General features: G+C 31.0%; 49 protein-coding genes (2 of these 49 cut by a window edge). 43 read left to right on the top strand and 6 right to left on the bottom strand.

Going from position 1 to position 57,671, the window contains the following annotated elements; translation table 11 throughout:
- Positions 1 to 2,058, top strand: the 3' portion of a protein-coding gene (locus tag IPK06_05895; GenBank protein MBK7979525.1) for an efflux RND transporter permease subunit. Its footprint begins 1,044 nt before the window's first position; only the last 2,058 of its 3,102 coding nucleotides appear in the window; its start codon lies beyond the left edge, outside the window; the stop codon is at positions 2,056 to 2,058.
- Complete coding sequence (locus IPK06_05890; protein MBK7979524.1) at positions 2,048 to 3,358, top strand: TolC family protein; 1,311 nt, start codon at positions 2,048 to 2,050, stop codon at positions 3,356 to 3,358. Before IPK06_05895 ends, IPK06_05890 begins: the two co-directional genes overlap by 11 nt.
- A gap of 253 nt (positions 3,359 to 3,611) precedes the next feature.
- Here the strand turns inward: IPK06_05890 and IPK06_05885 are convergent, their stop codons facing one another.
- Positions 3,612 to 5,111 carry an MFS transporter gene (locus IPK06_05885; protein MBK7979523.1) on the bottom strand — a complete coding sequence of 500 codons (1,500 nt, stop codon included), beginning with the start codon at positions 5,109 to 5,111 and terminating at the stop codon, positions 3,612 to 3,614.
- A 194-nt stretch (positions 5,112 to 5,305) separates the two neighbouring features.
- On the opposite strand from IPK06_05885, the gene IPK06_05880 reads away from it, so the two are divergent.
- The 6 genes from IPK06_05880 (at position 5,306) to IPK06_05855 (ending at position 12,813) form a co-directional block, all read left to right on the top strand.
- Entirely contained in the window at positions 5,306 to 6,202 is an 897-nt protein-coding gene (locus IPK06_05880; protein MBK7979522.1) for a polyprenyl synthetase family protein, read from the top strand.
- 82 nt (positions 6,203 to 6,284) lie between these two features.
- Positions 6,285 to 6,551 carry an HPr family phosphocarrier protein gene (locus tag IPK06_05875; GenBank protein ID MBK7979521.1) on the top strand — a complete coding sequence of 89 codons (267 nt, stop codon included), beginning with the start codon at positions 6,285 to 6,287 and terminating at the stop codon, positions 6,549 to 6,551.
- Positions 6,548 to 8,287, top strand: a complete 1,740-nt coding sequence (gene ptsP / locus IPK06_05870) for a phosphoenolpyruvate--protein phosphotransferase (GenBank protein MBK7979520.1) — start codon at positions 6,548 to 6,550, stop codon at positions 8,285 to 8,287. Before IPK06_05875 ends, ptsP begins: the two co-directional genes overlap by 4 nt.
- A 138-nt stretch (positions 8,288 to 8,425) precedes the next feature.
- Positions 8,426 to 11,200: a hypothetical protein gene (locus IPK06_05865; GenBank protein ID MBK7979519.1), complete on the top strand. Its 2,775-nt coding sequence runs from the start codon at positions 8,426 to 8,428 to the stop codon at positions 11,198 to 11,200.
- Positions 11,197 to 12,336, top strand: a complete 1,140-nt coding sequence (locus IPK06_05860; GenBank protein MBK7979518.1) for a PQQ-like beta-propeller repeat protein — start codon at positions 11,197 to 11,199, stop codon at positions 12,334 to 12,336. The genes IPK06_05865 and IPK06_05860 overlap by 4 nt, the downstream gene beginning before the upstream one ends.
- Positions 12,337 to 12,813 carry a hypothetical protein gene (locus IPK06_05855; protein MBK7979517.1) on the top strand — a complete coding sequence of 159 codons (477 nt, stop codon included), beginning with the start codon at positions 12,337 to 12,339 and terminating at the stop codon, positions 12,811 to 12,813. It abuts the gene before it with no gap.
- Between the two features lie 22 nt (positions 12,814 to 12,835).
- Here the strand turns inward: IPK06_05855 and IPK06_05850 are convergent, their stop codons facing one another.
- The gene (locus IPK06_05850; GenBank protein ID MBK7979516.1) at positions 12,836 to 13,711 is read right to left on the bottom strand and encodes a hypothetical protein; all 876 of its coding nucleotides are present in this window, start codon (positions 13,709 to 13,711) and stop codon (positions 12,836 to 12,838) included.
- 162 nt (positions 13,712 to 13,873) lie between these two features.
- Between IPK06_05850 and IPK06_05845 the strand changes: the two genes are divergently transcribed.
- Positions 13,874 to 16,456, top strand: coding sequence for a LysM peptidoglycan-binding domain-containing protein (locus tag IPK06_05845; GenBank protein MBK7979515.1), 2,583 nt, complete (start codon positions 13,874 to 13,876; stop codon positions 16,454 to 16,456).
- A 69-nt stretch (positions 16,457 to 16,525) separates the two neighbouring features.
- Here the strand turns inward: IPK06_05845 and IPK06_05840 are convergent, their stop codons facing one another.
- The 3 genes from IPK06_05840 to IPK06_05830 all read right to left on the bottom strand — a co-directional run bounded on the left by IPK06_05840 (position 16,526) and on the right by IPK06_05830 (position 20,187).
- Positions 16,526 to 17,497: a T9SS type A sorting domain-containing protein gene (locus tag IPK06_05840; protein ID MBK7979514.1), complete on the bottom strand. Its 972-nt coding sequence runs from the start codon at positions 17,495 to 17,497 to the stop codon at positions 16,526 to 16,528.
- A gap of 115 nt (positions 17,498 to 17,612) precedes the next feature.
- Positions 17,613 to 18,956 carry a DUF1343 domain-containing protein gene (locus IPK06_05835; GenBank protein MBK7979513.1) on the bottom strand — a complete coding sequence of 448 codons (1,344 nt, stop codon included), beginning with the start codon at positions 18,954 to 18,956 and terminating at the stop codon, positions 17,613 to 17,615.
- Positions 18,946 to 20,187 carry an imidazolonepropionase gene (locus IPK06_05830; protein ID MBK7979512.1) on the bottom strand — a complete coding sequence of 414 codons (1,242 nt, stop codon included), beginning with the start codon at positions 20,185 to 20,187 and terminating at the stop codon, positions 18,946 to 18,948. Before IPK06_05830 ends, IPK06_05835 begins: the two co-directional genes overlap by 11 nt.
- A 109-nt stretch (positions 20,188 to 20,296) precedes the next feature.
- Between IPK06_05830 and IPK06_05825 the strand changes: the two genes are divergently transcribed.
- From IPK06_05825 to IPK06_05670, 32 genes are all read left to right on the top strand, one after another.
- A complete protein-coding gene (locus IPK06_05825) occupies positions 20,297 to 21,787 on the top strand; it encodes a glycogen synthase (protein ID MBK7979511.1) in 1,491 nt (496 codons plus the stop codon).
- Positions 21,787 to 22,365, top strand: coding sequence for an HAD family hydrolase (locus tag IPK06_05820; GenBank protein MBK7979510.1), 579 nt, complete (start codon positions 21,787 to 21,789; stop codon positions 22,363 to 22,365). The genes IPK06_05825 and IPK06_05820 overlap by 1 nt, the downstream gene beginning before the upstream one ends.
- Positions 22,362 to 23,546 (top strand): DNRLRE domain-containing protein, encoded by a 1,185-nt coding sequence (locus tag IPK06_05815; protein ID MBK7979509.1) that lies wholly within the window; start codon positions 22,362 to 22,364, stop codon positions 23,544 to 23,546. The genes IPK06_05820 and IPK06_05815 overlap by 4 nt, the downstream gene beginning before the upstream one ends.
- A gap of 4 nt (positions 23,547 to 23,550) precedes the next feature.
- Positions 23,551 to 24,789 (top strand): hypothetical protein, encoded by a 1,239-nt coding sequence (locus IPK06_05810; protein MBK7979508.1) that lies wholly within the window; start codon positions 23,551 to 23,553, stop codon positions 24,787 to 24,789.
- A gap of 19 nt (positions 24,790 to 24,808) precedes the next feature.
- Positions 24,809 to 26,092 (top strand): tetratricopeptide repeat protein, encoded by a 1,284-nt coding sequence (locus IPK06_05805; protein ID MBK7979507.1) that lies wholly within the window; start codon positions 24,809 to 24,811, stop codon positions 26,090 to 26,092.
- Positions 26,093 to 26,101: 9 nt separating this feature from the next.
- Positions 26,102 to 27,400, top strand: coding sequence for a serine hydroxymethyltransferase (locus IPK06_05800; protein ID MBK7979506.1), 1,299 nt, complete (start codon positions 26,102 to 26,104; stop codon positions 27,398 to 27,400).
- A gap of 69 nt (positions 27,401 to 27,469) precedes the next feature.
- The gene (gene tatC / locus IPK06_05795) at positions 27,470 to 28,180 is read left to right on the top strand and encodes a twin-arginine translocase subunit TatC (GenBank protein ID MBK7979505.1); all 711 of its coding nucleotides are present in this window, start codon (positions 27,470 to 27,472) and stop codon (positions 28,178 to 28,180) included.
- Entirely contained in the window at positions 28,170 to 29,147 is a 978-nt protein-coding gene (locus IPK06_05790) for a polyprenyl synthetase family protein (GenBank protein ID MBK7979504.1), read from the top strand. The genes tatC and IPK06_05790 overlap by 11 nt, the downstream gene beginning before the upstream one ends.
- A 163-nt stretch (positions 29,148 to 29,310) precedes the next feature.
- Positions 29,311 to 29,880, top strand: coding sequence for a cytochrome c3 family protein (locus tag IPK06_05785; protein MBK7979503.1), 570 nt, complete (start codon positions 29,311 to 29,313; stop codon positions 29,878 to 29,880).
- A 12-nt stretch (positions 29,881 to 29,892) separates the two neighbouring features.
- Positions 29,893 to 30,060, top strand: coding sequence for a hypothetical protein (locus tag IPK06_05780; GenBank protein ID MBK7979502.1), 168 nt, complete (start codon positions 29,893 to 29,895; stop codon positions 30,058 to 30,060).
- A 10-nt stretch (positions 30,061 to 30,070) separates the two neighbouring features.
- Complete coding sequence (locus IPK06_05775; protein ID MBK7979501.1) at positions 30,071 to 30,769, top strand: TAT-variant-translocated molybdopterin oxidoreductase; 699 nt, start codon at positions 30,071 to 30,073, stop codon at positions 30,767 to 30,769.
- Entirely contained in the window at positions 30,742 to 33,117 is a 2,376-nt protein-coding gene (locus tag IPK06_05770; protein ID MBK7979500.1) for a 4Fe-4S dicluster domain-containing protein, read from the top strand. Before IPK06_05775 ends, IPK06_05770 begins: the two co-directional genes overlap by 28 nt.
- Complete coding sequence (gene nrfD, locus IPK06_05765) at positions 33,117 to 34,487, top strand: polysulfide reductase NrfD (GenBank protein ID MBK7979499.1); 1,371 nt, start codon at positions 33,117 to 33,119, stop codon at positions 34,485 to 34,487. Before IPK06_05770 ends, nrfD begins: the two co-directional genes overlap by 1 nt.
- Positions 34,488 to 34,489: 2 nt before the next feature.
- The gene (locus tag IPK06_05760) at positions 34,490 to 35,623 is read left to right on the top strand and encodes a DUF3341 domain-containing protein (protein ID MBK7979498.1); all 1,134 of its coding nucleotides are present in this window, start codon (positions 34,490 to 34,492) and stop codon (positions 35,621 to 35,623) included.
- A gap of 161 nt (positions 35,624 to 35,784) precedes the next feature.
- The gene (locus tag IPK06_05755; GenBank protein MBK7979497.1) at positions 35,785 to 36,816 is read left to right on the top strand and encodes a quinol:cytochrome C oxidoreductase; all 1,032 of its coding nucleotides are present in this window, start codon (positions 35,785 to 35,787) and stop codon (positions 36,814 to 36,816) included.
- A gap of 14 nt (positions 36,817 to 36,830) precedes the next feature.
- On the top strand, positions 36,831 to 37,763 hold the full coding sequence (locus IPK06_05750) for a cytochrome c (GenBank protein MBK7979496.1): 933 nt from the start codon (positions 36,831 to 36,833) through the stop codon (positions 37,761 to 37,763).
- A 26-nt stretch (positions 37,764 to 37,789) separates the two neighbouring features.
- Entirely contained in the window at positions 37,790 to 38,794 is a 1,005-nt protein-coding gene (locus IPK06_05745) for a hypothetical protein (GenBank protein MBK7979495.1), read from the top strand.
- A gap of 117 nt (positions 38,795 to 38,911) precedes the next feature.
- Complete coding sequence (locus IPK06_05740) at positions 38,912 to 39,703, top strand: SCO family protein (protein ID MBK7979494.1); 792 nt, start codon at positions 38,912 to 38,914, stop codon at positions 39,701 to 39,703.
- 15 nt (positions 39,704 to 39,718) lie between these two features.
- Positions 39,719 to 41,380, top strand: coding sequence for a cytochrome c oxidase subunit I (gene ctaD / locus IPK06_05735; protein MBK7979493.1), 1,662 nt, complete (start codon positions 39,719 to 39,721; stop codon positions 41,378 to 41,380).
- A complete protein-coding gene (locus IPK06_05730) occupies positions 41,373 to 41,990 on the top strand; it encodes a cytochrome c oxidase subunit 3 (GenBank protein MBK7979492.1) in 618 nt (205 codons plus the stop codon). The genes ctaD and IPK06_05730 overlap by 8 nt, the downstream gene beginning before the upstream one ends.
- Before the next feature lie 8 nt (positions 41,991 to 41,998).
- Positions 41,999 to 42,292 carry a cytochrome C oxidase subunit IV family protein gene (locus IPK06_05725; protein ID MBK7979491.1) on the top strand — a complete coding sequence of 98 codons (294 nt, stop codon included), beginning with the start codon at positions 41,999 to 42,001 and terminating at the stop codon, positions 42,290 to 42,292.
- A 5-nt stretch (positions 42,293 to 42,297) separates the two neighbouring features.
- Positions 42,298 to 42,921, top strand: a complete 624-nt coding sequence (gene coxB, locus IPK06_05720; protein MBK7979490.1) for a cytochrome c oxidase subunit II — start codon at positions 42,298 to 42,300, stop codon at positions 42,919 to 42,921.
- Positions 42,922 to 42,933: 12 nt separating this feature from the next.
- On the top strand, positions 42,934 to 43,866 hold the full coding sequence (locus tag IPK06_05715; GenBank protein MBK7979489.1) for a protoheme IX farnesyltransferase: 933 nt from the start codon (positions 42,934 to 42,936) through the stop codon (positions 43,864 to 43,866).
- Between the two features lie 18 nt (positions 43,867 to 43,884).
- Entirely contained in the window at positions 43,885 to 45,228 is a 1,344-nt protein-coding gene (locus IPK06_05710) for a cytochrome c (protein MBK7979488.1), read from the top strand.
- Positions 45,229 to 45,293: 65 nt separating this feature from the next.
- Complete coding sequence (gene prmC / locus IPK06_05705; protein MBK7979487.1) at positions 45,294 to 46,148, top strand: peptide chain release factor N(5)-glutamine methyltransferase; 855 nt, start codon at positions 45,294 to 45,296, stop codon at positions 46,146 to 46,148.
- The gene (locus IPK06_05700) at positions 46,145 to 46,594 is read left to right on the top strand and encodes a D-tyrosyl-tRNA(Tyr) deacylase (GenBank protein MBK7979486.1); all 450 of its coding nucleotides are present in this window, start codon (positions 46,145 to 46,147) and stop codon (positions 46,592 to 46,594) included. The genes prmC and IPK06_05700 overlap by 4 nt, the downstream gene beginning before the upstream one ends.
- Positions 46,595 to 46,638: 44 nt before the next feature.
- Positions 46,639 to 47,538 carry a metalloenzyme gene (locus tag IPK06_05695; protein MBK7979485.1) on the top strand — a complete coding sequence of 300 codons (900 nt, stop codon included), beginning with the start codon at positions 46,639 to 46,641 and terminating at the stop codon, positions 47,536 to 47,538.
- Positions 47,538 to 49,925: a DNA internalization-related competence protein ComEC/Rec2 gene (locus IPK06_05690; GenBank protein ID MBK7979484.1), complete on the top strand. Its 2,388-nt coding sequence runs from the start codon at positions 47,538 to 47,540 to the stop codon at positions 49,923 to 49,925. The genes IPK06_05695 and IPK06_05690 overlap by 1 nt, the downstream gene beginning before the upstream one ends.
- A gap of 3 nt (positions 49,926 to 49,928) precedes the next feature.
- Positions 49,929 to 50,945, top strand: coding sequence for a UDP-N-acetylmuramate dehydrogenase (gene murB / locus IPK06_05685; protein ID MBK7979483.1), 1,017 nt, complete (start codon positions 49,929 to 49,931; stop codon positions 50,943 to 50,945).
- 9 nt (positions 50,946 to 50,954) lie between these two features.
- On the top strand, positions 50,955 to 52,589 hold the full coding sequence (locus IPK06_05680; GenBank protein ID MBK7979482.1) for an MFS transporter: 1,635 nt from the start codon (positions 50,955 to 50,957) through the stop codon (positions 52,587 to 52,589).
- Between the two features lie 32 nt (positions 52,590 to 52,621).
- Complete coding sequence (locus tag IPK06_05675; GenBank protein ID MBK7979481.1) at positions 52,622 to 53,962, top strand: response regulator SirA; 1,341 nt, start codon at positions 52,622 to 52,624, stop codon at positions 53,960 to 53,962.
- 120 nt (positions 53,963 to 54,082) lie between these two features.
- Entirely contained in the window at positions 54,083 to 55,090 is a 1,008-nt protein-coding gene (locus IPK06_05670) for a hypothetical protein (protein MBK7979480.1), read from the top strand.
- A gap of 57 nt (positions 55,091 to 55,147) precedes the next feature.
- Here the strand turns inward: IPK06_05670 and IPK06_05665 are convergent, their stop codons facing one another.
- Positions 55,148 to 55,471, bottom strand: coding sequence for a heavy metal-binding domain-containing protein (locus IPK06_05665; GenBank protein ID MBK7979479.1), 324 nt, complete (start codon positions 55,469 to 55,471; stop codon positions 55,148 to 55,150).
- A gap of 64 nt (positions 55,472 to 55,535) precedes the next feature.
- Between IPK06_05665 and alr the strand changes: the two genes are divergently transcribed.
- Together alr and IPK06_05655 are read left to right on the top strand one after the other, a co-directional pair.
- Positions 55,536 to 56,630, top strand: a complete 1,095-nt coding sequence (alr, locus tag IPK06_05660) for an alanine racemase (GenBank protein MBK7979478.1) — start codon at positions 55,536 to 55,538, stop codon at positions 56,628 to 56,630.
- Between the two features lie 145 nt (positions 56,631 to 56,775).
- Positions 56,776 to 57,671: the 5' portion of a mannose-1-phosphate guanylyltransferase gene (locus tag IPK06_05655; GenBank protein ID MBK7979477.1), read on the top strand. The gene runs 172 nt beyond the window's last position; the window shows 896 of its 1,068 coding nt (coding positions 1–896); it begins with the start codon at positions 56,776 to 56,778; its stop codon lies beyond the right edge, outside the window.

Genomic DNA, 57,671 nt, shown 5'->3' with positions numbered 1-57,671 from the left:
ACCGCTTTAGTACTTTTATTCTTTTTGCACGATCTTAGGTCAACCATTATCGTCGCGTTATCAATGCCGTTTTCAATCATTTCCACTTTTTTACTAATGGAGTTGTCAGGTTTTTCAATAAATGTAATGTCTCTTATGGGTTTGTCAACGTCAATTGGTACTTTAGTTGCAAACTCAATTGTTGTGCTTGAAAATATTTTCCGGCACAAGGATTTAGGGCATAGCAGAAAAGAAGCCGCCGCAAAGGGAACATCAGAGGTATTTGTTGCGGTAATTGCATCAACAATGACAAATATTGTAGTGTTTGTTCCAATCGCGAATATGTCGAGTTTAATCGGTCAATTTTTTAGAGAATTTGCTTTAACTGTAACATATGCTACAATTTTTTCAATAATTGTTTCATTTACGCTTACGCCAATGCTCGCAGCATTAATTTTGCCGGAAAGAGATACAAAGAAACATAAAATTGGTGAATGGCTGGAGAAAATGTTCAAGAGTTGGGAAAATACTTATAAAAAAATGCTTGCGGTTGTAATTAAAAATAGAGTAAACAGTGCGATAACAATTGCTGTTTCAATTGTTTTATTTTTCTTCAGTTTATTTATTGCATCTAAACTAAGTTTTGAGTTTATGCCTTCGCTTGATGAAGGAATGATTAATGTCCAAGTTGAATTGCCACAAGGATATAATCTTGAAGAAACAGCTAATTTATTAACCGAAACTGAGAAAAGAATTACATCACACAAAGAGGTAAAACATGTACTTACTCAAATTGGAAAAATTAGCGATTTGGATCAGGGAACAAATATTGCTTTAATGAAAATTGAATTGGTACCTGCTGAGCAACGAAGTATTTCTACAAAAGAAATGGTGAATAATTATATGCAGGAACTTTCCACAATTCCGAATGCATTATTTAGAATTACCTCCGTACAATCGGCAGGCAGCAGCGGTGAATCTCCAATCTCATTCTTCTTAAAAGGGTTCGATAATTCAAAACTTGAAGAAATAAAGCAAGATTTGTTTGTTAGATTAAAAAACATCCCGGGTTTAATTAATCTTAATACCAGCTCAAGATCCGGCAAGCCGGAAATAACGTTAATCCCAGATAGAGAAAAATTAGCAAGCGCGGGACTCACAGTTTACGATTTAGCAATGACATTACGCGCAAGTATGGAAGGATTAACTACAACAAAATATTCCGAAAACGGAGAAGAATATGATATCCGCGTTACGCTTAAAGATGAATCAGTAGATTCTCCAGAGAAAATTGGAAACTTAACAGTAGTATCAAGATTAGGCAAATTTAAAATGAATCAATTAGCGGCAGTGAATTTTACAGAAGGCTATAGCAGAATTTTACACAGAGATAAAGCTAAAACAATTCAATTTACAGGTGATGTTGCCGCCGGCTTTGCATTAGGTGATATAACAAATTCAATAAAAGCTGAAATTGAGAATACAAAAATGCCTAACGGTTATACCGTCAAATGGTCTGGTGCGGCTGAAATGATGGGTCAGGCAATGTTGGATATGGGTTTTGCATTCATGCTAGCATTTATTCTAACGTTTATGCTTTTGGCAGCAATACTTGAAAGTATAAGTCAGCCGTTAATGATTTTGGGAACAATTCCATTAGCTTTAATAGGAGTATTTGCGGCAATGTATATTACAGGAATTAACTTCAGTGTTATGGCAATGCTTTCAATCGTAATGCTGATAGGCATTGTTGTTAACAATGCAATCTTAATATTGGATTATACTAATTCTATAATTAAGCAGGGTAAATCTGTAAAAGAAGCATTGCTTGAAGCTGCACCTACTAAATTAAAACCTATTTTAATGTCAACGATTGCTATTATTCTTGGCATGGCTCCAATGGCTCTGGGAATTGGTTCTGCAGGCAAAGAATTCAGACAGCCGATTGGTGTTGTAAGCGCAGGCGGATTATTTGTATCCGGAATATTAACAATGTATGTAATTCCAGCTATTTTTGAATTGGTACATAGAGAAAAGAAAAGCGTTAAGAAAGTTATTGAGGTAAATAATGAAAAGTAAATTAGTGATTTTATTAATTTTGGTTTTTTCAGTAAAAATTAGTTCCCAGACTTACGATATAAATTCATTTCTGGAATTAGTTAAAAAAAACAATAAAGATATTCAAATTGCCTTAAAAGATTTGGATATTGCGGAAACGCAAGACGCGCAAGCCCGATCTAACGCATATCCTCAAATTTCGGCAAAAGCAGGATATAATAGAAATTTGAAAGACGCGTTTTTGTTTGTTGATTTCGGTTCTCTTATGGGTGAATCAACCGGTGCACCGCAGAAATTTAAAATTAATTATAAAAATGAATTCAGCGCTCAAGCAGTAATTTCTCAGCAGGTTTTCAATTTTTCTGTGTTTAATGCAATTAAAGCAGCTGAGCAATATCAGAAATTGACAGATTATATTTTTGACGCAACTCAGCAGGGAATTATTAACGGAAGCAAAAAAGCCTTTTATCAAACTTTACTGCTTAAAAAAGTATTGGATGTAAATAATGAAGCATCAAAAAATGCCGAAGAAAATTATTCGAATATGAAAAAGAAGTTTGACTCAGGATTAGCTTCGGAATTTGAATTACTTCAAGCAGAAGTAAGATATCAAAATTATCTTCCTTTGGTTTCACAGTCGGAACGAAATTATAACTTGGCATTAAATAGTCTAAAACTTTTGGCAGGATTAAAACCGCAAGAAAATTTTGAAATCGCGGGTGAATTAGAAAAAATTGATGAGAAACCGCAAATGATGGAACTTAATGAAGTGCTTGCAAAAAGACCAGATTACAATGCACTTTTATGGGAAAAGAATTTGCGTGAAACAAATGTTGACGTTGAGTTTTCCGGACATTTACCTTCATTGTATGCGAGTCTTGCATATCAATATTCATCACAATCAGATTATTTCAAGTTTGAAAGAGAAAATAATTATATAATAGCGGGTTTAACTTTAAATATTCCAATTTTTACGGGATGGAATACGAGTGCTAAAGTTCAAAAAGCAAAAATTGAAGCTGAGCAGTCAGACTTAAAACTATCAAAGACAGAAAATGAAATTTATATCCAAATAAAAAATTTGGATTTAAAATTAAAAGAAGCTGAGAATAGAATTCTTTCAGCCGAAACAACATTTAAAATTGCTAAGAAAGCTTTCGATATTGCGAAAATTAGTTCAGAGAATGGACTGGCGACTCAATTGGAATTAAAAGACGCGAGCGTTGGATATGACCAAGCCCAGTTAAATTATTTTGCTGCAATTTATGAATATCTTGAAGCATATTTTGATTGGGAACTTGCGGTAGGAATCGCTAAATAATGAATTATAAAAAGGCTTAATAATATGTTAAGCCTTTTTTTGTTTATTTAATATTTCATAATAAAAAGAATTACAATTTCCAAATGATGTTCAGTTTATAATATCAGATTTCAAATTCTAATTGACAATAATTATTACATTTCCAAAACATGCACTTGAGATAATTAGGAATAATAACTGTATCCGGTGTCTGCAATTTTTTGTAAAAGAATATTGTTAAATAATATTGCTTCAAATTATATTTTTTAAAAGTTTAATCTTTATCATCAACTAAAAGCACGAGAAATCCGGCAATTATCATAGAAATTCCGCCAAGAATTAAAGCATAAATCGCGTGATTATCAAAAAGAGATTTTACAAAAAATCCTAAAATTGCCGCCGCGGTAATTTGTGGAATAACAATAAAGAAATTAAAAATTCCCATATAAACTCCCATTTTTTCCGCGGGCAAAGAACCGGTTAATATTGCATAAGGCATCGCTAAAATTGAAGCCCAAGCCAAGCCGATGCCAAGTTCAGATAACAGGAGTAAATTTGGATCTTTAATTATATAAAATGACGACAAACTTAATCCGCCAATAATCAAACTAATCATGTGAACCATTTTTCTGGATGTCTTTTTAGCCATCCACATTATTGCGAATGCCATAACCGCGGCAAATCCGTTATAAACAGCCATAAGAACGCCAACCCAATCAGCTCCCTTATTATAAAGTTCCGATGAAGCATCTTCGGCACCGAAAATATGGCGTGTAACCGCGGGAGTTGTATATATCCACATTGCAAAAAGAGCAAACCAAGAAAAAAATTGAACATAAGATAATTGCCTCATTGTTTTCGGCATATTGTACAAATCACTTATAATTGAAACTAATCCTGAACTTTGTGAAGTTTCAGCTATTTTTGCCGATACAATTTGAAGTAATCCGAATACAATTACACCACCAAACAATACATATAAACCGAGATCGATATAAATAAATTCGGAGAAAATGAATAATAAAACAGCTCCTATTCCAGACCAGATGAAGCCATACTTTAAGAATAAAGAAGATAGATTTTTTTCAATGGATTTATTTAATGTATTAATATTTTTTGTTTCGGCATCATCAGAAAATAATTTAAGTTCTTCAGGTGAATATTCTTTCGATTTTAGAACTGTCCATAAAACGGATAAAAAGAAAATTGTTCCGCCAATATAGAATGAAAATTTTACTGAATCGGGAATATCACCTTCTTTAGCCATATTTGAAATTCCAAGCCAGTTGCTCATAATATAAGGTAGCGCGGAAGCTACAATGGCACCTGTTCCAATAAAAAAACTCTGCATTGAAAATCCGGTTGTCCTTTGTTCTGATGGCAGCATATCTCCTACAAATGCTCTGAAAGGTTCCATGGAAATATTTATTGATGCATCCATAATCCACAACATTCCGGCGGCAAACCATAGATAAGGTGAATTTGGCATTATTAATAATGCTAAAGATGCTAAAATTGCACCGGCTAAAAAATATGGACGTCTTCTTCCGAGTTTACCCCAAGTATGATCACTCATGTGACCGATAATTGGTTGTATGATTAATCCGGTTACAGGTGCAGCAATCCAAAGAATTGGAATTTCATCAATATTTGCTCCAAGCGTTTCAAAAATTCTACTCACATTTGCGTTTTGCAGCGCAAACCCAAATTGGATTCCTAAAAACCCAAAGCTCATATTCCATATTTGCCAGAAACTTAATTGTGGTTTTTTCACATTTCACCTAAAATATACTTTTTGATTTGGATTAAATTAACTAAAAATAAAGTTGTTTTAAAAATTTTGATTAGCGGATTTTAATTATTGCGTGAAAAAATTTAATAAATTTAGATTTAGTAAGGTTTCAGTAAAGTAAATTACAATAAATATTTATATATTTAATCTGGTAAATAACTTGAACGAAATATACTATGATATTCAATCCACAAAAATATTATATCGATGAAATTCAAAAATTCGAGAAAAAATACTATAAAGTAGTAGAAGGCAAATTTCCTAAATCTTTATATGAACCTTGTGATTATATAATAAATAGCGGGGGAAAAAGACTTAGACCATTTCTTGTTATGCTTTCTGCAAAAGCGGTAAATTCAAATAAATCCGTTTTAAACGCGGCTATTGCGGTTGAACTTTTTCACAACTTTACACTCGTCCATGATGATATTATGGATAATGCAGATAAGAGAAGAGGAAGAGCGACTTTACATATAAAGTATGACGTAAACACCGCAATACTTGCCGGAGATAATTTAATGGCAATTGCTTATCAGTCACTTCTTAAGGACTGTAAAAATATTGGTACAAGTGCTGTTGAAGATTTTACACAGGGATTAATTGAAGTGTGTGAAGGGCAAAGTTTGGATAAAGATTTTGAAATAAGAAAAAAAGTTTCGATTGATGAATATTTAATAATGATTAATAAAAAAACTGCCGCGCTAGCTGAAACCTGCTGCTCAATTGGAGCAAAACTCGGCGGAGGAAATAGTAACGAAATCAAATCTCTTAAAAAATTCGGAAAATTTCTTGGATTGGCATTTCAAATACAGGATGATCTTTTGGATATTTCTGCCGACGAAGCCGAATTCGGCAAAAAGATTGGCGGTGATTTGATTGAAGGGAAAAAAACCTATCTGCTTTTGAAAGCACTTGAAAAAGCTAAAGGTGAAAACTTAAAATTAGTTCAAAAAGTAATTGATCAGAAAGGAATTCAAGCAGAAGAAGTTATAACATATAAAAAATTGTATGAAGACTTGGGAATTATTAAAGATGCTTCGGATGAAGTGAAAAATATACTTCACTTGCCTTGAAGCAGTTGAAAAATTTAAAGAATGAAAAAGCAAAAATTACCTTGAAATGGTTAGCAAACTCACTTACAGTTAGAAAAAAATAATGATTGAAAAAAAAGTAGAAATTATAAATGATGCCGGTTTGCACACTCGTCCAGCGGCAACAATAGTTAAAATAGCCTCCAAATTTAAAAGTGAATTTTTCATACATAAAGATGGAATGAACATAAATGGGAAAAGCATAATTGGTGTTATGACTTTAGCCGCAGAAAAAGGCTCGTTCTTAAATTTGTCATTTGAAGGTGAAGATGAAAATGAAGCTTCCGAGGCAATAGTTGATTACTTTAATAGAGGATTTGATGAACTATGAATGAAAATATTCTTAAAGGTATTGCTGCTGCTCCGGGCATATCAATAGCAACCGCGTTTATCTACACTAAAGAAATTGAGAAAATTGATGATGAGGTAATATCCAATACCGCTGAGGCAATTGAAAATTTTGAGAAGTCACTCAGCAAATCAAAAAAAGAACTAAATAAAATTTTCACTCTTGCTGTTGATAAAATGGGCGAAAATCGTGCGGGAATTTTTGAAGCCCAAATGATGATTTTAGATGATCCTGTTCTTATTCAAAATATTAAAGATAGAATTCAAAATGAAAAAAAATCACCGGAATTTGTTGTCGATGCTGAATTCTCCAAATACCAAAAAATTCTTGCTCTCAGCGAAGAATCCTATATGAAAGAAAGATCTCATGACATTGAAGATATAAAAAATAGAATAATCAGAAATATTAAAAAGAAAAAATGGATTTCAAGAATTGAAAAAGATGTTATCGTTGTTACAAATAGCATTACTCCCGCTGATACTGTTTTATTTTCAAGAGAAAATGTTAAGGGATATGTTACAAACATTGGAGGTTTAACAAGCCATGCCGCAATTGTTGCAAGGTCGTTGAATATTCCGGCTGTTCTTGGTATTCATGATGTAACAAAAAAAATCAATAATGGAGATACGATAATAATTGATGGCGTTCATGGAGAAGTTATTATATCTCCTACGGATGAACAGTTAAATTACTATAAAGAAAAATCAAAACGTTTAGCCGAGTTTGATTCAACGTTGGCAAAATTAGTCGGTAAACCCGCAATAACTAAAGACGGCAAAAAAATAATACTTCGTGCAAATTTAGATTTAGTTGAAGAATTTGAATATATATTTAGAAATGGCGCCGAAGGAATTGGTTTGGTAAGAACCGAGCAGATTTTTAATCTTGCTGATGAATTTCCGGATGAAAACAAACAATACAAAGTTTATAAAGACCTTTCGGAAAAAATTTATCCGAATATTGTAATAATTCGTGCATTTGATATTGGCGGTGATAAAGTATTGCCGGTTGATATAAAAGAACCCAATCCCTTTTTAGGATGGCGGGGAATTAGGTTTTTATTAGATAATGAAAATCTGCTTAAGACTCAAGTTAGAGCGGTGTTAAGAGCAAGCGCGCATAAAAATATAAAACTTATGTTTCCTATGATAACTTCGATTCAGGAGATAAGAAGAACCAAAGAAATATTGGAAGTATGCAAAAGTGAATTGAAAGCTGAAGGGAAGGAATTTGACAAAAAAATAAAAATCGGAATAATGGTGGAGGTACCTTCCGCGGCGGTTATGGCAGAAGAATTTGCAGCAGAAGTTGATTTTATCAGTATTGGCACAAATGATCTTATCCAGTATTTATTAGCCGTTGACCGAGGAAATGAAATAGTCTCTTCATTATATCAGGAATTTCATCCAGCTGTTATTCGAGTATTATATAAAATAATTCATGCAAGTAAATTGAAATCCGCGAAAGTAAGTATGTGCGGAGAAATGGCCGCGGATGTTATGGCTACACCTTTGTTGGTCGGAATGGGATTGGATTCGCTTAGTGTTTCCGCATCTGCTATTCCGCATATAAAGAAAATAATTCGATCAATAAATTTTTCCGAGGCAAAACAATTAGCCGAAGAATGCCTGCATTTAAAAACGGAAAAAGAAATTAGTTCAAGAATTCAAGATTATTTCAAACTGCATTTTTCTGATGAATTGGAAAACGTTTTTTAAATTTTAGCGATAATTTATTGCACTTTCGAGTGAAAAATATTTTTATAAAATTAAAACCTAAAGACTAAATATTAATCTCGAATTTTAATGCAAACAAATAAGACCTTTTTCCTAATTTTTCTTTGCTTTTACTTCCTAATTAATTCTGCACAATATTCTCAGCTTTATTTTTTCGGCAGAAACAAAGTACATTACGAAAATTTTGAATGGAAAGTAATTAAGACCGAACATTTTGACATTTATTACTATGATGATTTTGAAGAAATGGCTGAAATTGGCGCTGCATATGCTGAAGAAGCTTTTAAGGATTTAAAGATCAAGTTTAATCATATAATGGTAAAAAAAATTCCGTTAATATTTTATAATACGCACAATCATTTTCAGCAGACAAACACAATTCCCAATTTCATCCCTGAAGGCGTTGGCGGATTTTTCGAATTTATGAAAGGTCGCGTCGTTATTCCGTATCTAACTTCGCTTGAACAATTCCGTCATGTTATAAGACACGAATTGGTACATGTTTTTATGACGGGTAAAGTCTTGAATGTAGTAAAAGATCACAGAGTTATAAATGATAATTATCCGCCGCTTTGGTTTGTTGAGGGATTAGCGGAATATTGGTCATATCATTGGGATACGCAAGCTGAAATGATAATGAGAGATGCTGTACTTAATAATTTCTACGCGCCGCTTTCCGATATGTATAGAATTTATGGTAGTTTTTTAATGTATAAAGAAGGCCAAAATTTTCTTGAATTTGTAGGGAAAAAATATGGTGAAGATAAAATTCTGCAGTTTCTTGAAAATGTTTGGCGGTTTAATAAATTTGAAGATGTTATTGAATTTACATTAGGCGAGCGTTTTGAAAAAATAGATGACGGTTGGCAATATTATTTAAAACAAAAGTATTATCCGCTATATGAAAATAAAACTCCGCATTTTATTGAATCAAAAAAAATTACTTATGAGGGTTATAACTTTTCTCCCAATTACTTAAGCAATGCAGACGGAAATAATATTTACTTTGTTGGAAATAGAAACGGATATTCTTCAATATATAAAATTGAATACAAATCGGATTCAATAGATTTTATTGAACCAAAATTAATTTTACAAGGTGAGAAGGAAGAAATTTTCGAAACTTTTCACTTGCTTAAACCTTCTATGACAATATCACAAAATGGAATTTTAGCATTTATTACAAAATCCGGTCCTTCAGATGCGATTCATTTATATGATACGAAATCGAATGAAATTATAAAACATTTTAAATTCGATGAAGTAATTACAATTGAATCTCCAAGTTTTAATAAAGAAGGAACAAAATTACTTTTCCATTCCGCCGACAGCAAAGGCTATATTGATATTTTTCAATTGAATATTGAAAACGGGGAACTTACAAGATTTACAAATGATTATTACTCCGATCGCGATCCTATTTTTAATTCAGATGAGTCAAAAGTAATTTTCGCCTCAGATAGAACAAGCGGAATTTATCAGCAAAAAAATAATTTATTCGAGCTTAATACATCAACAGGTGAAATAAAATACTTAACGTATTCAAACTCTGATTTAAGCAGTCCAAAATTTGCAAAAGATTACTCAAAATTATATTGCCTTGCCGATAACGATGGCGTTAAAAATCTTTGGCAAATTAATATTAACGAATATGATGAACCAATTAAAATGATCCAAAAGACTCGTTTTTTAACAAGTATTTTTGAATATGAATTTGTTGATACAAATGAAATAATTACTTCAACATTCGAAAAATTTTCATTTCAGTTTTTTTCGTTAAAGTTGGATCAAATACCCGATTCAATTAATCATGAGGAAATATTTTCATTTGATGAAATCAAAACTCCATGGCAGCCTGAAAAAATTGTTGTAAATTCCGAAACGGACAAACTTCGTTATGAAAATCAATATTCTTTGGATTATGCGTTCAGTCAAATTTCTACAGATCCGGTTTACGGAACAAGAGGCGGGGCGATTTTTTCGCTTAGCGATTTATTGGGCGATGACAGATATTATTTTATGATCTATAATACTGCGGAGATACAAAACGATTTCTTTAAAAATATAAATGTCGCAATAAGTCGTGTTAACACCGGCAAACGAACAAATTTTGGATATGGAATTTTTCATCATACCGGAAGAAGATATGATATTAGAGAAAGCGACAGCTACTTTTATGAAAGAAGTTTCGGCGGGTATTTATCTCTTATTTATCCATTATCTTCCTTCCAGCGAATTGAAACAAGCGCGACAATTTCAAATTCCGATCGTGAAATTTCTGTTGATCTTTACCCTAGGAAAGCACTTTTGCTTTCAAATTCAATTTCATTTATTCATGATAATACTATTTGGGGAAATACCGGACCAATCGACGGTTCACGATTTAGATTATTATTGGGTTACACTACGGATATAAAATATAGTAATTCAAATTTTTATTCTGTTATTGCGGATTACAGAAATTATTTTCGATTGCATAACCGGCTTACATTAGCAACAAGAGCTTCAATTTATTATAATGAAGGAAAAGATGCAAGAAGATATATAGCCGGAGGAAGCTGGGATTTGCGCGGCTGGCCTCGTTTCAGGATTAGAGGCGAAAAAATGTGGTTGTCTTCAGTTGAATTTAGATTCCCGATGATTGACCAATTTTATTTGAAACTTCCTTTTGTGGGATTAGGATTTTCCGGAATTAAAGGAGCGGCATTTTTTGATGCCGGAAGCGCTTGGGACACAAAATATGATAATACAATTGGAAGCATAGGAATTGGAATAAGATTTAATTTCCTTGGCGCTATAACTTTTCGTTACGATGTTGGGAAAAAAATAGAGGATAATTTTTCTTCCATACAAAAAAGTTTGTTTTATCAATTCTTTTTCGGATGGGACTTTTGAAAAAATATTTTGCAATATTTTTATTTTCAATTTTATTGTTCGGTTGTGCAAGAATGATAAAATTATCGAAGTTAGATAAAAATGCCGAAATAGTTTCTCAGTATGGAAATTCATCACAGCGGAATTTTTATTTCGATAAAAATATTGAAATTCAGAAAGAACCGCTTTGGTCAAAAAGTACATACGGAAGTTATTCCAATTCGCCCTTTGCTGCTTATGACAGCATTTTGTTTATTGCCGATTTGGGCGGCAGATTAACTGCCTTAAATATTTATAATGGCAAAAAAATAGGTGAAATTAAATATAAAGGCGGAATTGAACAGACGCCAATTATAGAAAGATCAAATTTAATTTTTATTGTTAATGAAGAAAAGGAAAACTATTCCTCTTTAATTGTATATGATTTTATAAATGCAAAAGATTTCAGAGAATTAAAACTTGATGGAAAAATCACTAATGAGATGATATACCAAAATGAAAAAATATTTATTCTTTCGGATTTTGGAAAACTTTATAAGGTTTCCGGAACCGGAATGAAAGAATGGGAAATTGATTTAAAGGAGAATTTTTTATCTGATCCTGCAGCAGATGAAAATAATTTGTACTTATGTTCAATTTACGGTAATCTTTATGCGGTAGATAAAGAAGAAGGGAAGATTATTTATAAGAAAAAAATAACAAAGGAAATGCAGTGCGGCATTGTGTTAAAAGATGAAGCATTATATTTTGGCGATGAATTAGGTAATGTATTTTCTGTTAATAAAAATATTGGAAGTATAAATTGGCGGTTTGATACTAAACACAAAATTAAATCAGCGCCGGCTTTAGATTCAAATTCATTATATATCGGCAATTTGAACGGAGATTTATTTTCGATTAACATTGACAATGGAAAGCAGAATTGGAAATTTGAGAACAGAGGTTTAATAAATACAACACCCCTTGTATTTGCCAATGTTGTTATTCAGCCTAATGTAAAATTGGAAACGGATATTATTGATAAATTTACCGGGAAACCGATTGATAAAATTCAATTCGAAGGTAGATGCAGAACATCACCGTTCTTTTATAATAATTGTTTATTCTTTGGAATTGATAAAGATGATATATATTGTTATCAGATGAAAGGAAATTAAATGATTAAAATAATTACGCTAATTTATTTTGCGTTTGTTGTTATTGTTTTTTCTCAAAACTCCTCCAATGTAAATTTATATAAACAAGATTCATTGAATTTATTTAATAACAGCAAAGTTGTAAACATTGATGAAAATCAATTAATTAAAATTCAACCGATGAGAAACTGGGATTTGAAAATTAAAAACATTGAAAATATTGGTCATTCATTTCCATATTTGATTGAACTTAAACCAAAGAAAAAAAGTTTTGTAGAATCTGAATTGTTTTACATTGCAGTTGGAAGCGCGGTTCTTTTAGGGGCTTCGGCAGCTTACTTAAAAACCGAATCTGATAAGAATTATGAAAAATATTTAAATACTACAGACAAAAAATATTTAAATAAAACAAATGAATTGGATATTTACAGCGGTGCCGCACTTGGAGCGCTTCAGATTAACTTTGGATATTTGATTTACAAATTTTTGACAGATTAGAAAAAGACGAATCAAAATTTATTCATATAAAATCTACAAAAAATCCTAAACCCACTTGACTAACCCGCTGCGAAAAATATTCACTGAACGGATTTGAACCATAGAAATATGATAAATAAAAAATTAATCCTTTATCATCCATTTTGCCGAATTTTAAACCTATTAGGTTATTAAAATTAAGTTGGTATTTTGGATTTCCTTCCAAACTATAATGATTTGCCCAAAAGATATTTGTTTCTTTTTCAAAAACCTTATTAATCAATTTATTTGTCGAAATTTCAAAACCAAAGAAAGAATGCCATTTTTTCAAAATAGACGGTCTAATTAAAGTTGAATAAGAAACAGCGGTATATGTTCTAATTGAGCCGAAATTTTCATCGAATTGATAACCTGCTAATAATTCACCGAAATCTTTAGTAAATGGAATAGGTCTTTCATTTCTGATCCAAGAATTATTATGCATATCAAAATGTCCGTCTACAAAATGAGCGCTGTTATGAATAATACGGAAACGAGAAATTAATTTTCCGCTTTCATATTTTTTTGAAAATGCCGTATTGCCGCCAAAAAAACCGTCAAGTGCATCTATTTGTAAACGTTTTTCTGCATAATTTGTTGAAAGCGCATAAGCCATAAATTCTATTGATAAAGTAAGTTTTGAATTGAAATTTGGAAAATTGAAAGCTAAAATATCGATATTATTGCCAATATCAACTTTAAGATTTCCATTTTTATGATAGTAGAGAATTCCAATTCGGGCTTCTTCATTATTGCCTTTAATCGGTAAAAAATGTAAGCCTTGAGGTAAAAATTCAAAATTATTCTCTTGCGCATAAAATAATGTGCTATAAATTTGAAATAAAAGTATAAAAATAAGGTTAAAATTTTTCGTTTTCATTTCGATAACATTGATAAGAATTATTAATGGATTTCAAATTCAAATATAAAAAATTATAATCAAAAGTAGTTGTTATTTAAGACGTTATGAAATTTATTTTATATTTGACTTGAAAAAAACTCTTTAATCATATAACTTGCAATAATTAATTATAGGTTTAAAGTGATTAGAAAAACATCGCTATTTTTCATTTTTTTTGCATTTATCTATTCGTGTTCTTCAATCAATACAAATAATAGTCAAAAGAAAATCCTATCAAAAAAAGACAGTATTTCTGTAGTAGTTAAAACAAATGAAGTAATTAATGAAAACCTTGAAAATGCTCGTCAAAAATATGTAGACGCACTTTCCGCAAAAACTTTAGGATTGGAATCGCAGGCATTGTTCGCGTTTGATTCCGCGATGTCAATAATAAATGAACTTAGTTACTTTCCTAATATTGAAGATAACGAAGCATATTCTGAATTGGAAAAATCGATTTTAGATGATTACGACTCATATATTGATAGTTTTGAAAAATTACCTGAAGACGCTCCGAATTATGCGGTAGAAGAGTGGATGAACAGCAATATGGAAGAATTGAATGTTTCGGAATCCGAAGATTTGAAAAATGAAACGGTAATTATAATTGGAGATTTTCCTTTAGAAGTAAACAGCCACGTTGAACAATTCATTGAATATTTTACAGGTCGCGGTAGAAAGCACATGAATTATTGGCTTCAAAGAACTGGTTATTTTTTCCCGATGATGGCGCGAATTTTTGCAGAAGAGAAAGTCCCAACACAACTGATTTTTTTAAGTTTAATGGAAAGCGGATTGAAACCTAATGCTAAATCTTGGGCAAGAGCAGTAGGACTTTGGCAATTTATGAAAGGAACCGGACGTCTTTATGATCTGAATGTTGATTTTTACATAGACGAAAGACGAGATCCGGAAAAATCAACAAGAGCTGCAGCAAGGCACTTAAGAGATCTTTATGTTTCTTTGAACGATTGGTATTTGGCTATTGCCGCTTATAACAGTGGTGAAGGAAGAGTTCGTTCAGCTGTTAGACGTGCCGGCTCGGATGATTTTTGGGAAGTTAAAAAATATCTCCCAAAAGAAACAAGAAATTACGTACCTCAATATATTGCGGTAACACTGATTGCCAGTCAACCGGAAAAATATGGTTTTACCGATATAGCTTATGAATCTCCGATTGAATATGAAGTTCACAAAATTAACGATGCTATAGATTTGTCTGTGCTCGCAAACTGCGCGGGAATTTCATTAGATGAAATGAAAAATTTAAATCCTGAACTAATTCAATATAATACACCGCCGAATTACCCAGGAGGTTATTCGTTAAAGGTTCCCAAGAAAAATTATAGTTTATTTGTGAAAAATTTGGCATCAATTCCAAGTGAAGCTAAACAGCAGTATATTGTGCATAGTGTTAAAAAAGGAGAAACACTTTCACTTATTGCGTCAAAGTATGATATAGATATTAACCTGCTTGCAAGATTTAATAGCATCTCATCTAACTCAAAAATTTATCCAAAAGTAAAACTTAAAATTCCTGTCTCTAAATATGCAACATCGGATGCTATGTCAAATACTGACGTTGCTTTCGCAGTAGAAGAAAATGAAACTGAAGTAAATGAGAATAATAGTGGTGAAGCGCCATATAAAATGGTACATAGTGGTAATGTAGATGATGAAAAATTTGCTAAATTGTATCAAAATAATCTCGATTCCATTTCATTTATTATGCCAGAAGGAATGGAACAAGTAGATTATACAGTGAAAAGCGGAGATAATTTGCTTGATTTGGCAGATATTTTTGAAGCGAGGGTTTCAGATGTTAGAAACTGGAATAATTTGCCTTATACAACAACAATCCATGTTGGTCAATTACTCAAATTCTATGTCCCGAAAGAAAGAATACAAGAATTTTCAAAAATAAATGGTTTGAATAAATTTGATAAACAAAAAATACTTGTTAAATCAACCGGAGAAGAATGGATTGAACACAGAATAAGAAGCGGAGAAACATTAGGTTCTATCGCTTTAAAATATAATACAACCCCAACTAAAATTAAAAAATGGAATAATTTAAGAAGCAGTAGGATTTATAAAGGTCGAATTTTAAAAATATATAATGGTTCAATTTCAAATGTAGAATATGCCGATAATGGAAATGGTCAATCAAATTCTCTTAAAACCAATTTAGTAAAATATAAAGTTAAAAAAGGGGATACATTAGGTGAAATTGCAGAAAAATTTAATGTAAGTACTGTTAATTTAAGAAAATGGAATAAATTAAGAACAAATAGACTTTATGCCGGAACCACACTTAGAATTCATTCAAATGTTAATGATTCAGACGATTTACCTGAAGCGGAAAGTAAAATTTATACTGTAAAAAAAGGTGATACGTTGGGAAAAATTGCATTGAAAAATAAAGTTACTATTACTGAAATTAAAAAATGGAATAACCTTAATTCAGAAAAAATTTCAATTGGTCAAAAATTATCAATCGGTGAAACAGCCGTTTCTCATAAAAGTGTTGCGGAAAAGAACGATAACGAAAAAATAATTCACAAAGTTAAAAAAGGCGAAACGATTGGACATATTGCTGAAAATTATGGTGTTAAAGCAAGCCAAATTAGAAATTGGAACGGATTAAAAACCAATTTAATCAAGGTTGGTCAAAAGTTAATCATTTATACGCAAACAAATAATAAACTCGCCAGTAGAAATTAAAAAGCTGTTTCAAGAAATTAAATATAATTCAAGAAACAGCTTTAATTAGATGTCCAACTTTTTTATTGTCTACTTCATTAAAATCATCTTATTGGTTTGGGTAAAGTTACCGCTCGACAAAGTATAAAAATACATTCCAGATGGCAAATTGACCGCTGAAAAATTAACGTTATGAGATCCCGCAGACTGAATTTCATTAACTAAAGATTCTACAATTTCTCCCAATGAATTATAAATTGAAATTTTCGTTAGACCGGCATTCTTTAATGTATAACTAATAGTTGTTGATGGATTAAAAGGATTAGGATAGTTTTGATTCAAACTGTAAGAATTTGGTGTAATTTCTATTGAATTTATGTCAGTTGTTGTATCTGTAGAATCAGAATCGCCTCCGCCATTGGAATCTGTAGTCTCTATATTTAGACCAAAACCTAAAGTTGAAAAATGTTGTAAGTAAATTGATATAAAATTGTTATCGACAGTTTTATTAATTCCATTTAAATCTATTTCGTTATTGTTTGTATAATAAAAAGGAGTAAAATCATTAATTGAATAACCGAAGAAAGCTAAAAATTGAGTTATTTTACTTGATGGTAATCTGAAATATGCTTCTTTATTATTTGCTAAGTAATAATATGATTCATCTGAATGGACACCTGTATTTTGACCTGTTACTTCTATGGATAAATATAAAATTTTAAGTATGTCTTCTTCTGATGTTAAACTTGTTAAATCAAGATCACAAATTCCCTTAAGTACAATATTTACATTAATATTTTCGTTTAAACAATTTACCGGAAAACCTAATTCACCTCCAACCATTAGATTATAAAAAAATTGGGATTCCGAATTGCCTTGAGGAAATGTATATGGTTCAAAAGAAATATTATCGCCTTCAAACATTATTCCTCTAAAGATTTCCAATTCTGGAATGTCACCGCATCCCTCAACTGAAAATTTATAAGTAATTGAATGTGATTGCGCGAAAACAGAACTTATAAATAATAAGCTCAATAAAATTGTTATAAATACTTTGTTCATTTGATTTGTCCTTTTTGATTGATTGAAATTTTAGTACACAAATAAAAGTACTTTTCAATCAATAATGTGATTCAAATCAAATTAGATGTATTATATTCAAAAATGCAAATTAAATTTAGAAATAAATGTAATATTTAGCTGATGTTTTTCTGAATTTTTCTTCATCTTTATTTAGGAAATCTAAAATTTCTTTGATGTCTTTTCTATTTTTAATCATATTTGAAATTTTATCCGTACCAATCGCAGTGTTAAACATTTTTATTTCATTTTGATCGGATAATTTAAATAAATCTTTTTCTGGATAAAGCTTTTGAAGTGAACTAATAATAAAAAATTGTACTGCAGTTAAATTCACTTTATCGTAATTTGTAATATAGATTTGAACTCCGTTTAATGTTTGACCTTTTCCGAAACCATAAAACGGTTTAAATGAAATTGGACGGAAGAACAATCCCGGTAAATTTTGATTATTTAATTCAAACGATAGTTTAAAAGAATTTATCCACTCCGCACCCACAATTTGAAAGGGCAAAGTATAGCCGACTCCTATTGAAACCGCACTTCGCAATTCACCTAAAATTCCAATCATGGGATAATAAAAAGTTGTTTCAAAATTTGGAATGTGAGGTGATGTTGGAACCCACTTAAGATTCGTATCTTTAAATGTCATTCCACGATTCCAATTTTTCATTGCAATTACATTTAGTTTAAAATCAGAATTGGTTTTTATCATTTTTTCATTAACCAATAGTTTTGCCAATTCGCCGCAAGTTAAACCGTAAATGTATGGAATTGGGTATTGACTAATGAATGATTTAAAATTATCCTCAATTATGTTTCCTTCTATTTTAAGTCCGCCTAAAGGATTTGGTCTGTCTAAAACAATAAATTCAATTTTGTTTTCAGATGCTGCTTCCATTGCAAGTCCCAAAGTCGAAATAAAAGTATAAGATCTAACGCCGATATCCTGAATATCATAAATAAGAACATCAATATCAGAAAGCATTTTTTTTGTAGGTTTTTGAGTCTTTCCATATAAAGAGTAAACAGGGAGTTTTGTCAAAGCATCAATATTATTTCCAATATTTTCCCCGCCTTCAATTTCGCCTCTAATACCGTGTTCCGGCGAAAATAACGCGACAAGTTTAACATTTTTTGATTCAAATAAAATATCAATGGTAGATTTTAAGTCTCGGTTAACACCGGTTTGATTTGTGATTATTCCGACTCTTTTATTTTTCAGAATTTCAAAATTGTCTTCGGCAAGTACATCAATCCCGAGCAAAATCTTTTTATCTGTAACATTTTCCTTTATTTGGATTTTATTTTTTCTAGTATCTGCATTAATTTTATGATCTGTATTTTCAACACTTTCTTTTTGCGGAATTTCTGATGCGCAAGTCCAAACGAAAGCAGAAATGATTACTAATGCAAATAAATTCCTAAAATTAATTCGCATGAATTATTTTGCCTTTCTTAATTGTCATTGAACATAAATTTTGTCCAATTGAGTAAATCAAATCTTTATAATTTTTTGTATCAAAGACGGCAAAATCGGCGTCTTTTCCAATTTCAATACTTCCGGTATTTTTTGAAACTGACAAAGCATGAGCTGCATTAATGGTATAAGCTGAAATAATTTCTTCGGCTGTCATTTTCATTTTAATAGCGGCTAGTCCCCAAATTAAACTTATGTTGTTTATATGTGATGATCCGGGATTATAATCAGTTGCAAGAGAAACAATTGCGTTATGGTCAATAAGTTTTCGTGCCGGAGCGAATTGATAATTTAGTGAAAAGGAAACCCCTGGAAGTAAAACAGCAACAGAATTACTTTCTGAAATTTTAATAATTTCATCTTCACCTATTACTTCTAAATGGTCCAAACTTTGAGCATTAAATTTTAATCCAACCTCAACACCGCCAATTACATTAAATTGATCTGTGTGTAATTTAACATCTAATCCGAATTCTTTAGCACACTTAAAAATTTCATCTACTTGTTCTGTCGAAAATGCCGTTTTTTCACAAAATGCGTCGCATGAAGTGGCGAGCTTATTTTTCGCAATAAAGGGCATTATCTCTTTGATTAAAATCTTAATATACTGATTTTTATCATTTTTGTATTCCGGCGGAAATGTATGCGCGCCAAGAAAAGTAGCTTTAATATCAATGGGGAAAAGAGAATTTAATTCGTTAATAACTTGCAGGATTTTTATTTCATCATAAAAACTTAAACCATATCCGCTCTTAATTTCCAAAGTTGTAACGCCTTGAGCAATAAAATTTTCTACTTTTGGTTTCGAGATTTTCAGCAATTCTTCAAAACTTGATTCCCTTACGGCTTTTACCGTTGAGTTTATACCACCGCCCGATTCGGAAATTTCTTCATAACTTTTTCCCGAAAGTCTCATTGAAAATTCATCGGACCTTGAACCCGCAAAAACCAAATGGGTATGAGTTTCTACTAAACCTGGGAGTAATATTTTATTTGTAAGATCAATTTTCTCATCATATCTATATTTATTCAAATCATCATTTGAAATTAACGCAGAAATTTTATCATTTTCTAATAGGACAGAAGTATTTTCAATTAAGTTAAGTTTATTTAAATCGCTTCCTCGTTTAAAATTATTACCATTCGTGTTTACGGAAATGATTTGAGATGGGTTATATAAAAGTAGTTTCATATGTGTTTGGATGAACAAAAATAATGCAATGCAAACCTCAATATTAAATATTTTTGTCAATAAGTCAATATTTTTGTAAATTTACCTCTTAAAAATTTAAGGATTTGCAATGCCCCCGTCAAGGAAGTATAAAATACTTTTTGTAACTCCAGAAGTTGTACCTTTCGTTAAAACTGGTGGTTTAGCTGATGTATCTAGTTCATTAACACAAAAACTACAGGAATTAGGACATCAAGTAAGGATATTAGTCCCTAAATATGGCGCAATTGATGAGCGCAAGTTTAAAATTCACGAAGTTGTAAGATTAAAAGATTTGGTTACCGATATTGGGGGAAAGCGAATTACTTATTCATTAAGATCTTCATTTCTTATTGGACCAAAAGTTAGAGTTCAAATTTATTTCCTAGATAATGACGAATATTTTGGAAGTAGAAGAAGTTTATACTCTGATCCTATTTCAGGGAAGGAATTTAAAGATAATGATGAGAGATTTATTTTACTTACTAAATCTGTCTTTGATCTCATTTCAAAACTTGGATGGATACCGGACATTATACACTGTAATGATTGGCAGGGAGGTTTGGTTTCCATTTATCTTAAAACGATGTTTAAAGATGATCCTACTTTCAATAATATAAGAACAGTATTTACAATTCACAATATTGGTTTGAAGGGTGAATTTCCTGCCTCAGTTTTACAGAAGACAAAACTTGCGGACTATTTACCGGAAAAGGAATTACTTCATAATGATAAATTTAGTTTTCTAAAGTGCGGAATACAATTTTCCGATTCAATTACAACAGTATCAAAAAGTTTTGCGAATGAAATTTGTAAAAATAAAGATATGAGCGATGGTTTATTTGAAATTTTAAAAACACGAGAAAATTCTATAGACGGCATTCTTAACGGAATTGATTTGAATGTTTGGAATCCTGAAAAAGACAAACAAATTGCAAAAAAATATTCAATTAAGAATATTGAAGGTAAATTAGAAAATAAAAAAGTATTAGTTGAAAAATTTGGATTGAAATTCGATGAAAATAAACCGGTCATCGGAATGATTTCAAGATTGGATGAAGCAAAAGGATTTGACCTTGTGCAAAAAACTTTTAAAGATTTAATGAACCTCAATGCACAATTTATTTTACTTGGTACAGGAGAAAAAAAATATATTAATTTCTTCGAAAAAGTAATGACAAAATATCCCGATAAATTTGCGTGCTATTTGGGGTTTGATGATAATTTAGCTCACCTAATTGAAGCAGGTTCCGATATGTATTTGATGCCTTCCAAAGTTGAACCTTGCGGATTAAATCAAATGTATAGTCTTGTTTATGGAACGATTCCAATTGTTAGAAAAACAGGTGGATTAGCCGATACTGTTGAAAATTATGACGAAACAACTGGAAACGGCAATGGTTTTGTTTTTGTTGAAAATAAAGAAACAGATTTATTAAATGCGGTTGAAAGAGCAATAAAATTATTTTCCGAAGACAAAAAGTCATGGTCAAAATTGCAAAAAAATGGAATGAAGAGTAATTTTACTTGGCTCTCATCTTCAAAAGAATATATTGATCTTTATAAAAAAATTCTTAGTTGATGAAAAATAAAGCCGTTTTTTTAGACCGAGATGGAACAATTAATATTGATTTGGGGTATATCGGTAATCCAGAATTAATTAAATTATTCCCTGATGTTGCCGAAGGAATAAAAAAACTTAAAGACAATTTTTCATTTAAAGTATTTGTTATTTCAAATCAATCTGGTGTCACAAGAGGTCTAATTTCGAAATCTGATGTTGATGAAGTGAACGAAAGAATTAATCAAATTTTAGAAAAGAACGGTACCGGAATTGATAAATTCTATTATTGTCCTTATCATCCCGATTTTGATTCGGGTAATTTGACTAAGTGCAGAAAACCGTCTCCCGAGATGGTTTTTCAAGCTCAAAGAGAATTTGAAATTGACTTGTCAAAATCTTTTTTCATCGGTGACAGAAGTGTTGATATTGAATGTGGGATTAATGCCGGAGTTAAGACAATTTTGCTTAAGAATACTTTAAGCAATGAAGAAATAATTATGTTGAAAAATTCCAAAAATTCGCCCAACTTTGTTGCTGCAAATTTTGAAAATGCTGTTGAATATATTGAATCCTTTGTTATTGGAGATTTTTTTTGAAGAAAATATTTAGTTTTGTAATGATCAACATTTTGATCATTTTAATTGCATCTTGTACAAATGATCCCAGCAATTTAGGGACAAATTTAGTACCAAATGGTGATAATTTAAATTTTAAAACGATTGATAGTTATACAAGCTCTTTTAATCAATCATTAGCTTCCTACCAATTTGATTCGCTAAAATTTGGATCTTCGTCAACTATACTTCTCGGAAGTTATAAAAATGTTACTATAGAATCTTTAATAGGTTTTTATATAAATCCACCTGATTCTATTTTAGATCCTTTTAAAGCAGATTCTTCAAAATTAGTTAAATGCTGGGTCGAGATTCAACCTACATATTGGATTGGCGACAGTAATAATTTTCAGTTTTCAATTCACCGAATTAATACAAGCTGGAACCCAAGTACTTTAACTAAAGATACCCTTAATGCAATTTATAGTTATATGAGTGAGGATTTATTGGATTATTCAACCTATAGCTATATAGACACCATTATGAAGTTTGATCTTAGTACCGAATTAGTTGATGGATGGATTAGAAGGACTTATGATTCAACTTATAGTCCTGATTATGGAATTTTAATTCGTCCCATTTCAAAAACGGGGATTGTTGGTTTTCAAGGACTTACCACTTACAATGTTGAAGAATATCCAAATCTTTATATGGTTTTTGAACAAGATGGTGAGTTTGATACTCTGATCGCAGTTCCCAGTGTTGATATGCATGTGCCGAAAGGTGACATAATTCCAAATTCCAATGAAAATATTATATTGCAAAGTTCACTTGGAATTCGTGGTAAAATGTTTTTCGATTTGTCTTTAGTTCCAGAAAATATTGTTGTAAACAAAGCAACTTTAGATTTGTTTATAGATCAATCTAATACGGAATTTGGAACCAAAAAAGCGGATACTATTGCTGTTGGATTTTTAACGAATTTAGAGAAAGTTACAATTAGCACTAAAATTGGTAAATACTCGTTAAAAAGAACTGAAAATAAATATAGCGGTGATATCAGACTCTTTGTTCAAAATTGGGTTGATGGAGAAGATAACCAAGGTATGTCAATTCAGCTGACGGATGAACTTAGAAGTGTTTCTCATGTAGGAATTTACAGCAGCAATTGTCCTATTGATTCATTAAAACCAAAATTAACTATTTATTACACACAAAAGTAATTTGATGAAAAAGAATCTAAAAATATTTTTAATTTTCTTAAGTATTGGCAATATTTTTGCATCCGGCGGAACTATTTATACGCGATACGGCGTTGGCGATTTATATTACTATAATACGGCTGCTAAATTATCACTTGGCGGAGTAGGAACAGCAATTCTCAATAATGATTTACTCAACCTAAACAATCCGGCAACATGGGGATCAATAACAGATACAAAATTAGGATTAAATCTTATTACAAATTATTCTAGCATTTCAAGTATCTCGTCATCGACAAATTTTTCGGAAGTAAAGTTTTCGGGATTTCAGTTAGGTTTGCCGGTAGAAAGAGATTTAGGGATTGGTTTTGTATTCGGATTCACACCATATTCAACAATAAATTATGATATTTCAAACAAATATTTACAAGGTGAAGTAAATAGTTATATTCAAGACTTTAAAGGCTCCGGCGGTTTGTCCAAAATATTTTTTGGATTTTCAACATTACTACCTTTTAATTTTTCAGTTGGTGCAACATTTGAATATTACACCGGAAACAGCAAATATGAAACCCAAATTGTATATGATGATTCATCAGATTTTACAGATTCATATTTTACGTCGGAATTGAAGTATAAAGGGCTAGGTTCAACACTTGGGTTTTTAACGCCAAACCTTTCAAATATTTTCGGGAACGAAATTATTAAGAATTTTCGATTAGGTTTAAGTTATGAAATTGGCACTAAATTAAATACTGATAGTTCTTCTTATGCTACTACTTCACTTGGCAAAAAAGTATTTGGAAGTAAATCTTTTAAAAGTGAAATTCCTGCCAAATTATCCGCAGGTTTATATTTGTCATTAAGTAAATTTAATATAATTTTAGATTATGTAAATCAGCCTTGGTCTGAATTTGTACAAAATGATAAAAAAATGCTTAATTTAAAAGATATGAATAGATATAGTTTGGGAATTGAGTACGATCAGCAGGTAAAGAAATTTGCCACCTTTTGGGAACTTGTAAAATATAGATTTGGTTTAAGTTATGAACAGACTCAATATACATTTAATGGAGAAGATATTAATCAAATTGCCGTTCATTCCGGAATTTCGTTTCCGCTGGGAACTGAAAATTCAATTGATTTAGGATTGATGTACGGAATTAGAGGAACAACTAATAATAATTTATTGAAAGAAAATATATTCCAAGCTACATTTTCTATAAATTTTGGCGAGCTTTGGTTTGTTAGACAAGATAGATAAAAATACAAGGAGAATTAAATTGAAATTAATTAAAACAATATCTTTCATAATGTTGGCCGTTTTAAGTCTTCTTAATACAAATTTATTTGCCAAAAACAGTTTTGAAAATGGCGATAGTATTAACGTTATGGTTGAAGCCAGTCTGTTTTTTGAAGCCTACAAAATTAAGCAGTACGAAATGTGGACAATTGAAAAAGGTTTAAATGTAATTAAAGCTAAACCAGATTTCATGCCGCAATATAAAATTTATAAAAAAATAGATAAAGTAATATTTGAAGTATACGCTGATAGTTCAATTTCTGAAGATACTCGAAAAGTCCTGGCAGATACAGCAATTTATCTTTATAATATTGCCTCAAATTATGACAAAGAAGATGCGGGTTATTATCTTCTTAAAAAAGCGTATGTATTGGATCAGTGGAAACATTCAGATCCTGAAATTTCAATTGCAGCTTATGAAAAAGGATTTTCGTTGGATACCGTATTTACATCCGATGAAATTTACTATGCGGACCAGCTTGGAAACCTTTACGTAGCAAATATGAACGAAAATAACGAATACAAGATGAAGGCTTTAGATATTTATATGAAACTTGCCGATCTTGAACCGGAAAATCCGCTATGGACGAAAAAAATGGCCGGACTTGCCGAAGATCAAACACAATTACAAGATATATTAAAAAAAGCTTGGTACTTGGATAAAGAAAATACTGAAAAAGCTTGGCGATATGCAACCATTTGTAAAAAGAATGGAGATTACACAGCTTCTCTTGAACCTTTGCAATTTTTAATTGACAAGAATCCAGAAGTAATTAATTATTGGAATGAAATTGCAAGAGCTTATCAAAAAAATGATCAAGTTGACAAAGCAATCAGTTCTTACAAAAAATTAATTGATCTTCAGCCGGAAAATAGAGATAGTTACTTAAACTTAGCTCTTATTTATAAAGATATGGACCAACTTGCCGTTTCAAGAAGTTATTTGCAAAAAGCTTCAAAAGTTAGCCCTGGCTGGGACTACCCAATTTATATAGAAGCAGGTTTATATGAACAAGCCGCAAGAAGCTGCGGATTTGAATTTGAAGATAAATGTGTTTATCAATTAGCTGCTGATACATATAGACAAGTTTCAAGAATGGGAGGCGAACATGCAAGTTCCGCTGCAGAAAGAGTAAGTGCACTTTCTAATTCCGTTCCATCTAAAGAAGATTATTTCTTTAGAAAAAAACAAAATGGCGACGTTATTAAAATTGAAGGTAAATGTTACGATTGGATTGGAAAATCTATAACTGTTTCATTTTAAGGAAATATAATGTATTCTTATTTAGAAAAAGATAATGAAATTGCAGAAGTTCTAAAATTAGAAATAGCACGTCAATCAGATTATTTGGAATTGATAGCTTCAGAAAATTTTGTAAGTCCAGCCGTTTTAGCAGCGGCTGGTTCTGTTTTAACAAACAAATATGCTGAAGGTTATCCCGGAAAAAGATATTACGGCGGATGCGAATTTGTTGATATGGCAGAAGAAATTGCAATAAGCAGAATTAAAAAAATTTTTAATGCTGAATATGCTAATGTGCAGCCTCATAGTGGTTCTCAAGCTAATATGGCTGTATTTATGACACTTCTGCAGCCGGGTGATACTTTTTTAGGTTTAGATTTGGCTCACGGGGGTCATTTAACTCACGGTTCACCGGTAAACTTCTCAGGAAAAATTTATAAAGCGGTTGGATATTCATTAAATAAAGAAACAGAAGAGCTTGATTACAATTTAATAGAAGATTTAGCAAAAAAAGAACAGCCAAAATTAATAATAACAGGTGCAAGCGCATATTCGCGTGATTGGGATTATAAAAAGTTCAGAGAAATTGCGGATTCCGTTGGTGCATTTTTAATGTGCGATATGGCTCATCCTGCTGGTTTAATTGCAAAAGGATTACTAAATAATCCATTGCCTTACTGTGATGTAGTTACGTCTACTACACATAAAACGCTAAGAGGTCCTAGAGGCGGAATTATTTTAATTGGAAAAGATTCCGAAAACAAACTTGGCATTAAAACTCCAAAAGGCGATAGAGTAAAACTAATGTCCGAATTATTCGACAGCACTGTAATGCCTGGAATTCAAGGCGGACCATTAATGCATATTATTATGGCAAAAGCAGTTGCATTTGGCGAAATACTTCAAGATTCTTTTCAGAAATATGCGGAACAAGTTATAAAAAATGCAAAAGTTCTTGCAGAAAGTCTTGCTCAAAAAGGTTATAAAATTGTTTCAAACGGAACATCAAATCATTTGATGCTTGTAGATTTATCTAATAAAAATGTAAGCGGAAAGAAAGCTGAAATTGCACTTGAAAAAGCTGGAATTACGGTTAATAAAAATATGGTACCGTTTGATACAAAAAGTCCGTTTGTTACAAGCGGTATTAGGATAGGAACTCCTGCTGCTACAACCCGCGGTATGAAAGAAGAAGATATGAAGGTTATTGCAGAAATTATAGATAAAGCAATTACAAATTTTGAAAATGAAGAAAAACTTGAGGGACTAAAACCCGAAGTGAAAAATTTATGTTCAAAATTTCCACTATACAGTGAATTTAGAAATTAGTATCAATCCGTGAAAGAAATTCAGACTTCAACAGACGAAAAAGAAGAAATCATCGAACAAGAAGGCGAGATGTCTTTTCTTGAACATCTTGAGGAACTGCGATGGAGAATATTATATACATTAATTGGTGTTACAGTTGGTACAATTGTCGCTTGGATTTTTATTGATTTTCTTATTGATAACGTTTTACTCCTTCCAGCAAAAAAAGCAAATATAAATCTTCAGAATTTAAGACCATTCGGACAATTATTTATTTACTTTGAAGTTGCCGTAATTGCAGGTGTTATAATAAGTATCCCAAATGTTTTTTATCAAATATGGAAATTTATTTCTCCCGCTTTAAAGAAAAATGAACGTAAATATGTTTCCAGAATCGTTATTTTTTCTTCTGGCTGCTTTTTAACAGGAATTGCGTTTGCATATTTTGTAATGCTTCCGTTAACTTTAAGTTTTGCCGGTCAATTTGGAACTACATTAATAGAAAATAATTTTGCGATTGATGAATATTTTTCAATAATTATAAGTGTAATGCTGGCAGCCGGTGTTGTTTTTGAATTGCCAATGTTATCATTCTTTCTTACGAAACTTGGAATTTTAACTCCTAAATTTATGAGGAAATTCAGAAGACATTCAATAGTTGCGATATTAATTATTGCGGCAATACTTACTCCCGGTACAGATCCTGTAGCGCAAATACTTCTTGCTATACCTTTGGTTTTATTGTACGAAATAAGTATATTCGTATCCAAATTTTCATTAAAGAAAAATCTTGAGACCTAATCTTTCCCAAATAAGTAAACCAATTCAAAACGAGTTAGAAGACTTTAACCAACTATTTAAATCATCACTTAAATCAGATATTGGTTTAGTTGATATTATAACCAAATACATTCTTAAGCAAAAAGGAAAAAAAATTAGACCAATTTTAGTTCTTCTTTCAAGTAAAATTATTAACGATATAAATCAAAAAAGTTTAAGAGGAGCAATATTAGTTGAGTTATTGCATACCGCCACTTTGGTTCATGATGATGTTGTTGATGGAGCTGAAAAAAGAAGAGGTCTGCCATCAATAAATGCGGTTTGGAAAAATAAGGTTGCAGTTTTAATGGGAGATTATTTGCTTGCTCGCGGGTTGTTAGTATCTGTAGATAATATCGATTTTGATTTATTGAAAATCGTTACGCAAGCAGTTAAAAGAATGTCTGAAGGCGAACTTCTTCAAATAAAAAAAACATATAAATTAGATATTGATGAAGAAACATATTTTAGAATAATTTCTGATAAGACAGCGTCCTTAATTTCTACATGCTGCGAAATTGGCGCCGCAAGCGTAACCAATAATGAAAAATACATTACTGCGATGAGAAATTATGGCGAAAATTTGGGTAAAGCTTTTCAAATTGTTGATGATATTCTGGATTATGTAGGAACATCTTCACTGATTGGCAAACCGCTTGGCGCTGATATTAAGGAAAAGAAAATCACACTTCCGTTAATTTATTCTCTCAAACAGTCAACTCAGAAAGAATCACGCGAAATTATAAAACAAATTAAAAATCTAAAGAATAAAAATACAATAAATGAAATTTTGAATTTTGTAAATAAATATAAGGGAATTGAATACTCGTATTCAATTGCAAATTCATTTATTTCGCAAGCAAAAAATGAATTAAATATATTTGAAAATTCAGAAAGCAAAAGCTCTTTGGAATCAATTTTAGAATTTGTTATTCAAAGAAAAAATTAAATTCTTAAATTTTATTGTAGGAAATACAAACAATTATTTTGTAATTTTATTTCAGATTTTTTATCTTGATTTATTATATTTTCTAAAATGTTTTAATCAAAACACTTAGATTCGATCTTTTTAATAGCTACTTTATAGATAAAGTAAAACATTTAGGTAATAAATGAAAAAATCTTTTCTTGATTATGCTCTTAAGGTTAGATTACCGCTTACCTTATTTGTCGCATTTGTTTCCTTTTTAATAACATTTTATGTTTCGCGACCGGAACGAGATGGTATAGGATATCAGCCGACTCAACCAATTGCATATTCACATAAATTACATGCCGGGCAGATGAAAATCGATTGCCAATATTGTCATACCGGCGTAACAAAAGGGCGACATGCATTAGTACCTTCTGCTAACATTTGTATGAATTGTCATACATTAGCACGAAACAAGCAGCCTGAAATAATTAAACTCGCAAAGTATTATAATGAAAATACTCCTATCCCATGGAAAAGAATTCATAAAGTTCCAGATTATGCCTATTTCAATCATTCCGTTCATGTGAATAAAGGAATTAAATGCGAATCATGCCACGGAAATATTGCGGATATGGAAGTTGTTAAACAAATGAAAGGCTGGACAATGACGGCTTGTTTGGATTGCCATAGAAATCCAAAAGCTCAATTGCCTTATTTGGAAAATGTTAAAAACGGTCCGACAAATTGCGGCGCTTGCCACAGGTAAAAGGGAAGAGATATGTCAATTATAAACAGAAGAAAATTTTTTAATAAAATATCAATTGGTGCTGTTGCTGCGTTTGTACTTTCAAATATTCCTTCAAAATTGTTCGGCAGCTATAAGAAAAAAGATTTTAAAAATATTAAAGTAAAAATTCACCCTGATTCAGTAAAGAGAAATAAATAGGATATTGAAAATGTCGAATAAAATCGGAATAAAAAATATCTGGAAAAGTTTAAGCGACTATGAAAATGATCCAAAAGTTCAAGAAGAGAAATTACATGAATTTAAAGCAGGCGTAACTGATGATTTTGATCCCTCAAATATGTCGGCGTTTTCTAGAAGAAAATTTTTAGCTGTTTTAGCTGCTTCAACCGCATATGTTGCTACTGCTTGTACAGATTATAGAGATAAAGGTGAAATAGTTCCTTATATAAAACGTCCTGAAGAAATTTTACCAGGTAAACCGACTTATTATGCGTCATCATTTTCCGAAGATGGAATAAATTATGGAATTTTGGTAAAAACAAGGGAAGGTAGACCAATAAAAATTGATGGAAATCCTGATGATCCAATAAATAAAGGAAAAGTTCCATCTAGAGTTCACGCAAGTATTTTAAATCTTTATGATCCAGATAGACTTCAATATCCAACTAAAGCAATGTTGAAAATTTCTTGGAAACAGGTAAACGACGAAATTTCAAAAATTTTAGCCGAAGCCACAACTAACAATAAAGAAATTAGCATATTTACAAATGTTTTAACTTCGCCAACATCTAAAAAAGTATTAAATGAATTTAAGTTAAAATATCCATCTGCAAAAATTTACATAAATCAATTAGCAAGCAATCAAAACAGAATGTGCGCTTGGAAAAATGTTATAACCAAAATGTAATTCCTTCAGTTGATTGGGATAAAGCAAAAGTTATTGTTGCGCTTGAATCAGATTTCCTCGGTAAAGAAGGAAATATTATTGAAAATAGACAAAAATATACTGCCGGAAGAGATGTTGTAAAAACTAAAACATTAAGCAAATTGTATGCAATTGAAGGCTCTATGTCTTTAACAGGCATGAACGCCGATGTCAGATTACGATTAAATCCTAATTTACAAAATGAACTTTTATTAGCGATGTTAAATGAACTCGCAAAAATTGGTGCTATAAACTCAGCCGAAATTTCTTCTCAAATTAGCTCGGCTGTTTCAAAAGTTTCTTTGGAAAAATTAGCTGGTAAGAGCGGTCTTGATTTAAATAAATTAAAATTACTAGTTAAAGAGCTTAACGAAAATAAATCAAATTCTATAATTTATGCCGGCGATGCTCTAAATACTGAAACACATATTTTAGCAAATCTGCTCAACGAATTATTAGGTAATCAGAATTTATATAATTTTTCAAACGGGTATTTGATTGATAATGATCTAACCGGTTTGGATGATATCAAATTATTTGTTAGCGAAAGTAAAAAAGGAAATATTGGCGCAATAATTTCATTTGATTCAAATCCAATTTATGAATATCCTGAACAATTGGGATTGAAAGAAATTTTCAGCAGTTTGAAATCTACAATTTATTTATCGGATATTCCGAATGAAACAAGTGAGGTTTCAAATTACATTCTTGCATCAAACAATTATTTAGAATCTTGGGGAGATCATCAAACACGAAATGGTGTTTTAACTTTTCAACAGCCGGTAATTTCACCATTATTCGATACCAAGCAAAAAGAAGAAATTTTACTTTCATGGCTCGGAAAGGAAAATTCAAATTATCACGATTTTTTAAAAAATGAATTTAACAATAATGTTTATGCTATTAGTAATTCTGCAGCTGATTTTAATACATATTGGTTGACAGGTCTGCATGACGGTGTATTAAAGGTTGCAAAGAAAGAAGATAATTATATAAAGCTGGATCAATCGGTTTATATTGAAAGTAAAAAACAAATTGACCAATTTTCAATAATAATTCAAAATAATCACAGTATTGGAACCGGTAAATACAGCAATAATGGATGGCTGCAAGAACTTCCGCATCCTGTTTCTAAAATTACTTGGGATAATTATGCCGCAATTGCGCCGGCAACTGCGGAAAAATTAAACGTTAGTTACAATGATGTTATTGAAATAAAATCAAATTCTGCTAAAATCAATGTTCCGGTCTTTATCCAACCCGGAATGGCGGAAGATTTAATTGCTCTTGAATTGGGATATGGCAGAACCAACAGTGGTGGAGTTGCCGATGGAATTGGTGTTAATGTAAATCAATTTTTGCTAAGTGGGAATGAACTTAAATATATTTTAAGCGGTGCGAGTGTTACGAAAACATCTGATACATATAAATTAGTTTCAACTCAAGAACATCATTCTCTGAATGATAAATCAGTAAAGGACTTACATCTAATCAGAAATATTATTCAAGAAGGAACTTTGGATGAATACAAGAATAATCCGAAATTCCTGAATGAACATAAACATGAAATATTTAGTATCACAAATTCGCACGAATATAAAAATGAAAAATGGGCAATGAGCATTGATTTAAATAAATGCCTTGGTTGCTCAGAATGTGTAAGCTCGTGTAATGTTGAAAATAATATTCCGGTAGTTGGAAAAGATCAAGTAGAACGCGGCAGGGAAATGCATTGGATTAGAATTGACAGATATTACAGCGGTACACCGGAAGAGCCTATTGCCAGTACTCAGCCGATGATTTGCCAGCATTGCGATAATGCACCTTGCGAAAATGTTTGCCCTGTTAATGCAACAAATCACAGCCCTGACGGATTAAACCAAATGGCTTACAATCGATGTGTAGGAACAAGATATTGCGCAAATAACTGTCCATATAAAGTTAGAAGATTTAATTTTTATAATTTTCGTGATCATTTTGCTGACGCGCATTATGAAAATGAATTAACAAATTTTGTAAATAATCCTGAAGTTACTGTAAGATCCAGAGGTGTTATAGAAAAATGTTCTTTCTGTATTCAAAATATTATGCTTGCAAGAGAAAACGCAATTAGAGAAAAAAGAACCTTAAATGCTAATGAAGTTAAAACCGCGTGTCAAGTAGCATGTCCGTCCAATGCAATAGAATTTGGCGATGCGAATAACAAAGATTCAAATGTTAATAAATTTAGAGAGCATGAACTAAGTTATCATGTTTTGGAAGAATTAAACGTTAAGCCAAACATAACTTATATCGCAAAAATTAGAAATACTCATTCGGAGGATGTTTAGTGAGTAGTGTAGATTTTACACGTGAATTATCGGTAGTAGAAGGAAAACCGCCATTAAGGACTCTTGACGAAATTATTTCGAAACCGCTTGATTCTAAACCTGATAAAAAGTTTTTCATGGCAATTTCTGTAACATTGTCCATGTTAACAATTGGAGCAATTGGTTTATTGCTTTCACTGTATTACGGTACCGGTCTTTGGGGAAACAACAATCCTGTTGGATGGGGATTACCAATTGTGAATTTTGTATTCTGGATTGGAATTGGGCACGCCGGAACTTTAATCTCTGCAATTCTTTTCTTATTTAGACAAAAATGGAGAACAGGTATTGCCAGATTCGCCGAAGGTATGACAATCTTTGCGGTAATGACGGCAATGATATTCCCAATAATTCACACCGGACGACCTTGGATTGCTGCTGTTTACTTATTACCGTATCCAAATCAGCATTCGCTTTGGGTTAATTTTACTTCTCCGTTATTATGGGACGTATTTGCCGTTTCAACCTACTTTACTGTATCTTTTGTTTTCTGGTATATTGGTCTGATTCCGGATTGTGCTACTTTGAGAGATCGCACAACCAACAAAATAAAAAAAATAATTTATTCTGTTACAAGTTTAGGATGGAGACATTCAAATAGACATTGGCAAAATTATGAATTGACTTATTTGATTTTAGCCGGATTCGCAACTCCGCTTGTACTTTCAGTTCATACAATTGTGAGTTTTGACTTTGCCGTTTCAATTCTGCCTGGATGGCACACTACAATTTTTCCGCCATACTTTGTTGCAGGCGCCGTTTTTTCAGGTTTTGCAATGGTTCAGAATGTTTTAATTTTTATAAGAAAAATTTTCAATTATGAACATATAATTACTCTTGATACGCTTGAGAAAATGAATAAAATTATGCTTTTAACCGGAATGATGGTCGGTTATGCTTATACGATGGAATTTTTTATTGCATGGTACGGCGGAGTTCAAGCTGAATATTATACCTTTGTTAACAGAGCATTTGGAGATTATTACTGGGCTTATTGGATAATGTTTTCTTGCAATGTTTTTATTCCTCAATTGTTCTGGTTCAAAAAAATTAGAAGATCAATTCCAGTAATGTTTATAATTGCCGTATTTGTAAATGTAGGAATGTGGTTTGAAAGATTTGTAATTACAGTTACTTCTCTTTCCAGAGATTATCTGCCATCAAGCTGGGCATATTATAAACCTACAATAACTGATGCATCTTTGTTAATTGGAAGTTTCGGTTTATTCTTTACTTTAGTTTTGTTGTTTACCAAATCATTACCAGTTGTTTCAATTAGTGAAGTTAAAGCTGTTGTAGACGGATCGCAGCCGTCTCACGGAGATCATTAAAAATGAGTGAAAAATTATATTCTTATACAGCGCTTTTTAATACGCCTGATGAAATTATTCATGCAGCGAAAGTAATTACTGAAAAAGGATATACAAAATTTGACGTTAATACTCCATATCCAGTGCACGGTATGGATAATGCTATGAAATTGCCGCCTTCAAAATTAGGTTTTGTTACACTTTTTGCCGGATTAAGTGGTATTATATTAGCTTTAGGTACAATGGGATGGATGATGGGCATTGATTATCCGAATGTAATTGGAGGCAAACCATTTTTCCCATTACCTGCTTTTATACCGATTACATTTGAAATTACTGTGCTTTTGGCAACTTTAACAACAGTTTCTACATTATTGTTTTTCTTTTTCAAGCTTCCGAATAACAAACATCCTTTGCATGATACTAATTATATTAAAAACGTTTCGTCGGATAAATATGGAATTTGCATTGAAGCAATTGATCCTATTTTTAATGAAGTTCAAGTAAAAGATTTATTAAATAGCCTTCACGCATTTGTTGTTGAACCAGTATATTTTGATAAAGAAGAATTAGAATATAAACCGAAAATTACCGAACCTAAATTTGTTGCACTTCTAGTTGGAGTTGCGATTTTTGTTTCCATTTCTACCTATTTACATATGAATAAATTGATGTATGTAACACCTTTTAATTGGATGGAAAAACAGGATAAATCTATAGCTCAATCTCCATCAAAGTATTTTAAAAATGGATCAAGCATGCTGAAGCCGGTTGAAAGATCAGTTGCTAGAGGTTTTATTCCATATCAATTTAAAGATAAACCCGATGACGCCGGAAAATTCTTAGTGAATCCATTAATTCCAGATAATGATAATTTAGCATTAGGTAAAAATAAATTTAATATATATTGCAGTCCATGTCACGGATACTTAGCGGAAGGAGACAGCCGTTTAAGGGGACAGTTCCCAAATCCGCCGAGTCTGCATTCGGAAAAAGTTAGAAATTGGTCCGACGGAAGAATTTATCATGTAATTGTTGAAGGTCAAAATGTTATGCCTTCATACGCATATCAGCTTTCAAGAGAAGAAAGATGGGCTGTAATAAATTATATTCGTGTTCTCCAAAGATCACTAAATGCTAAGGAGTCTGATTTATAATGAGTTCAGATACACATTACGAAATTGAATATACTAAAAAAGCGCTTCCGCCGTTTTTTAGTAAACTTGCAGTTGGACTTACTGTAGTAGGATTAGTTTTAGTAATTTTTGCATATTTAACTGATGCTACTCGAAGCGCATACAATAATATAATTTTATTGATGTTTGTAACCAGTATTGGGTTAGGTTCTTTGTTTTTAATTGCAATAGAATATGTGAGCGGAGCGGTTTGGAGCACTCCTTTTAGAAGAATAGCTGAAATTCTTGCTTCCTTATTATTGGTTGTTCCAATTTTGGCTATACCAATTTATTTTAATATTCATGAAATTTATCATTGGGCTCATTTGGATGTAGTTGCAAATGACGAAATTCTAAAACATAAGAGCCCTTATCTAAATCAAACTTTTTTTACAATCAGGATTGTTGCTTATTTTGTAATATGGATTTTATTTTATTTTCTAATTACAAGAAATTCCCTAAAACAGGATGTTACAAAAGATCAAACTCTTACAAAAAAGAACATAAAATTATCAGCTTTTTTCATACCGTTATTTGCGATTACCGTTACATTTTCGGCAATTGATTGGATGATGAGTTTGGAGCCCCATTGGTTTTCAACCATTTACGGAGTTTATTATTTTGCCGGCACATTTCTTTCTTCGCTTGCATGCATTACTTTCTTAATAGTTTATTTTCATGAAAAAGGGATGTTTGTTAAGGGAATTGTAACTGATCATTATTACAGTTTCGGTGCCTTGCTTTATGGATTTATTAATTTTTGGGCTTATATCGCTTTTAGCCAATATATGTTGATCTGGTATGCAAATCTTCCTGAAGAAACGATTTGGTTTTTAAATAGATGGGAAGGAAGCTGGCTGATTTTCTCAATTGTTTTCGTGTTTATTCATTTTATTATTCCTTTCTTCGCATTAGTTTCACAGCCTTCAAAAACAAACGGTAAAAGATTAAAATTTATGTCAATTTGGATTTTAGTTGCTCATTTTATGGATTTGTATTTTTTAGTTATGCCGACTTTCAGTCCTAACGGTGTTTCACTTGGCTGGATTGAACTTGGATTTTTCTTATTGGCATTTGGCATTGTGTTTTTAGTTTTTTCAGTTAGAGCAAAAAGTGTTAATTTAATTCCCATAGGCGATCCTAAATTAAAAAGAGGCATTGATTTCAGACTTTAATAAAGAGCTTATTTATGCAAGATGATAAAAATATTGAAACAGAAATAAATTTCAAGGAATTGGTAAAATCTCCATCAAGATTATTCGGCTGGATATTTCCTTATTATGCTGTTTTGTTTTTAATAGTTGGAATTTATTTTATTAAACATATGGATGTAACTTCTTTTAATAGTGTACCTGCAATTCAAACGGATTCATTGACAATCAATGTTAATGTTGAACCGAAAAAAGGCGGAGTTTTACCGGCGGTAGATTTAAAATTGATTTTAAGTCCAACAAATGAGCTAATTGAAAAAGGAAAAACATTATTTAAAACAAATTGCGCTTCTTGTCATGGAGATAATGGAAACGGTGACGGCGCCGCTGCGGCTGCGTTAAATCCTAAACCAAGAAATTTTCATCAGGCAGATGGCTGGACAAACGGAAGAAATTTCTCCAATATATTTTCAACTTTGCAGAAAGGCGTACCAAATACCGGAATGATCGCGTATGAGTTTATTCCTGTAGAAGATCGTATTGCAATCATACAATTTATTAGAACTTTTACTGATTTTCCTGCAGTTTCCGATGAAGAAATTGCAAGCATGGATCAAACATATGGATTATCCAAGGGTGTAATTTCACCTAGTAATATTCCAATTGATGTCGCTGAAAAGAAAATTGAAGAAGAGAATCAGCAATTTATTTCTAAAGTGGATTCAATTCTAGCAAAAGTAAATTTAAATAGTGACGCGGAAGTTTTAAATATTTTTAACAATTATGTTTTAGATAAGAAAAGAGTTGCAGAAGTTTTTTCAAGAGATTTTGTACAAAATAAAGATGCTGAAATTTTTATTAGTAAAATTATTGTTGCTCCAGTTGCAAATGGTTTTAAACCTAATATTGTTGAATTATCAAAAGGCGAATTGATAAAACTTTACAACGTTTTATCTAAATCCGTTAGTTAGAAAATAAAATTTTTAGGAATATAAAATTGAATATCTTTAATAATTTGATTTCAGTTGAGAGCGTAACGGATCTATTTATTGTTAAGTATGGTCTTTTTATTTCATTGATATTTTATATACCGTTTATAAGCGTTTTAATCGGTTCGCTTTTATATTCATTGGTTAACTTTAGAAAAGGAAAAATTTTCAATTCGAATTTATACTTTTCGTTTGCGAAATATAGTGCGGATTTAGTTTTAAACAGATTATGGCTTGTTGTTTTAGCCGGTGTTTTTTTTGTGATATCCACAACATTTTTTTATACCCAAATTAATCCAAATTTAAATTCTGAAAATTTAACTTTTGCGATGTATTTAAATTTTGCGGGATTAATTTTAGCATTATCCTACAGAGGAAGTTTTTCAATATTTAAAATTTCCAACATTGAAATTACTGATGCTGAAATTGTACATAAAAATAAAAACTTAAATGTTTTATATTATGGAGGTTGGATAGGATTTATATTACTTGCTGTTTCATCCTTTATTTACATTTCCTATATTAATTTTGCATTTGTTAAAAATTCTTCAATAGATCCAATTTCAATATTGTTCAATAATTACGGAATTATTAACTACTTATTGTTTTTAGCGGTATCATTTTCCATAACTCCCGCATTAATCGGAGTATTCGCGAACAAAAGAAAAGATGCTTTTAATTTTAAGGATTATGCAAATGAGTTCTCAACAAAATCCGGAATATTATTTACATTTGTTCAACCTATTTTGTTTGTGATGATAATTTTTTCCGTATCAGATAAAGTTTTATCGTTTTCGTATTTTATTTCTTCAATTTTAGTTTTAGGATTAATGCTTATTTCAAGCGTTCAATTTTATTTATGGTATAAGGGTAATGGATTAAAAAGGAGAAATATTGTTTTAACTTTAATTCTTATTCTATTTATGCTTGTTTATCATAGTCAGTTGAACAGTGAAAAAGTAAATCAAAAATTCGATATAAAGAATGGAAAAGTAATCAATCTATTTTCTTAATTTCAATTCTTAGTTTTTATACGTTTCAAAACAATTTCTTATGTTGCAATTTTTATAAAAAATAAATAATTTCATAGTTACTTAAATTATACTTTTTATCTTATTTCGAGCTTCTAATTGTTAAAAATAATAGGACACTTAATCTTTATAATTTTGTTGATTTTCGCTTACCCGTCAATCACATATTCTGAAAAAAATCATGTTGAAATTGGCATTGATGAACACTTAGGTTCATTTCTAAATGGAAATCTTGAATTCAAAAATTCAGATGGAGCGAAGGTAAAATTAAGTGAAGTTATAACTAAACCAACCCTTTTAGCATTTGTTTATTTTAAATGTCCCGGAATATGCAACAATACTTTAACGGAGCTTGCTTGGGTTGTAGACAGAGTTGAATTGGAACCCGGTACTGATTTTCAAGTTTTAACAATAAGTATTGATCATAATGAAAATTCTGAAATTTCAGCTCAATCTAAAAAAGATTTTTTATCTACATTGCAAAGAAAATTTCCTGAAAGCGCATGGACATTCTTAACCGGGGATTCTATAAATATATCTTATATAACTAATGAAGCAGGTTTTTATTTTAAAAAAGAAGGAAAACAATATCTTCATCCGGGAGGAATAATTTCTGTTTCACCGGAAAGAAAAATCTCCAGGTATATTTTTGGATCAGATTTCAATCAATTTGACGTTAAGATGGCTTTACTGGACGCTAAAGCAGGAAAAACTAATCCGACTGTTGCTAAATTACTTCAGTTTTGTTTCAGCTATAATCCTGAAGGAAGAAATTATACATTGAACATTACAAGAATATTTGGAAGTATCACATTATTAGGAGTATTTGGATTTATTGCATATTTATTTATTTCCAAAAAGAAGAATCACAAAAAATTAAAAAACGTTTGAAATTAAGGAGATTGAATGGCAAACGGAACAATTGCAATTTCTGAAAAATCATTTTACGAAGAAGGAACGACAAAAAAAGCAAATGGCATTCTTTCATGGCTGCTTAGTACTGACCATAAAAGAATTGGATTGATGTATTTAATAGCGATTTCTATTTTCTTTTTCACTGGAGCAATTCTTGGCGTGTTAATGCGACTTGAATTAATTGCTCCCGGAAGAACTATAATGGATGCACAAACTTATAATACCATTTTTACTCTTCACGGTGTTATAATGATCTTTTTGTTTATCATTCCGGGTATTCCCGCTGTTTTTGGAAATTTCTTTTTACCTCTTCAAATTGGAGCTAAAGATGTAGCTTTCCCAAGATTAAATCTTTTATCATTTTGGATTTATTTAATTGGTACTGTTTTAGTGCTGGTCTCTTTATTTATTAAAGGCGGACCAATTGACACAGGATGGACTTTCTATATGCCTTACAGTGTTAGGACAACGACTAATGTATCTATGGCAATTTTTGCAGCTTTCGTTTTAGGATTTTCATCCATTCTTACTGGATTGAATTTTGTAACAACAGTGCATAGGTTAAGAGCGCCGGGAATGACATTCTTCAAGATGCCTTTATTTGTTTGGTCAACTTATGCCACTGCTTGGATACAAATAATTGCGACTCCAATAATTGGAATTACGATAGTTCTTGTTATTTTGGAACGATATTTCGGTGTTGGCGTATTTGATCCCGCATTGGGCGGTGACCCAATTTTATTTCAGCACTTATTTTGGATTTACTCTCATCCTGCCGTTTATATAATGATTTTACCTGCGATGGGTGTTGTATCCGAAATTATTCCCACTTTTGCCAGAAGAACAATTTTTGGTTATAGAGCCGTCGCAATGTCAAGTTTAGCAATCGCGTTTATTGGATATTTAGTTTGGGCTCATCATATGTTTACAAGCGGTATGAGTGACATGGCTGTTTTAGTCTTTTCATTTTTAACATTTTTGGTTGCGTTACCCAGCGCGATTAAGGTTTTTAATTGGGTTGCAACTTTGTACAAAGGTTCAATTGATCCTCAACCGCCGTTTTTGTGGGTCATGAATTTTATTTTCCTGTTTACCATTGGCGGATTGACCGGATTAATATTGGGTACTTTAGTAACAAATATTCATGTTCACGATACTTATTTTGTCGTTGCCCATTTTCATTATGTTATGTTTGGCGGAACAGGAACAATATTTTTTGCGGCTTTATATTATTGGTTTCCTAAAATGACGGGGGAAATGTATAATTTAAAACTCGCGAAAATAAACGCATTATTATTTTTTATTGCCTTCAATACTTTATATTTCCCTAAATTTATTATGGGTTACGAAGGAATGCCGAGAAGATATTATGATTATCTTCCCGAGTTTGCTTCGCTTCAGCTTATTTCTACAATCGGTTCTTGGATCATGATTACAACAATTATTTTGATCATATATAATTTTGTATCAGCGTTATTAAAAGGTGAAAAATCCGAAGCAAATCCCTGGGGAGGAGTAACACTTGAATGGCATGTTGCATCACCTCCGCCTTTGGAAAATTTTGATGAAATTCCAACAGTTACTCACGAACCTTATGATTTTAGTCAACTTAAAACAATGAAATATGTTCCTAAAGGAGAAACTTATGAGTGACCATTCTATTGCAGTACATAAACATAGAGATGATGTTGGTTCAAGAATGGGAATGTGGCTATTTCTATTTACAGAACTTCTACTATTCGGAGGTTTGTTTTTAGTTTACGCCGTGTATAGGCATGAATATATTTCACAGTTTAGGGTTGCCGCGATGGAGCTAAATACAACTGTCGGCGCATTAAATACAATTATTCTATTAACAAGCAGTTTAACTGTTGCTCTTTCAATTGCCGCATTGCAAAAGGGAAATAGAATTCTTTCGATATTATTGTTGGTAATGACAAATATTTTAGCCTTATCATTTATGATTAATAAGTACTTTGAATGGTCTTCAAAAATTCATCATGGTATTTATCCGGGAAGTGAGCATTTATTAGAATTGTCAAATGGTCAAGTTATATTTTACGGTTTATATTATATAATGACTGGACTTCATGGTCTGCACGTAATAATTGGAGTAATATTTTTATCTATTGTTCTAGGTTTCATTATTACAGGTTCTGTTAATAAAGATAATTATGTAAAATTAGAAAATGCGGGTTTGTATTGGCATTTAGTTGATTTAATTTGGATTTTCCTCTTTCCACTTTTTTATCTTATTCAGTAGGAGATTTAATGAGCAACGATCATCAACAAGCTGAACATAATATTAGTTATTACAAATATTTATTGGTTTGGGTAAGTTTAATTGCTTTTACATCAATTACAGTTAGTATTGCCGGAATCAATTTGGGAAATTTTACATTAGCTATTGCATTGCTAATTGCCGCGATTAAATCTTCACTTGTAATAAATATTTTTATGCATATAAAATTTGAAGATCCGATATTCAAAGTATTTTTAATAATTAGCGGATTTACATTATTTGTAATATTTGCTTTAACGTTTTTTGATTATTTCTATAGGTAATAAAAATGAATTCAAATCCGTCTTCATATGCAAATTATGTCGATTCAACAATGTTATATCTTTTCATTATTGGTTTTATTTTCCTTTTTGGCATAACAATAACAATGATTTATTTCGTTTTTAAGTATAACAGAAAGAAAGGGCATAAACCTGTTGATATACACGGCAGCATTCTTTTGGAAACAGTTTGGTTCATAATACCTTTATTACTTGCGATGTCAATGTTTTATTACGGGTTTATTGGTTTTAAAAAATTCAGAGAAGTTCCTAAAGATGCGATGCAAATAAATGTAACCGCAAGAATGTGGAACTGGGATTTTGTTTATGAAAATGGATTGAATTTGGATACTCTTTACATACCCAAAAATAAAAGTATAAAATTAAATCTTAAATCAAATGATGTTAATCATGCTTTATTTATTCCTGCATTTAGAATTAAACAAGATGTTATTGGCGGAAAACAAAATTACATGGTACTTAAAGCTGATAAAGAAGGAAGTTATAATATTGCATGTGCCGAATATTGCGGACTTGATCATTCTGGAATGTACACAAAACTAATTGTACTTAATGAAAATGATTTTAATAAATGGTATGAAGAACAAAAATCTAAAATTGCAAGTAAATGAAAGTGAATTAGAATGTCTGTAATATTAAGTTCAACAAATCAAATAAGGAAAAGTAATGAAATTGAAAACCCAAAAGGCTTTTTACAATTCTTACTTCTACATAAAAATATTTTACTTGAACTGACAAAATTTAGAATAACTTTTTTTGTTTCCGTTACAACTATTGTTGGATTTATTTTTTATAACGGTCAAATAAATTATGATCTTTTTATTGTATCACTTGGAGTTATATTTTTAGCCGCCGGAGCTTCTGCTTTAAATGAATATCAGGAAAGAAATTTAGACGGTAAAATGCAGCGAACGATTTCACGACCGATTCCTTCAGGAAGAATTTCATCAAGGTATGCTTTAATTGCTACATCCTTGTTAATTATTATTGGTTCATTTATTTTATCTTTAGTAAATGTAACTGTTCTACTTTTAGGATTATTTACATTAATTTGGTACAATGCGGTTTATACTCCTTTGAAAAATATTTCACCCTTTGCAATAATTCCGGGTTCTTTAGTTGGTTCTTTGCCACCAATGATAGGCTGGGCTGCTGCCGGAGGAAATTTATTTGATGTAAGAATTTTATCACTCTCAGGATTTTTATTTATTTGGCAAATCCCGCATTTTTGGCTGCTTGTTTTAATGTACGACGATCAATATAAAAAAGCCGGATTTCCGACTTTATCAAATATATTTTCACATTCTCAGATAGAAAATATCACATATTTACTAATGGTTGTTTTAGTTTTTTCAAGTTTTATTTTTCCTGTATTGGAAAATTCCTATAGTATTTTTACAATATTTTTATTTATCGTTTTTGGATTTTTATCAATATTCTTTACGTTTAGCAAATCAAAAGACAAACAGAATAATATTTTCAGAAATAAATTTGTAATAATAAATCTGTACGTTTTAAGTATTCTTTTGTTAATAACAGCAGAAACTTTAATCTAAAAATTAGGGAAATTTTTAATGGATATACTTCAAGATATAGTTTTTCCACAATCGCCTACGCATCTTATGCTGCTTAAATATTTGTTTTTCCTAACAATGGTTTTACTGTTACCTTATTTAAGTGTGCTGATTGGTTCAACATTGTTTTCCTTAATGCATTTTAGTAAGGGTAAAAAATATAATGATAAAAAATCGTTAATATTTGCAAAAGAATTGATAGATATTTTTACAATCAATAAATCAATGACAATTGCTCTTGGCATTGTACCAATGCTTAGTCTTACATTTGTTTTTGCTCAACTTCTATATGGAACGCAATTAAATTTTACTCCCGATTTTGTTTTTAGTCTGCTATTATTTATCGCCGCACTTTTCAATTTATATATTTACAAATACAGTTTTGCGCTTAAAAATATTTTCTCACTAGTTAATAGTGTTGATATAAAAGATAAAGAATTAGTCGGTGAATTTGAAAATTTCAGAAACAGTAACAGTAAATTACTTTCATACTCCGGTTGGGCAGCTTTGCTTTTGTTCTTAATCGTTTCATATATTTTGTTAGGAATTATTAAAATTGCCAATACTCAAATTCTTGAAAGCAGTATAGAAAAAATTATTTTTTCAACTGATACCTTTTTATTTTTCTTATTTTATGTTTCGTTTTCATTGGCAATTACTTGCGCGGCTGTAACTTTTAAATATTTTAAAATCGACGCAGTACATAGGAGTAAAGATTATTTAGATTATATTAAAATGTTCATTCTTAAAACCGGAATAATTTTTACATTTTTAATGCCTTTATTGTTTGTCGTTTCTCTTCTTAATGAACCGGTCCACTCATTATCCTTTTCGGTATTTATTGTTAGCGCAATAATAATGATGCTCATGCTTATGATTAGTATTTTATTTTATTTAATGTACAAAGAATCAAAAGTAAATCTTGGCGGTACAGCTGTTTTTGTTTTTTTAATTTTATCCTCCTTACTTATTTATAAAGACCAAATGGCGTTTGAAACAAAAAACGTAAAGAATGTTTTTGAGCAGGAAAAAGCATATAAATTATTTGCGGCCAAGATAAAAGAAGATGCCGGAATCACTGAAGTTGTTGAAATACGTGGTGAAGACATCTTTAACGCAAAATGTATTGCCTGCCATAGATTTGATTCACAGCTTGTTGGTCCGGCTTATAATGAAGTCTTGCCAAAATACGACGGCAAACGCGCCGAGCTGATAAATTTTATTATGAATCCAAGAAAAATCAATCCAAAATTACCGGCAATGCCAAATCAAGGTTTGAAACCAAAGGAAGCAGAAGCTATTGCGGATTACATTGTTAAGGTTTATCAAGAAAATAAAAAATAGAATTTATTAATTTACTTTATTAGAAAATTTAGTAAACTTTTAAATGTAATTTTAAATTTTGTTCAATGTATTCTATTCTTCAACTTATAGAACTTTCTGCTGAATACCTTAATACCAAAGGTGTTGAATCCCCCAGATTAAATGCTGAACTATTGCTTGCAAACTTATTAAATTGCAAACGATTGGATTTGTATTTAAAGTACGACCAGCCACTAAAGGAAATAGAAATAAATAAATATAGAGAATTGATAGCAAGAAGAGGAAAAAGAGAACCACTTCAGTATATTATTGGAAATGTTGAATTCTATGGATTAAATTTTTCAGTAAATCCAAATGTTCTTATCCCAAGGCAGGAAACTGAAATTCTTGTTGATCAAATAATTTCGAATATCGATAAAAATACAAAAGTAAAAATTTTAGATATTGGAACGGGAAGCGGAAACATTCCAATTGCATTGGCAAAAAATTTGCCAAATGTTGAAATTGTTGCAATTGATATTAGCGGCAACGCGATTGCTATTGCTAAGTTTAATTCAGAAAGAAATAATGTAAGCGACCGAATAAATTTTATTAACTCGGATTTTAATAAATATTTAATTTCGGAAAATCATCAATTTGATATTATTGTTTCGAATCCGCCTTATATTAAAATTGATGAATATAATTTGTTGGAAAAGGAATTAACTGATTTTGAACCAAACATCGCATTGACTGATTTCAATGACGGATTGACTTTTTACAGGAATATTTCCGAAAAATCAAAATCGCTATTAAAATCTAATGGTCAAATTTATTTTGAAGTTGGAATTTCTCAATCCGGTAAAGTAAAAGAAATTTTAGAAAATAATAATTTTAGTAATATTAAATTAGTAAAGGATTATTTAGAAATAGAAAGAGTTGTTTACGGAGATAAAAATTGAGGGCATTAGTCCAGCGTGTAACTGAAGGTCATGTTTTTGTGAAAGAAAATTCTTATTTGCAGAAAATAAATAAAGGAATGGTAATTCTTCTGGGAGTAAGCGAAGATGATGCGGAGAAAGAAGTTTTGTTCGTTTCTGAAAAATGTGCGAATCTTAGAATTTTTGAAGACCAAAATCAAAAAATGAACTTATCGGTAAAAGATGTAAATGGCGAAGTGCTGATAATATCCCAATTTACGTTATATGGCGATGCCAAAAATGGAAATCGTCCAAGTTATAGTAAAGCCGCGAAACCTGAATTGGCTGATAAATTATACAAATTATTTATTGATGAAATGAAGCGCCATATTGGAGATTCTAAAATCAAACAAGGTGTTTTCGGCGCAATGATGGAAGTGAAAATAATTAATGACGGACCGGTAACTCTGCTTGTTGAATCTAAATAAATATGTTTGTAATTTAAATTATTAATAAAATAAGAAGTATAAAATTGCATTCTACCATTTTAATATTTCTTGATGGAGTTGGAATAGGTAAATCTGATCCCAACATAAATCCATTCTTTAAATATCCATTTAAAACTTTTACGGAACTTTTCGGAAATATTCCATCGTTAGATAAACAAAAAATGAATAAAGATGGGAGATTCATTTTTCCTTCTGATCCTTTAATGGATATTCCCGATTTACCTCAAAGCGGTACCGGACAAACTTCAATTTTCTGCGGAGTAAATGCAGCAAGAATTGTAGGACATCATTTTGGCCCATTCCCGCACAGCACATTAGTTCCAATTATTAAGATCCAAAATATTTTTGCTCAGTTTAAGAAAAAGAAAAAGAAAGTAACATTTGTTAACGCGTATCCCAAAGTTTTCTTTGAATATATTGAATCGGGTAAAAAAAGACTCAGCGTAACAAGTTTAAGCTGTATGTTGAGCAAAGTTCCACTCAACGGAGCCACAGAATTAAGAAAAGGCGAAGCGTTAAGCGCAGAAATTGATAACGATGGCTGGGTAAATAAACTCGGTTATAACATTCCAATTATTAAACCTGAAACTGCGGCAAAAAGATTATTTAAAATTGCCGAACAAAATCATTTCACACTTTTCGAACATTTTTTAACTGATCATTTGGGTCACGGACGAAATATTGAAACACTCGAAGACAGACTTAACGTACTTGACCAATTTTTATATTACGTTATTAAAAACATTCCGGATAATTTTACATTGCTCGTTTGTTCCGATCACGGAAATTTGGAAGATCTTTCCGTAAAATCGCATACTACAAATCCTTCATTAACGATAACAGCGGGAAAATACGCGGAAAGATTATCCAACAGAATTACAAACTTATCACATATAAGGGACGCAATTTTGGAGCTTTATTAGTGGATAAATATCCAATAATAAAAATAGTAACAGCATTTTGTTTTGGAATAATTTTACAGCAGATATTTAGTTTCTCATTATTATATATAATTTTAATTTTCGTTTTCACTTTATTTATTTTAGTCATTTCTGTCTTCGTAAAAAATTCTAAAATTCAAATAACAAAAAGCATCGCAATATTTTTGTTCTCATTTCTTTTGGGAATTACTGCATTAGCTGTTCAGAAAATGACGATAGCAAAGTTTCCGTTTAATTTACCCAAAATAAGAAATGAAAATATATCAGGAACAATTAACGATATTAACTTAATTGAGGCCGATCGAATTACAATAAAACTAAATTTGACTGAAATTAATGGCAAATCACTTAACAATAAAAATTCAATTTATTTATGCAGATTTTGGAAGGATACATTGAATAATGTTGAAAAGATTTATGATGAAATTAAAATAGGAAATAAAATAAAATTTGTTGGAACGATTCTAGAACCGAAAGGACAAAGAAATCCGGGGGAGTTTGATTATAAAAATTATCTAAATATTAATGGAATTTCCGGTATAATAAATTGTTATGACTTTGATGGATTGGAAATAATTGACAAAAATTTTAATTACATCTTAAACTCAATTTTTGAAATAAGAAGATCAATTGATAATAAAATAAAACAAATTTACACTGAAGAATATGCAGGTTTTATAAAAGGTATTTTTCTTGCCGACCGTTCTGATATTAGTCAGGATTTAAAATCTGAATTTATCAATTCCGGAGTTATTCATGTCCTTGCGGTTTCCGGCTTGCACGTGGGATTTATAGTTTTTTTTATCTTCGCGTTATCCGGAAGAATAGAATTGCGTTATAAATACTATATTGCAATTGCCGGAATTATACTTTTTCTTATCATCACAAAAGGTGTTCCTTCAGTTTTTAGAGCTTCGGTAATGGCGATAATAATTTTTACAGCCAAGCTTTCCGGACGAAGTTCAAACGGAATTAATTCCTTGTCAATCGCGGCTTTTATAATTTTACTTTTAAATCCTTTAGAACTTTTTAATCCGGGATTTTTACTCTCATTCTCTGCCGTGCTTTCTATACTTATTATTTTCCCAATGTTTTCTAATGCCGTAAAACAACTGAAGATAAACAAATATCTGAAAAATATTTTAATCTTTGCATCTGTTTCAATTGCGGCGCAAATAGGCACTTTACCGTTTACACTCTACTATTTTAATAAATTGTCAATAATTTCAATACTTGCGAATATTATTGTTATTCCAATTATTGGAATAAATGTCGCGACCGGAATTATTTCCATAATCATTGGTTATATATCAATTCCTTTTGCTTCTGTTTTCGCCGAAGCAAATATGTTTTTAATTTCGTTAAATTTCTTAATTGTAAAAATTTTATCCGAGCTGAATTTTTCTCATTTAGATATTTTTAATTTCTCTATATATGACGGCTTGATTTTCTATTTCACGATTTTATTGATTTTCATTTTCATGAAATATTTAAATGGATTGAAAAAATTTTTTGCAATTTCATTTGCGGTATTAGTCTCACTTTTTCTTTATAAATTAGACAACATATCGATTTTACCTAAAAATGAACTTACGATTTTAGCAATTGATGTTGGGCAAGGCGATTCTTTTTTAGTTAAATTTCCCAATGATAAAATTGCATTAATTGACGCCGGAAATTTTACTGATTATTTTGATTGCGGAAAATATATTATTTATCCGCTTTTGCAAAGATTAGGAATTGATAAAATAGATTACGCATTTATTTCACATTTAGATTCTGATCATTTTGGCGGAAGCATTTATTTAATTGATCAAAATCTTATTGGGAAATTATATAAACCAAAAATACATAATGATATTAAAGATAAAACTTTTGAGGATTTTTTAGATTCTAATAATATGAAATACTTTAGCTATTCCGATACGACTTTTAATATCGGGAAAACTAAAATTACTTTTTTTAATGATACCACAAAATTAAATTCAATGAACCTGAGCAGTAATGATAATAGCGGAATTATTAAAATAGAATACGGAAAAAATTCATTTTTATTTGTTGGTGATGCCGAATTGGAAATGGAAGAATTTTTGATTGAAAATTATTCAAGTGAGCTGCAATCCGATGTATTAAAGATCGGTCACCATGGAAGTAAAAGTTCAACAAGCGATGAATTTTTGAATCTTGTAAATCCTAAAATTGCGTTGATAAGTGCCGGAATAATGAACAAATTTAAACACCCATCAAACGAAGTTATACGTAGATTAGAACTAAAACAAATTGAAATTTTAAGAACCGATTTAAATTGTGCTGTAATTTTATCATCAGATGGAAATGAAATAAAAAATATTGACTGGAGAAGTTTTTAAATTATGCGGACTTTTGAAAATATTTCATTAAAGAAATTAAACACCTTTGGAATCGAGTGTTCGGCAAAAAAACTAATAAAGTTTGAAAACGAAAATGAAATAAAAAATTTTTTATGTGACGCAAAAAATGATAATGATGAATATTTAATTATTGGCGGCGGAAGCAATATTTTATTTACTCAGGATTTTAATGGAACTATTTTACAATCATCGATCAATGGAATTATTGAAGTTAATAGAACATCAGAAAATGTTTTTTTAGAAATTGGAAGCGGAGTAATTTGGGATGACTTGGTTAAATTTTGCGTTGATAAAAATTACGGCGGAATTGAAAATTTATCTATGATACCGGGAACAGTCGGCGCGGCGCCAATTCAAAATATTGGTGCATATGGAACTGAATTTGAAGAAGTATTTGTAAGTTTGGAAGGAATTGATTTACTAAATAATGAAAAATTAATTTTTAGTAAAAACGAAAGTGAATTTGGATACCGCGATAGTATTTTCAAGAGGAAGTTTAAAAACAAATTAATAATTTCAAAAGTTATTATTAAACTTAATCTAAATCCTAAAGTAAATTTATCATACAAAGCAATTCAAGATGAAATATCAAAACATGGTTATAAAAATATCGATATAAAAATAATAAGTGAAATTGTAAGAAAGATAAGGACAAGCAAACTGCCTGATCCAAAGGAAATTGGGAATGCGGGAAGTTTCTTTAAAAATCCAACAATAAGTAAAGAGCATTTTAATTTATTGGCAGTTGAAAACAGCGATATGCCATTCTATAAAATTGATGAAAACAATTACAAAATTCCTGCCGGATGGTTGATAGAAAAGTGCGGATTTAAGGGAAAAAGAACAAATGATGCAGGAGTTCATTCCAAACAGGCGCTTGTTCTAGTCAACTATGGGAATGCAAAGGGATCTGAAATAATCGATTTAGCATTTGAAATAAAAGAGAAAGTTTTTTTAAATTTTAAAATTAATCTGGAATTTGAAGTTAATATAATATAAGGGTGAGAAATGAAAGATTTATATGTTGTACTTGTCGGTCTATCCGTAATTTTTTATATTTTTTTTGTTCTTGGTACAGCAAGATTGGCTATTCAAAAAAAACTTAATTCAATTTTATTAACGGCGCTTGCAGCATTACTTCCAATAATAGTAATTTATTTTTTCTTAAACGAAGAAAATGCTTTTATAATTATTTTACTTGCGTTGGCAATTCCGCTAGCCGCATTTTTATTTACAATTTTTACCAAGGAAAATAAAAGCAAAGTAATTGGCAAGGTTTCATTCTTTGATAATATTGTAATGGAATTAACTCAGCCGTTTATTGATCTGTCAAAGACTTCTCAAGCTTTATTTGGAATAAATCTATCTTATGTTTTAGAAGGATTGACATATTTTGGCGTTGTTGGTTTACTAGCAATATTTTTTAATGAATATATAAAACTTGATGATATTGACGCCGGAAGAATGGTTGGAATATTAACCGCCGGAATTACTATCGCGATGCTATTCCTCGGAGCAACAGTAGATTGGATAGGATTAAGAAAATCCTTGCTTATTGCACTTTCACTTATGCTGGTCGGTAGAATTATTTTAACAATATCTCCATCAATTGGTGTCTCTGGTTTATGGAATTCCGCACACATCTATGCAATGTTGGGAATTTTTGGAATTGTATTGGGATACGGAATTTATCAGCCTGCTTGTTATGCCGGAGTTAAGCAATTGACAGATGAAAAAACCTCGGCAATGGGTTACGCAATGCTTTATGCCTTAATGAATCTTGGCGGATTTTTACCAGGAATTATTTCACCTCCAATAAGAAAAGCATTTGAAATTACCGGTGTATTTTGGGTTTATGTAATTTTAACTGTTGCTGGAATTGCCGCTGTATATTTTATAATTACTAAAAAAGCAATGACAAAGGCGTTAGCCGATTTAAATACGGATAAAAATAAGGTAGAAGAAGTTGATCCAATGTTGGAAATGTCCGGTAAAGAAAAATTTATGTATTACATTAAAAATTTTCCTCTAAAGGATTTAAGATTTCTATACTTCGTCTTTATATTAATTTTTGTTCAAACTTTATTTGCGCACAATTGGTTAACCATACCTCTTTATACAAGCCGAGCATTCGAAGGATTTGTCGGAGAAAATTTTGAATTTTTTGTAAACCTTAATCCGATTTTAATTTTTATTCTTACGCCAATGGTTACTGCGTTAACATCTAAAAAAGATACATATAATATGATGATCGCCGGAACTTTTGTAATGGCTTTTCCGACATTCATTTTAGCTTTGGGACCAACTTTTGAAACATTGATGGCATATTTAATTATAATGACAATTGGCGAAGCAATGTGGCAGCCAAGATTTTTGCAATGGGTTGCTGAAATTGCACCGAAAAATATGACCGGAATTTATATGGGAATCGGGCAATTTCCTTGGTTTTTAACAAAAGTTATTACAAGTTTATATTCAGGTTGGTTTTTGATGAATTATTGCCCAGCCGATACTCCGATTTCTGAATTAAATACAGAAACAATGTGGTTTATTTATGGATTAATTGCGATAATAAGTCCAATAGGTTTACTTTTAGCCAAAGGCTGGATGAAAAAGGGATTTAAAGTTAAGCATGTTGATTGAATATAAAATGTTCATTAAAAAAAGAGCTGCATATGTCTAAATTTAAAAATGTTGTTAAAAGGAGCGGTGCTATTGTTCCGTTCACAAAAATTAGAATTGTTAACGCGATTTACAGAGCCGCTATTTCTGTTGGCGGAAGAGATAAAGAACGCGCCGAAATTTTAGCTGATAAAGTTATAGATTATTTGGAAAAGAAATTTTCTGATGATCACGTTCCAAATATTGAAGAAATTCAAGATGCCGTTGAAAAAATACTTATTGAAAATGGACACGCAAAAGTTGCCAAAGAATTTATTTTGTATAGAGATGAAAGAAATAAAAGCAGAATGTCAGAAGCAAAAATTGCGTCTAAACCGGATGAAAATATTCCTTGGGCAAAAATCTGGAGAGTATTAGATTGGGCTTCTACTCATAATTTAAATACAATTGAAAAATACAATACACGAATAAATAATAATGAATTTCCGCATATAGTGCATGAATCGGAAGCGGCTTACGAAGACGATTTAGATACAGCTGCCGATATGATACTTGAAAGAAGTGATAAATTACGTATGGTTTTTATTAGCGGACCTTCTTCTTCGGGGAAAACAACTACAACAATAAAAATTGAAGAAAGATTAAAAAAAAACGGATTAAAATTTGCCACTGTAAATGTTGATAATTATTTCTTTGATTTAGAAGATCATCCTAAGGATGAATTTGGAGATTACGATTTTGAAACTCCTCAAGCGCTTGATCTGGAATTAATAAATGAGCATTTGTTAAAACTTTCTAACGGTGAAGAAGTTAAAATTCCTTTTTATGATTTTAGGCTTGGGAAAAGGTACATGGACAAATCACCGATGAAATTAAGAGAAAATGAAATAATACTTATTGATAGTTTGCACGGTTTATTTCCCGCATTCAGCAAAGAAATTCCAGGAGAAGTAAAATTTAAATTATACTTGGAACCATTGCTTCAGATGAAAGATAAAAACAATAAATATATTCAATGGACGGATATCAGACTTATGCGAAGAATGTTAAGGGATTCTGTTCATCGAGCGTATGATCCGTTGCAGACTTTGGAACATTGGCATTATGTACGTTCGAGTGAATTACGAAATATAATTCCCTTTGCTAATTCTGCAGATTTTATCATTAATAGCGCAATGCCTTATGAATTATCTTTGTATAAAACAAAATTATTTGAGAAGTTCAAAGTTTGGAAAAATAAATTCAAAGATAATCCTTTAAAAGAAGATGCTTTTTTACGTGCGGAAAGAATTTGTAATTTTATGGAAGAAATAATAGAATTTAGCGATGAATCACCGATTCCCAAAGATTCGGTTTTAAGAGAATTTATTGGTGGAAGTGTTTACAAATATTAGTTTATAAATCTTATAAATAATATAAATCTTTCGATAATAATAATTATTTGCATATTATTTTAGTCTTTATGCTAACTAAAATTATTGTAAAATTTTTATGCAACACAAATCGGGGGGAAAATGAAAAAAATGCACAAAGCATCAATACTTATCTTCTTACTTACTTTTATTACTTCATTAACATTTGCACAAGAAACACCGGAATTTAGCGTTAAAGTCGGCGGATTAATACAAGCATGGACAAGCTACGGTCAAATTAATGGCGCAGATACAAATTCACTAGGATGGGGGATTAGAAGGGCAAGATTAATAGCAACGTCAAATTTCGGTACAAAAATGAAAGGTATTGTTCAACTTGAATTGACTAGTTTCAAACTTTTGGATGCAAAAATTGAATATTCGCTTAGCAATATGTTTACGTTATCTGCAGGTAGATTTATTGGCGCAGGAGTAAGAGGAGCCGGATTAACCGGAGCCGGCAGCATTGATATTACTGAAAGAGCTTATTCTGCGGATAGATGGGCGGCTAATACTATCGGGACTGATTTTAGAGATTATGGAATGGATCTTACTGCAAATATCGGCGAATTAAAAGCCAATGTAACTTTGCATAATGGTGATGGATCAGTAAATGTGACAAATAAAGTACTTGGATCACAAATTCAAAACGGAGGATTTGCGGTAAGCGGAATGTTAGCTTATAAACCTGAAATGCTGAAAGGTTTGGAAGTTGGCGGTTACTACGGCATTGGTAATAAAGAAATAAATGAATATAGCGCTTATAATGCTTATGCTTATTTTGAACCCGGCAAATTTAAAGTAAAAGCTGAATTTATTGGATGGACAAACACAATTGACAATTCCGATTTGTCGCAAATGGGTTATTATCTTTTAGGAGGTTATAAAATTTTAGATTGCCTTGAAGCTATTGCAAGATATGAAATTTATGACGCAAATACAGATCTTGATGATACTGAATTAAATTTTATAACTGTTGGTGCTACTTATTCTCTTTTCCCGTCTAAATGGAATGCTGGAAAAATTACTGCCGCTTATATTATAACCGGTGAGCCGAATATTACAGTCGACAATAATGTTTTTCAAATTGTTATGCAGTTGTCATTCTAATTAAAAAATTAAAACTTACTCCGATTTTTTTAATAAAATCGGAGTAAAAAAAATAAATTAACCTTCTACTAAAACAGCGGTTCCGCTTGCCGCGACCATTAACATACTTCCGTTTGTTGAAATTGTTTCATAATCCAAATCTACACCGATTATAGCGTTGCCGCCTAAAGATTTTGTTTGCTCAATCATTTCTTCAATTGCAATTTGTTTCGCTTTTCTAAGTTCATTTTCATAAGCAGCCGATCTACCGCCAATTATATCTCTGATACCGGCAAATAAATCCTTAAAAATATTTGCGCCGAGTATTGCTTCGCCGGAAACTAATCCCAAATATTTTGTTATTTTTTTACCTTCAATTGTATTTGTTGTTGTAACTAACATTTTTACTCCAATTTAATGAATGAATTAAATAAATTTATAAATAAAATTACTTTAAACTAAAATTATGAATTCAACAATAGCTGAAATTAACCTTAATAATCTAATACACAATTATAATACAATAAGACGAAAGACAAGAAAAAAAGTTATGGCGGTAGTAAAAGCCGACGCTTACGGTCATGGTATGATTGAATGTGTTAAAACACTTGAAAAACTTCAAAATCCACCGGAATATTATGGTGTTGCTCTCCTATGTGAGGCTTTAGAATTGAAAAAATCAAAAACAACTTCTAAACCGATTTTGTGTTTTGCGCCAATGGATATTAAGCATGTTACACATTATAAAAATATTATTCCAACAATAACTTCTGAAACTCAACTTGAAGATTTTCGAAAACATAAATTGAATTTTAAGATTAAGGTACACGTTAATATCAACACCGGGATGAATAGATTAGGGATCAGATTCGAAAATGCCGTTATTAATATTGAAAAACTTTCAAAAATCAGAAATATTAAAATTGACGGAATTTATACTCATTTTGCAACATCCGATGAATTTAATAAAGATTTTGTAAATCTTCAGCTTCAGAGATTTGCAAAAATTGTAGAAGAACTCAAAAATAAAAATATTGATTACGGATATGCGCATTGTGCCAACAGCGGAGCAATAATCGATTTACCCAAATCATATTTTGATATGGTGCGTCCGGGAATTTCACTTTATGGATATTTTCCTTCATTGGAAACTACAGAATCAATAAACTTAAAACCTGTTATGGCAATTAAAACAAGAATTTCTAATATTATGGAAATAAAAAAAGGCGAAACCGTAGGATACGGCAGGTTATTTAAAGCTGAAAAAAATATGAAAATAGGAACCTTACCAATTGGTTATGCCGATGGATTATCAAGAAATTTGAGTAATAAAATTAAAGTAATAAATGGTAATGAACTTTCGACTCAGTTGGGCAGAATTTCAATGGATAGGATTAGCATAAGTTTAAAACTAAATAATAAACTGAATGATGAAATTATCTTACTTGGCAAAAAAGGTAAATTAAAAATCGATGCTTGGGATTGGTCAAAAATTTTAAATACAATTCCATATGAAATTACATGCTCAATCAGCAAAAGAATTCCAAGAATTTATATTTAAAGAAATTTTTCAAATTGGCTTTTTAGATCAAAATATTAGTAATATTTATTGTATTTAACATTCAATAATCCGATGAAAATACTTATCTTTCATAATTAAAAATCTAACATATCTTAACACACAAAAATGGAGAATAAATAATTTTATGGAATTATTTGCAGTCATAATGGCTGGGGGTGTTGGTGCGAGATTTTGGCCGAGAAGCAGACGGGAAAAGCCGAAACAGCTTATTCAGATTTTTGGTCAGAATACCATGATTCAAGATACGGTTAATAGATTAGAAGGACTAATTAAAAACGAAAATATTTACGTAATTACAAATCAAATTCAAAAAGACAGCATTGTTGATCAGCTTAATCAAGTACCTAAAGAAAATATTATCGCCGAGCCATTTGGCAAAAATACAGCGGCTTGTATCGGACTTGCGTCAATTTTAATCCATAATAAATCTAAGGATGCGGTTACAATAATTCTTCCTGCAGATCATTTAATTCAAGATAAAGAAGGTTTTCAAACAACATTAATTACTGCCGCAAATTTTGCCTATAAAACAGATGGATTAATTACAATTGGTATTAAACCAACAAGACCTGAAACCGGTTACGGTTATATTCAAATTGTAGAAAGGAAAATTGAGAATAATGTTTATAAAGTTCAGACTTTTGCGGAAAAACCAAATCTTTCAACCGCAAAAAGATTTGTAGAAGCAGGTGATTTTCTCTGGAATTCCGGAATGTTTATCTGGAAAACCGATGTTATATTAAATGAAATTAGTTTGTACTTGCCAGAACTTTATGATGGAATGATTGAACTTGAAAAAACAATTTCGACCAAAAATTTTGATGAAACTTTAGAAAAAGTATATGGTCAGCTCATAAGTATTTCAATAGATTACGGCATTATGGAAAAATCCAACAAAGTATTTTTAGTAAGCGGTAATTTTGATTGGAGCGACGTAGGAAGCTGGGAAGAAGTTTATCAGCTTTCGGGTAAAGATGAAAATGGCAATGCCAAAATTGGAGATGTTTATACCGAAAATAC

This window comes from Ignavibacteriota bacterium (genome assembly GCA_016713565.1).
GTDB lineage: Bacteria > Bacteroidota > Ignavibacteria > Ignavibacteriales > Melioribacteraceae.
This window is presented reverse-complemented; position numbering and strand designations above follow the sequence as displayed.

Coding starts and splice junctions, on each gene's coding strand:
- IPK06_05890 (MBK7979524.1), top strand. CDS start 2,048: ATGAAAAGTAAATTAGTGATTTTATTAATTTTGGTTTTTTCAGTAAAA.
- IPK06_05880 (MBK7979522.1), top strand. CDS start 5,306: ATGATATTCAATCCACAAAAATATTATATCGATGAAATTCAAAAATTC.
- IPK06_05875 (MBK7979521.1), top strand. CDS start 6,285: ATGATTGAAAAAAAAGTAGAAATTATAAATGATGCCGGTTTGCACACT.
- ptsP (MBK7979520.1), top strand. CDS start 6,548: ATGAATGAAAATATTCTTAAAGGTATTGCTGCTGCTCCGGGCATATCA.
- IPK06_05855 (MBK7979517.1), top strand. CDS start 12,337: ATGATTAAAATAATTACGCTAATTTATTTTGCGTTTGTTGTTATTGTT.
- IPK06_05850 (MBK7979516.1), bottom strand. CDS start 13,711: ATGAAAACGAAAAATTTTAACCTTATTTTTATACTTTTATTTCAAATT.
- IPK06_05840 (MBK7979514.1), bottom strand. CDS start 17,497: ATGAACAAAGTATTTATAACAATTTTATTGAGCTTATTATTTATAAGT.
- IPK06_05835 (MBK7979513.1), bottom strand. CDS start 18,956: ATGCGAATTAATTTTAGGAATTTATTTGCATTAGTAATCATTTCTGCT.
- IPK06_05830 (MBK7979512.1), bottom strand. CDS start 20,187: ATGAAACTACTTTTATATAACCCATCTCAAATCATTTCCGTAAACACG.
- IPK06_05825 (MBK7979511.1), top strand. CDS start 20,297: ATGCCCCCGTCAAGGAAGTATAAAATACTTTTTGTAACTCCAGAAGTT.
- IPK06_05820 (MBK7979510.1), top strand. CDS start 21,787: ATGAAAAATAAAGCCGTTTTTTTAGACCGAGATGGAACAATTAATATT.
- IPK06_05810 (MBK7979508.1), top strand. CDS start 23,551: ATGAAAAAGAATCTAAAAATATTTTTAATTTTCTTAAGTATTGGCAAT.
- IPK06_05800 (MBK7979506.1), top strand. CDS start 26,102: ATGTATTCTTATTTAGAAAAAGATAATGAAATTGCAGAAGTTCTAAAA.
- tatC (MBK7979505.1), top strand. CDS start 27,470: ATGTCTTTTCTTGAACATCTTGAGGAACTGCGATGGAGAATATTATAT.
- IPK06_05785 (MBK7979503.1), top strand. CDS start 29,311: ATGAAAAAATCTTTTCTTGATTATGCTCTTAAGGTTAGATTACCGCTT.
- IPK06_05780 (MBK7979502.1), top strand. CDS start 29,893: ATGTCAATTATAAACAGAAGAAAATTTTTTAATAAAATATCAATTGGT.
- IPK06_05775 (MBK7979501.1), top strand. CDS start 30,071: ATGTCGAATAAAATCGGAATAAAAAATATCTGGAAAAGTTTAAGCGAC.
- IPK06_05760 (MBK7979498.1), top strand. CDS start 34,490: ATGAGTGAAAAATTATATTCTTATACAGCGCTTTTTAATACGCCTGAT.
- IPK06_05755 (MBK7979497.1), top strand. CDS start 35,785: ATGTTTGTAACCAGTATTGGGTTAGGTTCTTTGTTTTTAATTGCAATA.
- IPK06_05750 (MBK7979496.1), top strand. CDS start 36,831: ATGCAAGATGATAAAAATATTGAAACAGAAATAAATTTCAAGGAATTG.
- ctaD (MBK7979493.1), top strand. CDS start 39,719: ATGGCAAACGGAACAATTGCAATTTCTGAAAAATCATTTTACGAAGAA.
- IPK06_05730 (MBK7979492.1), top strand. CDS start 41,373: ATGAGTGACCATTCTATTGCAGTACATAAACATAGAGATGATGTTGGT.
- IPK06_05725 (MBK7979491.1), top strand. CDS start 41,999: ATGAGCAACGATCATCAACAAGCTGAACATAATATTAGTTATTACAAA.
- coxB (MBK7979490.1), top strand. CDS start 42,298: ATGAATTCAAATCCGTCTTCATATGCAAATTATGTCGATTCAACAATG.
- IPK06_05715 (MBK7979489.1), top strand. CDS start 42,934: ATGTCTGTAATATTAAGTTCAACAAATCAAATAAGGAAAAGTAATGAA.
- IPK06_05710 (MBK7979488.1), top strand. CDS start 43,885: ATGGATATACTTCAAGATATAGTTTTTCCACAATCGCCTACGCATCTT.
- prmC (MBK7979487.1), top strand. CDS start 45,294: ATGTATTCTATTCTTCAACTTATAGAACTTTCTGCTGAATACCTTAAT.
- murB (MBK7979483.1), top strand. CDS start 49,929: ATGCGGACTTTTGAAAATATTTCATTAAAGAAATTAAACACCTTTGGA.
- IPK06_05680 (MBK7979482.1), top strand. CDS start 50,955: ATGAAAGATTTATATGTTGTACTTGTCGGTCTATCCGTAATTTTTTAT.
- IPK06_05675 (MBK7979481.1), top strand. CDS start 52,622: ATGTCTAAATTTAAAAATGTTGTTAAAAGGAGCGGTGCTATTGTTCCG.
- IPK06_05670 (MBK7979480.1), top strand. CDS start 54,083: ATGAAAAAAATGCACAAAGCATCAATACTTATCTTCTTACTTACTTTT.
- IPK06_05665 (MBK7979479.1), bottom strand. CDS start 55,471: ATGTTAGTTACAACAACAAATACAATTGAAGGTAAAAAAATAACAAAA.
- alr (MBK7979478.1), top strand. CDS start 55,536: ATGAATTCAACAATAGCTGAAATTAACCTTAATAATCTAATACACAAT.